The following is a 49,620-nucleotide window of genomic DNA, read 5'->3' as shown; positions in this document are numbered from 1 at the left end:
TTACTAAGGCTAATTGATGAAAAACCTTACTTTCATCAAAAACAAAATTAGGCCAATCTTCGTGATTATATTTATACAACTCTTCCATATTCTCAAAATATGGAAATATAAAATATAAACCAAAATTTATATTCACATTTTTTGGAAATATAATATCAATTAGAGATAACAAAAGCTCTGAATTCGTCTCATCAAGTCTTTATAATTTTCTATATACAAACTATATCACAAAAAAAAGAGGGCCAAAACCCTCTTTCAATATCATTAAAGCTATATTCTTTATACCTACTTGCCTATACAGAACTTACTAAAGATATTCTCCAGCAAGTCATCTGTAGTAACCTCTCCAGTAATCTCACCTAAATGATGTAACGCTGTACGTATATCTAATGCTAAGAAATCACCTGTCATTCCAAGTTCTACTCCGTTGATCACATCGTCTAATGCTTTCATGGTTTCACGAAGAGATTGGTAGTGACGAGCATTGGTTACCATTGTATTTCCTGATTGTACTTTGTCAAGGTTAACTAAATGTAAAGCTCTTTCTTTTAGTTCTTCAACACCTGTACCTTTATCAGCAGAAATCTCTAATAAATGCTCAGAGAATTCTTTAAATTCAGGAGCTAAACCACCTTCTAATTGATCCAGCTTATTAGCTACAAGGATATAAGGTACACCTAAACTTTCTAAAGCTTCCACTTCAGCTTTAACGTCTTCGAATGTAGAAGTTGCGGCATCAAACATGTACATGATCAATGAAGCTTTCTTCATCTTTTCGTAAGAGCGTTGTACACCAATTGCTTCTACTCTATCTTCTGTTTCACGAAGGCCAGCTGTATCTACAAAACGGAAAGTGACGCCACCAATGTTGATTTCATCTTCTATAAAGTCACGTGTTGTTCCTGCTACATCAGATACGATTGCTTTTTCTTCGTTCAATAATGCATTAAGTAATGTCGACTTACCGGCATTTGGTTTTCCCGCAATTACTGTTGGGACACCATTTTTCAACACATTACCCATCGAGAAGGAATCAATCAATAACTTTATTACTCTTTTCAATTCGTTGATCAATTCAACTAATTCATCTCTAGAAGCAAACTCTACATCTTCTTCTGAAAAGTCTAACTCTAATTCGATCATTGATGCGAAATGAATTAACTTTTCTCTTAAAGCTGCAATATCTTTTGAGAATCCACCACGCATTTGTTGCATTGCTGCATCTCTTGAAGCATGAGAATCGGCAGCAATTAAATCAGCAACGGCTTCTGCTTGAGCAAGGTCTAGCTTTCCATTCGCAAATGCTCTTTGGGTAAACTCACCAGCTTTGGCATAGCGAGCACCTACTTTCATAAAAAGCTGTAAAAGTTGATCTACAATAAATTGAGATCCATGACAAGAAACCTCGACAGTATTCTCGCCTGTATATGATTTCGGACCATAGAAAATAGTGGCTAAAACTTCATCAACGATTGTACCGTCTTCTTCTCGAATAGTACCAAAATGAGCAGTATGCCCTGCCTGTTTTTCTAGGTTTTTTCCTTTAAATACTTTGTTTACTATTTTGATCGCATCCGGTCCAGAAAGTCGAATAACGTGTATTGCTGATTGACCGGGTACTGTTGCTAACGCAACGATTGTATCTAATTCTATCGTATGGTGCATTCGATTGATTTTAAATTCAATACAAAGATACAGCTTATTTCTTTATGGTGGCTTTTATTCAAAATCATTGATAGTTACTTCAATAAAAAAGTGGTAATACTCCAAAAAGAATATTACCACTTTCTATTTTGATATAGTTAACTAAACTAATTTCTAGTTTAAGTGTTCTAGTAATTTTTCGGCTACTAACTCTGATGAAGCAGGGTTTTGTCCTGTGATCAATAGACCATCTTCTACTGCATAAGCGGACCAATTTTCACCTTTAGAGTATATACCACCATTTTCTTTGAGCATGTCTTCCACAAGGAAAGGAACAATATCTGTAAGTTGTACAGCATCTTCTTCTTCATTAGAAAATCCTGTTACTTTTTTACCTTTCACTAATGGTGTACCATCCGAAGCCTTTACATCTTTAAAAATAGCGGGTGCATGACAAACTGCTGAAACTGGTTTTCCAGAATTATAAAATGATTCAATCAAAGCAATTGAATTTTTATCATTTGCTAAATCCCATAAAGGACCGTGACCACCAGGGTAAAATACAGCATCATAATCTGCAGCATTTACAGAGGATAATTTTAATGTATTCGCCATTTGCTCTTGCGCTTCTTTATCTGCTTTGAATCTTTTTGTTGATGCTGTTTGAGCATCAGGAGCATCACTTTTTGGATCAAATGGTGGCTGTCCACCTTTAGGTGAAGCCAATGTAATTTCTACTCCTTTGTCTTTTAAGAAATAATATGGGGTAGCAAATTCTTCAATCCAAAAACCCGTTTTCTCACCTGTATTACCTAGTTGATCATGACTTGTCAATACGAATAAAATTTTCTTGGGAGCTAAAGTCTCTTGTGACATATCTTTTTTAGATTGAGTTGAATCAGTAGAACATGATGCTAATATGAATACTGATAATAATGTGATAAATAGGTATTTTAATTTAATCATTTGGTATATTTTATTTGTTTACACAAATGTCTCTAAATTAATATCATATCCACAACAAAGTTTTATTAATAAATGTTTCATTTAGACAAATAAAAAAGCCACTCCTTTTTGTAAAAGAGTGGCTCTTAATATTTTTTGAGAACAATTTATTTCAAAACAACTGTTCCATCTTCTTTCGTTTCGATCGAACATCCAACTACTTCAGTTAACTGAGCAATTACTGTATCGAATGATTTATTTTTAAATAAACCAGTGAATTTTCTTTGTTCTAATTCTGGAGAAGCAATTTCAATTGAAGTATTATATGCTTTTGATATAACCTTAACTGTTTCTGCTAAGTCGGCACTATTAAATGCTAATTCAGATTGCATCAAAGAAGCCGCATTTACATCTGAATAAGAAGATTTCTCGACTTTACCCTCTGCAATAGCCCCTTTTTCATTTTTTACTAAAACTACATACTCACCTGAGTTATTATTTTCAAAACGAACTTTACCAGTAACAACTTCCACTTTATTTGCAGTTAGGTGAAAAGAAGTTCCTAATACAGTTGTTGTTGCTTCATCAGTCATAATGTGAAAAGGATGTGCTTCATCTCTAAATACTTCGAAAAAAGCATCTCCTTTTAAAGTTACATTTCTATCTCCTTCTCCAAATGATTTAGGATATTGAAGTGTACTGTTTTTGTTAAGCCATACTTGAGTGCCGTCAGGAAGTGTCACCATTGCAGTTGCATCAGAGGTTGACATTTCTAGCATATCAGCAGATCCATTTTGAAGATAAAAGAACATAGATAAACCAACAGCCAATAAAACAGCAACTGCAGCTGCGATATTTCTAGGGAAAGTCATTGCTCTCTCTTTTGTTTGTGCTGCTACAGGTTTTTCAACCTTAAAAGTTGGTTTATTTTCTTTCTTTTCTTCAGCAGAAACGTTCATGCGCAATAACATTTTTGCCATTGCAGCATCCATTTCATCAGATGAAACTTTTCGTTTAGATTTTGCTCCTAATGATTCAGATGCTTTCCAAATGTCAAGCACGTCATCATTTACGCCATTTGTATTACTTTCTAATGTCGTAGCAATTTTGGTCTCTTCAGATTCTACTTCTAAAATCTTAGACCAAATTTCGTTTACTTTATTTTCCAAGTGAGAAGCGTTCAATTGTCGCTTCTTCTCTTGTCCCAAAGAGATAGATTGATTCCAAATCTCTGTCGCTTCCGATAGAACACTTTTGAAAGTAGGGTCAGTTTCAGCAAGATATTTAGCTTTTTCAATAGCATCAACATCTCCTCCTAAACTTTCAGCAATTAGTGTCCAATCAATGTTAATTTCCTTATCCATAGTATTCGGATAATTATTTATAATCTTTTACTCTATATTATGTTGTTGAGGAAGTTTACCATTTAAGTATTTAACGCCTCATTTTTATGATTCATTATAGTAGAATCACGCAGTGTATTTCCGTCCTATCTTCTAGACAATTGATCCTTAAGTGTTGACAAAAAAAATCTAAAAAAAATTAATTTATCAAATAATCAATCAATAAGCCCAGAATAACTACGATATCCATCCCCATTAGGCTAGGATCTACGTGACCTTTTAGTTTTTCTCTTAGTTGCTTTAATGCTAATCCTATTTGATAGTGTACAGTTCTTACAGGAATATCTAAAGCATCCGCTATTTCCTTATAAGTCAAATCTTCAAAACGACTCATTTTGAAAATTTCTTTCATTTTATCTGGGAGTTCTTCTATTGCTTCAGAAAGTCTCTTTTCTAGTTCTGAAAAATGATAAGCATCTTCTGTATCATTACTAGATATGACCATTCTTTCTGCTACTCCTTTTTGGTAATCTCTCTCGAAGTTTCTTCTCTTGATATAATTCAAGGTATGATTTCGAGCAGATCTATATAGATATGCTTTTAAAGAAATATTTATATTTAAGGTTTCTCTTTTACTCCAAAAGTTTACAAAAATATCTTGTACTAATTCTTCAGCAGTTTCCCAGTCTTTCACCATTCCATTGATAAAGTTGAGTATAGCTTGATAGTATTCTTTTGTAATATATTCCCATGCAAATCGATCTCCTGATTTTACCAGGTCGATTAATGCCTCTTCTTCTAAGTTCTCGAATTCCATTTAATAAAAAACGCGATGTTATGTCATTTAGCTACAGTAAAATGAAGCTAATTTTACACAATATATTTAAAATTTACAGTTTTCTAAACCTCACTCCAAAAAAATATTGTAATCGCTAATACAATGTTCACATATTCACTTGATACTTTCATAAATTGCCAACTCAAAAAAATATTGCCTTATGACAAAAAAAGAAAAAGTAGAGGATATCGTTCAGACGCTAAAAAGTTTATATCCCAAACCTCCTATTCCATTAGATCATAAAGATCCTTTTACGCTTTTGGTTGCAGTAGCATTATCTGCTCAATGTACCGATGAAAGAGTGAATAAGATTACACCTTTATTATTTGCAAAAGCAGATAATCCCTATGATATGATGCAGCTTACAGTAGAGGAAATTAAAGAAATCATTAAGCCATGTGGATTATCACCAATGAAATCAAAAGGTATACATGGAATGTCTAAGATTATTGTTGAACAATTTGATGGAAAAGTTCCTGATAATTTTAAGGACTTAGAATCACTCCCTTCTGTTGGACATAAGACTGCTTCAGTTGTAATGTCACAAGCATTTGGTGTACCTTCTTTTCCTGTAGATACACATATTCATCGATTAATGTATAGATGGGGACTTTCTACAGGTAAAAATGTAGATCAAACTGAAAAAGATGCCAAACGATTGTTTGATGAAGAAGATTGGAATGATTTACACCTTCAAATTATTTACTTTGGTAGAGAATATTGTCCAGCTCAAAGACATGAACCAAAAGACTGCCCAATCTGTTCTAAACATGGTAGAAAGACGCTTTTTACCGAAAAAAAGTCTTCTAATCCTAAGAAAAAAAGCAAAAAAAAGAGTTAATCTCATCCATACTTAACATGTTAATCATCTTGAATTCATTTTACTTGGTAGGTTAACAACACTTTAATCGCTTTAACAATCATTGTGGCATTAAACGGCACTCTTCTGCGATAAATGCCGTTTATCTGTATACAAATGCTTTATGGCGAAAAATTTATGTATAAAGTACACCTATAAATAAATTTGAGCATAAATCAATTGGAAAACATTGATTCTATCGTATCACTACTAAGAAAAATTTAAAGATTATGAACACTACATTGTTGAACCAACAAGTTATGACGGACAGAGAACATGAACGTCTACAAACGTACACTTTTTCAACAAACGCTGAGGCTTCTATCGTAATAGCACATGAAATCGCAGACCTTATCAGAGATAAAGCGTCTAAAGGTGAAAATGCTGTTTTAGGCTTAGCAACAGGTTCATCTCCTTTAAAAGTTTATGATGAATTAATTCGCTTACACAAAGAAGAAGGTTTATCATTCAAAAATGTAGTGACTTTCAACTTGGACGAATATTATCCTATGCAACCTGATTCTGTACACTCTTATGTACGTTTCATGAAGGAAAACTTATTCGATCATATTAACATTCAAGAAAAAAATATTCATATCCCTGACGGTACTTTGGCTATTGAGGATGTTTATGCATTCTGCCAAGATTACGAAGCTAAAATTGCAGCAGCAGGTGGATTGGATCTTCAAATATTAGGTATTGGTCGTACAGGTCACATTGGTTTTAACGAACCTGGTTCAACTGAAAATAGCCGTACACGTATGGTTACTTTGGATGCAATCACACGTATTGATGCTGCTCCATCTTTTGGTGGTATTGATAATGTACCAAAACGTGCCATTACAATGGGGGTTAGACCGATCATGCAAGCTGGTAGAATTATCATGATGGCATGGGGTTCTGGTAAAGCACCAATCGTTAGAAAAATGGTTGAGGGTGATATCTCAATGCAAGTTCCAGCAACTTTCCTTCAAAAACACGATAATGTGTCTGTATTCTTGGATGAAGGTGCAACAGAACAATTGACACGTATCACTACTCCATGGTTAGTTTCTGAAGTAGAATGGACAACTGCAATGGTAAAAAAAGCAGTTGTATGGTTAGCTTATAAAACAGGAAAACCAGTACTTAAATTAACCAACAAAGATTACTTAGAGAGTGGTCTTGATAGCTTGTTATCAACTAAAGGCTCTGCATACGATCTTAATATTGACGTATTCAACCTTTTACAACATACAATTACAGGATGGCCAGGTGGTAAGCCTTCAGCTGACGATACACAACGTCCTGAAAGAGCTGAACCAGCAAAAAAACGTGTAATTATCTTCTCTCCTCACCCTGATGATGATGTAATTTCAATGGGTGGTACATTCCAACGTTTAGTGGATCAAGGACATGAAGTACACGTAGCCTACCAAACTTCTGGTAACATCGCTGTATCAGATGATGATGCACGTAGATATGCTACATTTGCTAATTCATTAATGACAAAATTCGGTTTTGGTTCTCCAGAATCAAAATCAAAATTCAAAGAAATTACAGGTTTCCTTGATGCAAAAGAAGAAGGTGATATTGATTCATTTCCAGTTCGTCAATTAAAAGGACAAATTCGTAGAGATGAATCGATTGCAGCTTGTCGTTACACAGGTATTCCTGAATCACAAGTTCACTTCTTGGACTTACCATTTTACGAAACGGGTAAAGTTCGTAAGAATCCAGTAGGTGCTACAGATATTGAAATCATCAAAAATATTATCTCAGAAATCAAGCCTCACCAAATTTATGCAGCTGGTGATTTAGCTGATCCACATGGTACTCACCGTGTTTGTTTAGATGCTATTTTCGCTGCTTTAGATGAATTGAAAGGTGAAGATTACATGAAAGATTGTTGGGTATGGATGTACAGAGGTGCATGGCATGAGTGGCCAATCGACGAAATCGAAATGGCTGTACCAATGTCTCCTGAACAAGTAATGATCAAACGTAAGGCGATCTTCTTCCATGAATCTCAAAAAGATGGTGTGGTATTCCAAGGTACTGATGATCGTGAATTCTGGCAAAGAGCAGAAGAGCGTAATTCGGGAACAGCAAAATTATATAATGCTCTTGGTATGGCTGAATATGAAGCTATGGAAGCGTTTGTACGTTACCACTTCATCTAAGACATTCACAAAGTGTGCGATACAATAGATTAAGGATAAGCGTTTGGGAGAAATCTCAAACGCTTTTTTTATGTTTTAAATTAAATTATTCATTTCAATAGCCTTTCTATTTAATCATCAATAAAAAATATGTATATTCTAATTAATCATTAAAAATGAATTAGATCCCATACATATCAATGCGTATTTTCATCAAAAAACTCTCATTAATAGGCTTACTTTTTCTTATTTTGCTTAATAGCATCGCTTTCGCTCAAGAGCCAACTGTAAAAGTAGGTATTGAAGTTTTAAGAGATCAAAACTTTAAAGCATTAGAAGGTAAAAGAGTTGGTTTGGTTACTAATCCAACAGGAGTAGATTATAATTTTACTTCCACAGTAGATATTCTTCATCAAGCAAAAAATGTCAATCTTACTGCTTTATATGGACCTGAACATGGTGTAAGAGGTGACACTGATGCTGGAGCACATATAGACAGTAATAAGGACCCAATTACTGGACTTCCTGTTTATTCTCTTTATGGAAAGACTAGAAAACCTACTCCTGAAATGTTACAAAACGTAGATATCATCGTTTATGATATTCAAGATATTGGCGTTCGTTCTTATACTTTTATCAGTACACTTGGATTAGTAATGGAGGCCGCTGCTGAAAATAGTAAAGAAGTATTGGTTTTGGACCGCCCTAATCCATTAGGTGGCAAAAAAATAGAAGGTAATATTGTTGAGGAAGGTTATTTCTCTTTTGTGAGTCAATTTCCCATTCCTTATATCTATGGCCTAACCGTTGGTGAACTAGCCTATATGATGAATTATGAAGGTTGGCTAACCAATAAAGCACAATGCAAATTGAATGTTGTTCCTATGAAAGGTTGGAAACGATCTATGCGTTTTAAAGATACTGAAAGACAATGGATTCCTACTTCTCCTCATATTCCTTTTCCAGAAGTTGCTGAATTATACCCTGCCAGTGGTATTGTAGGTGAACTTGAAGGAAATTTCATTGGTATTGGTTATACATTACCATTCAGTTTATTTGGAGCAGAATATATTAATACACAAAAATTTGCATCTACACTTAATGCATTAGGTTTGGAAGGAGTTTATTTCAGAGGACTTTCATTCACGCCTTATTATAAAGAAAAGAAAGGAATGAAATTACATGGTGTTCAGATTTATATCACTGATTATGAAAAAGTAAGGCTTTCTGAAATTCAATTCCATGTCTTAAGTGTACATCATCAATTGTACCCTGATCATAATTTATTTACAGCACATCAAGATAGGTGGGCAATGTTTGATAAAGTTTGTGGAAGTAATAAGGTAAGAGAACAATTTATGACCACATACACTTTTGATCGAATAATAGATTTTTGGAGAAAAGACGAAGCAGCCTTCAAAAAGAAAGCTGCTGTTTATCTTATGTATAGGTAATGCTTATTGCATTGCCTCAATATCATTTCTGAATCTTGTCAATAAGTCTTGAGAGAAAGATTGCATCACTGCTGTTTCGTTATCATCAACACCATCTGCTGCAGCTGCAACTACTTCCATTGCATTGATAAACTCTGAATATTCAGCTTGTGGGCCATAGTTTTGGCAATAATCAATTACCTTTTTATAAACTTCCTCCATTGGAGTATCTTTCTTTGCTTCATAGTTGAATGACCACTTGATGTCGTCACCGTATTCATGATCTTTGAAGTAATCTTCTAAAACTTGTTTTTCTTCATCCTGAATAACTCCATCAGCTTTAGCCACCACGAACAATAATTCACCTAAGATTTCGTATAATTTTTCTTTGTCTGACATAATTTATAGTTTTAAGCGTTAACCTGTATAGATATATATACGTTAACAAGTGATAATTTGGATATAATTTTAACTACAAAACTAAGCGTTTTTCAAAGATTTAACACTACACATACGCATGTATGTTCAGTCTCTTAAGTATCATCACCAACTATAACTCACTAATTAACAATACACTAGCTTTTTACTTTGCTCTGTTTTTAAATATAATAAACCTCCTATTGTAAATAATGTATCAGCAATAGTCATTGGCAAATAATGTGTTATTGTTATTTCAGGATGTGTAAGTAATAAATACCATCCTGTAATAGCCATTATCCCTTTTTCAAAATTAGAATAAATACAGCAGATTTTCTATATTCTTTTTTAGTAGCAGCTACAAATAAGTAGATTCCAATACAGCTCACCATCATTGCCCAATGTCCAAATAAAGGTGCTGTAAATGGCAATTTCATTAAATCTAAATGTAAAACTGAGGTTGTACCTTGAAAGGGAGAAAATATCATTGGTAAATTCCCTATAGCGGTAATTGCACCAGTAATCCAAAAGTAATATTTGATTGTTTTTTCATTCATGATGACAAATTTGTAAGGTTAATGAGAAATTAAATTATAATGTAATTTTTGAAGATTTCCCTAAAAAATAAACTCCTCCTAATACCAATAATGATTCTATAGCTATGAGTAATGAATAATTAGCATGAACACCAAACGTTAAATTTGATAATCCATTATAATTATTATTCAAAAACCAAACAGCACAACCAATTACATATAATTTAGAAGCTGTAGAAAATAAGGCTGCAGGAAATCTTAATTTTTCATGAGAAGCTGCAGCAATTAATAGACCTCCCAAACCTACTGCCATGACTGCCCAATGTCTTATAATTGGAAGGTATTTTTGAGGAATATTTTCAGTAAAATTAAAAAGCAAATGAGTACTCACTCTTGGAAAGAACATTACAGGTAAACTACCTAAAAGAGTAAGTATGCCAGCAATGATAAAGAATTTTTTAATGTTTTTCTGATTCATTTTTGTGATATCTATATGATTGATAAATAGGATTTCACAAAATTAATTTATAGTTAAACAAAAAGAATTGATTTATGTTAATTAAATGGTTTATAGTTTTCTCAATTGAAAAACTTAGCATAAAAAAAGAGTAGAAAAACTAATGTCTTCTACTCTTGCGTATATTTTTAGTCGTATTTATTTAATACCACTTCACTATTTCATCCAATGACTTTCTAGTAATATTTGGTACTTGTGCATCCTCAGAAGGATAACCTACCGGTATTAATAGAAAAGGTCTTTCATTTGCTGGTCGATCTAACTCTTTGGCAAGAAAATTCATAGGAGAAGGTGTATGCGTAAGTGCTACCAAACCTGCTTCATGAATTGCATTCAATAAAAATCCACAAGCTAGTCCAACAGATTCATTGACATAATAATTATTATGACGAATTCCATGCTCATCAATATCATATACCTGTTTAAAGACAATGATCAACCATGGAGCAATTTCTAAGAAAGGTTTGTTCCAATCCGTCCCAAATGGTTTCAGATCTTCTAGCCATTCTTCACTCATTCTTCCATGATAACCTTCATACTCTTCTTTTTCAGCTGCGACTCTGATATTTTTCTTTACTTCAGGATTGGATACAGCACAAAAAGTCCAAGGCTGCTTATTAGCACCAGATGGAGCACAATTTGCCGCCTTAATGATATTTTCAATCACTTCTTTTTCAACAGAACGATCAGAGAACTCTCTTAAAGATCTTCTTTTATTGATCTTCTCGTAATACTCCTTTGTACTTTTCAGCATATCTTCCTTAGAAAGTTCTGAGGAATTATAAGGTATAAAATCTTCTACGGAATGCATCAACTAATGGGTTTGATCGAATAATAGTATTTTCAACACATAAAAATACAATAAAAACTTTAATTATTTAAAAGATAAAGTCATTTATTGCATCTAATAACTCTTTTGGTTTCTCAGCGTGTACCCAATGCCCTGCTCCATCAATCATTTCAATATCAACAGTTACGAATTTTTCATTGATTTCGTCAACATCTGTTCTTTGAATATAATTTGAGTTCGTTCCACCAATAAATAAAGTTGGTGTTGCAATTGCATGATTTACTTCCAATGCTTTCCCTACTTCTCCAATATTTGCTGTAATTACTGGAAGATTCATTCTCCAAGCAAAACCACCTTCTTTTTTTCTATAGATATTTTTCAATAAGAAAGAACGTTCCCCAAGATTAGGAATATATTCGGCAAGAATTTTATCTGCTTCTCCTCTTGTTTTTACAGTATCAATTGGTATCGCATTTAAACCTTCTAATATAGTTTGATGATGTACTGGATAAAAACGTGGTGAAATATCAACAACAATCATTCTACTTGCAATATCAGGATAATTGGCAGCAAATTGCATAACCGTTTTTCCTCCCATAGAATGACCTAAAATAATTGGCTTTTCTAATTCATGTTGTGTAATAAAATCTTTTAAATCAGCAGCCATTAATTGATAACTAAATTCATTGCTATGTGGTGATTGACCATGATTTCGTTGATCTACTAAGAATACATGAAATTTTTCGGCCAATTGTTTACCTAAAGTCATCCAATTATCACATTGTCCAAATAAACCGTGCAATATGATCATGGGTCTACTTCCTTTCTCTCCTATTTCTCTATAAAATAAATTCATTGTCATTGAAATTTTAATTAGAAACTGTAAAGATGTAGCTTTGAGGAGAAATAAAAAACCATACTCTTTAAAAAGAGAAAGAATGAAATACGTATATCAATATATTTGCACTTTTTTGGTATTCAATACCATCTTATTTTCTTGTGGATTCAAAACTTCTGAAAAAATAGACGCCAACAATGTTAATCGTCAAATTAAAGAAAGGAAAATCAAACAAATCAAGGAAAATGACATTATTGAGCAAGGTTATTCGATAGGCCAATCCATTATTAATACTCAACTTTTAAAAGGAGATTGTGGAGATTTGGATAAGACGATTCTCCCTGACAGTTTACAATCTTTTGTCACAAAAGTATGGGTAGATTGTAGCAATCCATCTGACAAAATTAGAAAGAGTATGTGGGAAGCATATCAATACAATATCCAAAATGACCTTCCTTTAAATGATAATATCCAAAATATTATCACAGATACAAACCGTAAATCTTATCTCTATTCTTCTCCAATATCAGTGAATGATAGCCTAAAAGTCATTCAAATCGAACTTAATCACAAAGCACTTGTGTTGTCTTTATATTAAAAGAGAAGAAAATATTACCTTTGCGGTAGAGTAGATTTAGCCTACTCAAATAGTAATTCGTTATCAAGAAATTTCTTATCCTATACAATGAAATATTTAATAGTCGGCTTGGGCAATATTGGCCCTGAATATGAAAAAACACGTCATAACATTGGTTTTATGGTGGCTGATTATTTAGCAAAAAAGCACGATGCTAAATTTGAAATGGACCGTTTGGCTTATGTTGCCGATTTTAAACATAAAGGAAGAAGCATCACAGTAATTAAACCTACTACTTATATGAATTTAAGTGGAAAAGCTGTGAAGTATTGGGCCAATCAATTAAAAGTAAAAACTGAAAATATTTTAGTCATTGTTGATGATCTAGCGATCCCTTACACAAGTCTTCGCATGAGAGGAAAAGGTGGTGCAGCAGGACACAATGGCCTAAAAGATATTGAAGTACAACTGCAAACAGCTGCCTATCCAAGATTACGTTTTGGTATTGGTGACAACTACTCAAAAGGCAAACAAGTTGATTTTGTTTTAGGAGAGTTTACTGAAGATGAAAAAATAGACTTGGATGGTTTAATCGAAAAATCAGCAGATATGTGCCTATCTTTCTGCTCAATTGGTTTATCAAGAACGATGACACAATTCAACAAGTAGCATGACTGACAAACAAATAAAAGGAATATCAGGGTACATAATGATCGTTGTACAAGCCATTATTTTTGGTGGTGCAGGGTATGTGATCTCTTTACCTAATTTAGGAGCTTTAGCGATGCTTCTAATAGCAATCGACCTTATCCTATTGAGAGGTTATTTTATAGTTTCACCCAACGAGGCTATCCTTTTATCACTTCTCGGTAAATATAAAGGAACAATAAATACACCCGGTTTTTATTGGCATCACCCTTTTAGAAGTATCAAAAGAGTATCCTTAAAAGACCACGTCAATATGGTTGGCCCTTGGAATACTTTTGCTAAAGATGGTGTTCAGTTGGAAATGAGTGTAGAACTACGTTGGAAGATCGAAGATACTGCGAAAGCTTACTTTGGCATGTCAAATATCGAAGAATCAACACTTTCTATTGCAAAAGAGACCGCTCAAACGTTAATAGAAATGTATCCATATGAAGATTTTGGGAAAGAACGTGTTTCTTTGCGCTTACATACGACAACTGTGAATCAAGCGTATGGCACTGCTTTAAAGAAAAAGCTGAATGAAGTAGGTATTTTCCTTGAAAGTGCTCGTTTTAATAATATCCGCTCAATGGGTAAAAAACGCGCAGCAAATGAAGCAGTTGCAATTGCTCAACAAATGATTCAAGAAGTAGATCAAGTTAATCAATTGACAGAAAGTGAAAAAGCAGGTATGAAGCTTCAACTAATGTCTTTATTGATGACTGAAAAGTAAAAAAGAAAAAACGAATAGTTTAAGATATGCATAAAGATGAATGTTTCGAGTTTGGTAAGATTACTAAAACTCACGGATTAAATGGAGAAGTATTATTCTTCTTAGACGTAGATGATCCTACCAAATATGAAGGTCTTGACGTTGTTTTCTTAGAAAGAAGAGGAAATTTAGTACCTTATTTCTTAGAATATCTTTCATTACACAACAGCAGATACATCGCTAAATTCGAAGATATTGATACAATTGAACAAGCTACTGAATTAAAGGATGCTCAATTATATCTTCCTTTAAGTGCTTTACCAAAGCTAGATGAAGGGCAGTTCTACTATCACGATATTGAAGATTTTACAGTAGTAGATAACAACTTGGGTGAATTAGGAACAGTACATAAAGTATATACCAACTCAGCTCAAGATATTTTAGAGATGAAATACAAAGGAAAAGAAGTTTTAATTCCAATCAATGATGAGATCATCATCAAAGCTGATCTTGAGAAAAAGGAATTATACACAAACATTCCTGATGGATTAATCGATATCTATTTAGAAGATTAATTTTCATCAAAACCTTATCTAAACCATTTTTAAAGTAACATTATGCTTTGAAAATGGTTTTTTTATACCCTTTCTTTAATAGATGTTTATATTAGAATTCATTTACTAAATTTATCATCCTTTCCCTACTTGTATCACGTTACTTTGTATAAGTATAAACAATATTTTATCAATAGCTGCTTTATACCTCATTATTATCAATATTAAATAAACTACTGCAAGTGAAAAAGCTACTACTCATTTTAAGTTTAATCATTATGGGATTAATTTCCTCACATCAAGAGGTACAAGCACAAACAAGTGTACAATACTATTATGGTATGGGAGGAGTCCAACAAGTTTCAATCTGGCAAAACCTGGATGAAACAAACTTGATCAACTTTCGTGTTGGCTATCAAGATTTCGACCAAGAAAATGTTTCTTTATCCGTAGGTTATGGTCACCTCTTTGGTAAATTCTTACCTTATTTGGTTTTCAATAAAGATGTAACATCAGATTTAAATAATTATTCTTTCACCAATGGCTATTATTGGGCTTCTGGTGGACGTTGGGACTTTGCTGTAGGTTGGACATTAAATCAGCATGAAACGTACAGTGCAGGACAAGGAGACGTGCCTACTGATACTTATGCTGCTTGGTCACAGAGCTATTGGTTTGACGCCTACTACAACCTAATTGATTGGAGAGCACAAGTGGGTGTAGAAGCTGGTGTAACTTCTTCTGGAGTTTGGTTCTGGGGAGTAATGTTCAGTAAAGCCTTTGACTTTAGTAAAAAACATTAGAAGAAAAGAGATATATAAAAAGGGTTGTTTCATTTATGTGATGAAACAACCCTTTTATTTTATAAAATCTTGGATATAAAAAAACAAGCCAGAAACGCATCGCTCAACTCCTTACCCTTGCTTGCTTCCGCACCTGGGGGATTCGGAGGAGCAAATCGATCTGACTTGCTCTGCAAAGGTAGGTACTTTTTTTAATCCCGCAATACTTTTTTCAACTTTTTTTATTAAAAACTTATAAGTTAGTACTAATTATTTAGTTATCAATGATTTAAAGTTTATTTTTTATTTTTAAATAAAACTTAATAGGATTATTCTAAGACAAAAGATTAGAAATATCGTCCTTACTAAGCTTTTTCATAAAGCTTTCTTCAGTTGTAATTAATGTATCGGCCAACTCTTTTTTACTTTGTTGTAGGGCTAAGATTTTTTCTTCAACCGTACCTCGTGTAATAAACTTATAGACCATTACTTTATTTTCTTGACCAATACGGTGCGCTCTATCCACAGCTTGAGCTTCAATCGCTGGATTCCACCATGGATCTAGGATAAACACATAATCTGCCGCTGTAAGGTTCAATCCTAAGCCACCTGCTTTTAATGAAATCAAGAAAATTTGTACATCATCTGTGTTTTGGAATTTATGAACTTCTTTCTTTCTGTCTTTTGTTCCTCCATCAAGATATGCATAATCAAAACCTTTCTTATCAAGCTCTTCTTTGAAAAGTGTAAGGTGCTTTACAAACTGACTAAACACTAAAATCTTGTGACCTTCAGCAGTTGCATTTTCCAAAGCTCGTATCACTTCATCAAACTTTCCTGCAGAGTGCTCATATTTATCTTCAATAAGCACCGGATGATTCGCTAACTGTCTTAATTCAGTCAAACCTTTAAGTAGCATAAATTGAGATCCTTTTACACCGGTAGATTCGATATGTTCAAGGATTTCATTTCGATACGAAGACTTCACTTCCTCGTATTTTTGCTTCTGTTCAGGTGACATATCGATATACATGATCTTTTCAACCTTTTCAGGTAATTCAGAGGCAACTTGAGACTTGTGACGTCTCATTACAAAAGGTTTGATCAAACGATAAAGTTTTGCATACTTTTCCTCGTCCTTTTTCCTTTCTATAGGATGTAAGAATTCTTTCTTGAAGAAATTTTGACCACCCAATAGACCTTCATTGGCAAAATTCATCTCAGACCATAAATCCATTGTCGTATTTTCAATTGGTGTACCTGTCAACAACAAGCGTTTACGACTTTTTAGTTGATTTACAGCCTTAGTTACAATAGACGATGGATTTTTAATGATTTGTGCTTCATCTAAGATGATATAATTAAAGAAATACTGTGATAATATTTCTGCATCAATTCTAGCTGTACCATACGAAGTAATGACAAGATCATAATGCCCAAACTTCTCTGGATTCTTCTGACGGTTAGTTCCTGTATAGTTTAAGATTTTCATCTTTGGCGTAAACTTCTTGGCTTCCATTTCCCAGTTATACACCAATGAAGTAGGCATAATTAATAAGGATGTACCATTTTCAGCTCCTCTTTCATGTTCTAAAACGGCTAAAGTCTGTACTGTCTTACCCAGACCCATATCATCTGCCAAGCATCCACCAAAATTATATTCTGACAAAAAGCGCATCCAATTGTACCCTGCCTTTTGATAAGGTCTTAATTTCCCTTTAAAACCTTTTGGCATTTCATACTCCTCAATCTTATCAAAATCATTCAACTTTGATAGACGATCATTTAAACTCACTTTTGCTAATGAACCTTCTTTAAGTTCCTGTACTAAAGCTAAGTGATGTTTGTGTAATCTTGGTGTTTCACTTTCATTATTCAAGAAATAGAACAACTCTTGATATTGTGAAAACCAGACATTAGGAATTACGGCAATTTCCCCATTTGGTAATTCAAATTCATGTCTACCCGACACTATAAGTTTACGGATAACTGTAAATGGAATTTCAAATTCACCAAAAAGGACTTTCGTCTTGATATCAAACCAATCTCGATCTTCTTCTACTTCAAGATTAATTGTCGAATGCCCAATGAAATATTTCTTTGTAATCGCTTTATCCTGTTGAACAGTGATATTTTTTTCTTCTAAAACATGTGAGTTAGTGGACAACCAAGAAAAAGCATCATTTTTAGGAAGAATAACTTTTCCTTTTTTTCCTATTTCTAGGCCTAAGTTTTCCACGAGATGTTTCACCTCTTTTTCATACCTTACTTCTCGAGGCATTTTATAGAAAGTAAATTCATCGTCTTTATATTCTAACGTCACATGACTTTTCTTTCCAATGGTCTCCCCTCCTACTTTTCTTTCTCCGTAGTCAAACATTAAATGTAATTCTACTTCCGTCACAATTGGATCATCACCTTCGGTTTGTTCACCTGGAGCTATAATTTCTTTTAAAACGATACATGGTTTTGCTTCTTCAGTCTGATGGATAATTTCAAAACCCGAGGCTTTGACCTTGTAATCTTCAATAAGATGAGAAATGAATTTTTCATAATAGCTTTCTTCCATTTTTTTAGGAATTGCTATAAAATTCTTGAATAAGAAAGGTTTAATTTTCTTACCATCTACGTCACCTTTAAACGTATATAATTTTCCTTCTAAAAGTAACCAAGCAGGTCTATTAGAAAGTAAAACGGCATTCTTATATTGGAATTCTACCTTTTCTCCTTCAAAAAACATAAAAGGGCGGTAGTTTGTGTTTCCTTCTTCCTTATTTCTCCAGAATCTAAAAGTAATTGAAGCTTTTTCTTTTTGAACTCTAATTGTTTTGTAAGTAGGATTTCCATCTTTTCCCATCTCAAAAACCATCTTTCCTGATAGCTTATTCAAGATTTTGATTCTTTCCTCTTCTACAAAGTCAAGGATTTTCTTTTGTAATGCCTGATCGCCTTTTTTTTCATCAAAAGTACTTAAGAAAAAGGCATTAGGTTTCTGTCTTTTCTTTCCTCCAAAACGATGAGCAACAGCATCCGGCTGAATATTATCCATCAATTCTATCAACTCATAATCTTTATCATCTAAGCGACTAGAAAATTCATGAGCATTTCTTGATGAAATATTCTGATGCTGAAGGGTTAGTTTATTTTCATGATTTAATTGAACAACAAAGGATTCAAACAAATAGCCTAAATACTGATGTTCAAATAAAGAAAATACCAATTGAAAGGGTTGGGAGGTTGAAACTTTCATCTGTTCTCAGAACTCTTTTACTAAACAATTTTTTCAATTACTAAATCATCAAAACTAATACATTTAAACTAACCTACAAACCGTATCGACAAAAAGTCATACTAAATTTTGGATGAATATTATACTATCTAGATAAATATTGTTAAAGGATATCTTATTAATTAAGAATATTTTATATACTAACACTAATTATGTAAACATTTGCAATGCACTATGTTGAATATTAGTGTTTTGAATAGTTAGATGATACATTTACGTTAAATCTAACGCTCATAAACTGAAAAATATGTCCTCGAAATTACATACTACCATCCTATCTGTTTTAGCTGTTCTTATGGCAATTTATATCATTTGGGATGTATATAATGATAAATATTCTGATACGACAAATGAACATCAATTAATCGTTGAAGAACTTGAAGGTCTTGGAAGACTTGAACTTTACAAAGCACATGTAAGGGATGTTGCTGAATACACCGAAGAAAATCAATATCTAAAAAATGTACCTGTAGCAAGTGAATATTTTAAATCAAAAATTCTTGCTGTAATTGGTGGTGAAATTGTCGCCTATATCAATCTTGGTGAAATCAAAGATAAAGACATTCAAATCATCGACTCAACTTTAGTCGTAGACTTACCAATGCTTAATATTGACGGTAGAGTAAATCCTCAAGAAGTAAAAGTATATTCTTCGGAATATGCTAGCCCTGAAGCCATGAATCAATTGTACATTGAAGCAGAAGAAAAATTAAAAAAAACAGGGCAAGAAATGCAATTGGAAATAAAGGCTAAAGAAAATGCAAAGCAGTATTTAGCGCCAATTCTTTCAAAAATAAGTGGTCACAAAAATATTAAGATCAACTTTAAGGATAGTGTAAACCTACATTACATGCATAAATAACACCTTGAAATCCATTACTCAAATGTTAATTACAAAGTGTTAAGAGAAATATTATTTTTTTTACTCTAGAATCACATACTATTATCTGTAAAGAAGGCGTTAAGTATTATATTTGTTTATCATAAATCAAATATTTGATTATATTGATAAAAAACTGTATTATACAGCAACTCATTAGTCTTTATTTTTTTATTTATCAAAGACTTTCCGTTAGAACTATACTTCATAAGCGCACTTTTTTGTTATGAACAGATCAACAAATACGCATATTACTTTTTATACAAAACTAGTACTTCTTTTTTTCCTCTTTATCAATACTTCTGCATTCGCTCAAAGTATTTTGAGTACGCATTATTCAAAAGATAATGGTCTGAAAGCAGAATCTGTAAAAAGTATTTCAAAGGATTCCAATGGTTACCTATGGTTGGCTACAGATGATGGTCTAATTCGTTATGACGGATTGAACTTTAAAAGTTTTGGCAATAACCAACTGAATAGCAAACACATAAAACAACTTCTTCAGAAAAATGACGGTAGTTTATACGCTATCACAGATAATGAAGTAGTACAAATCTTCAGTTCTCCTGATAATGTTTCTTTTCAAATTTTAATGCAAACCAAAACGCCTACACAAGATGAAGGTGATCTTTATTATGGTAAATTATTATTTGAAGACAGAACAAATAATCTTTGGGTAGCAGATAATTCTCAAATCTATAAAGAAGCTAGCCCTGGTAAATTCGAATTAGTATTTAGTGATTTTACTTTAGAAGCTCAATCAAATAATCGCTCATTCCAACTTGTAGAGAATATTGATGGTGAGATCTTCGCTTTTCACTTATCAGGTACAATTTTAAAGTTTGATAGTACTATTAATCAATTCAAGAAAATATCTAGTTCTTTTGGGTTAAATAATATTCAACATGCAATTTGGTTCAATGGCTCATCATTTTTAGTAGCAGATGCAACAAAAGGTGTTTCTTTAGTGACTATCGATGGTACTAAAGTGACTCGTGAGCAAATTGGGCAAAAAATGGACGCTTCTTATATCCAAGAAATTAATACTGATTTGTATATGGTTTCGGGTTATTTAAAAGGTATGTACCGTTTAGAAAGTTCATATGAAGGATTTAAACTTCAAAGAGCTTCAGAATTGGGTGTTTATAATGGTAACTCAATGTATTATAATGACCTTGATCTATGGTTGGCAAGAGATAATGGTATTTCATTATTCCAACAATTACCATTTAATCAATTAGCCTCAAATATTACAAGTTCATTTATTCAACATATTAATGGTGATGAGAAAAATCTTTACTTCACGGATGGTGGTAACTTATACCAAGGTAATCTTAACTCATTAAATGAATTCAAACTAGAAAATAAAATTAAGGTTACTCCTGCTGGCAACTCATTCTTAAAAATATTACCTACAAAACAAGGTGTTTGGACTTCTGATGCTGAAGGTCGCCTGTATTTATGGAGAGGAGATAGACAAGTCAAAAAGTTTGATCTATCACACGTTGGTGGTGCAATCTTCGTTCTTAAACAAGACCAAAAGGGTAATCTATGGGTATGTCAAGACGGTATTGCAGGTGTAATTAAAATTGAACCTGACGGACGTACAAAGATCTATAGTGTAGAGGAAGGAGTAATAAGCAGAGCAATTAGTATTGAAATTACTGAAGATAATGAAATTCTATTAGGAGGTACTTCCAAAGATGGTCTTGTATTCCAATACAATGAAGTAGTAGACTCATTTGACAATTTGACTGAAAAATTAAACTTCTCTCTTGAAGGTAATATTCAGACCAATGATATTGTCAAAATGAGTAATGGAAATGTCATCCTTGGTACTTCATATGGTACTTTAATTCTTCAAGATGAAAAAATTACTCGTATAAACTTTGGTGATTTTACATCAATTTCAAATAATGCAATTGTTGTTGATAAAACTGAACAACAATTATGGATTGCGACTCCTTCAGGTTTAATGCTATACAACTTTGAGCATGACGAATATCTTCTATATACAAATAAGGATGGTCTTCCTGATGCAAGCTTAAATCCTAGAGGGTTATTTATTGATGATTTAGGTAAACTATTTATATCTACAACAAAAGGTATTGGTTTCGCACCTAACCTTCAAGTATTAAAAGAAACACCTAGACCATTCATAGAACAAATTCATGTTGGTGGTGATAAAATTGATCCTAAGTTAAGACCTGATGTTTCTTCAGATAGTTATTTAAGAATCGATTTCCATATTCCAGTTTATCCAACTGAAAACGTAGCCTTTCAAAAACGTATTTTAGGTTACCCTGGATTGGATGAATGGACAAACTTTGACAAGGAAAAAGAAGGTCTTTTGATTGATCAATTAGAAGCTGGATCCTCTTATACATTGGAAATTAGAGGTAGAAAAACAGGTAACTTCTCGTGGTCTAGACCTTTGTCTTTTAGATTTTCAGTATTTACTCCATTCTACAAACAGTGGTGGAGTTATGTAATCTATGTAGTAGGTACAATTACAATTATCTTAATTATTGTTCAATTAAATATCCTACGTTCTAGAAGAGAACAAAAACGATTAGAGGAACAAGTAAACCTTAGAACTAAAGAGGTAGAACTTCAATCATCAGAATTAACTGAAAAGAACAGCGAATTAGAAAAAGCCTTTAACCGCTTGAAACGATCTGAAGCCATTCTAAACCATAACACAAAGGAATTAGAAAGAGCCAAAAGAGAAGCAGATAAAGCCGTTTCTAAATTGAAAGATAAAAACACAGAGCTTGAAGAGACTTCTCGTACAATTCGTGAACAACACCAGGAAATGAAATCTCACCGAGAGCAAATCCTTCGTCAAAACGAACTTGTAAAAGAACAAGCCTTACTACTTTCTCAGCACAATGATAAAGTAAAGAGTTCTGTAAACTATGCCCGTCGTATGCAAACAGCCGTATTTGGTCAGCCAAATGAAATGTCTGATAAAATGAAAGCTATTGGACAGCATTGGGATGGTTTTGTATACTTAAAACCTAGAGATATTGTCTCAGGAGACTTCCATTGGTTTGGTGAGAAAAACGAAAACTACATTATTGTAGCTGCCGATTGTACAGGTCACGGTGTACCAGGTGCATTCATGTCCTTGATTGGTAATGACCTTCTTAACCAAATTGTTTACGAAAGAGGTATTCTTGATCCAGGCCGTATCTTAAAATTGATGAATGATATGATTCGTCAAGCCCTAAACCAAGCAGAAAACGAAAATAGTCGTGATGGTATGGATATCGCTATTTGCGTTGTTTCTCCTAAACGTAAAACATTAACTTTTGCAGGAGCAGGTAGACCACTTTATTATATCGATAATAATGAACCTGATGAATTAAAACGCCTTAAAGGTGGTAAATTCGGTATTGGTGGTAAGTCCACGAAGAAAAAAGTGTACGAATCTTATTCTATTCCATTAGATACAATTAAAGTAATGTACATCTGTTCTGATGGTTACCAAGATCAATTTGGTGGTCCTAATGGCCGTAAACTAATGCAAAAGCCATTTAAAGAATTACTTTTCTCTATTCATGATAAAGAAATGGAGGAACAAAATATTGCTTTGACGAGTTTCATGGAACAATGGATGCTACATGGAAATCAACGTCAAATTGATGATATGTTGATTATTGGTCTTAAACCTCATGTTGCTGTTAGTGAAGAAGATGAGAAAGAACTTCTTCTTGTAGATGAGCATGAAAAACAAAGACAATCAATATTCTAAGATATTTACATTGAGATCAAAAGAAGTCAACTTTACATTGGCTTCTTTTTTTTATCTATTTGAATACTTTTTTAAGAAATTTTTACATATTAAATTTGGCCTAAAACCTTTTTCAAAAGATTGAATTTATTAATGCCAAAATTTTTCTTTTATATCATTTTACTATCAATATCTATGTGGATATCTACTTCTTCTTATGCTCAAGAAGTTGAAACTTCTGCCAAAACGATTTATTTAATCGATGATGAAGGTATGTTGGATATTGTAAATGTAGAAGAAAGAAATATCATTACACTACATCATTTAGAAGAAGAATGGCGTTTTTTCTTTGAAGAAGATAAACTCATCGCTTTAGAGTGTATTCAAAAGGATGTGCTCTACAAAGAACTTTTTGAAGTACAACCCAACGTATATAAAGATGATAGTGGTAATTTGAAACTTTACTCACAATTGAAGAATAAGAATGAAATTTCAGTCACTATTGAAGCTAATAATTCTCTAACTGATCTTTATTTCTCAAAAAATAATAATGAAGAGGCAACATTTTACTTTAAAAATATGGCAGTTAATAAAAGTAAATTGTAAATTGCAACAACAATCGGTTAAACAAACATTATCAATCTAAATTTTTTCATGAGCGATCATGACTCATAAACTCTCATTATGTATGAATTATAAATTATTCTCTAAAGTGCTTTCAGCTACTGCACTTTTTTCTTTTTTTTCACTGCAAACTAATGCTCAAGGATGTGCAGATGCCGGATTATGTAGCATAGGCCCTATGAAAAGTAGTGAATTTTTTGAGGAACCTACAAATGGTGAAATTAGATTTAGACCATCCTATGGATTAGGTGAAAAACAAGTTAGTAATATTGGTTTACAACTTGAAGGTGATTACAACATTCAAGATGTAGTTTACTTCCAATTTATTTTACCTTATAATATTAATGTAGGTGACTTAGGTAGTGCAACAGGATTTGGCGACCTTACTTTATCTCTTTCTGCACCAGTTTACAAAGGAGACGAAGTAGCTACAACTATTTTCGTAGGTACAAAAATACCTTTGCAAAATGGTAATGCATTAGATGATAACGGTAATTCTCTTCCAATGGCTTATCAACCGAGTTTAGGTACATATGATATTCTTGGAGGTGTTGCAGTTAGTTATAAACAATTTCTTTTCTCTGCAGGTTACCAACAGCCACTTACTCAAAATGAAAATGGTTATGTTGCTCCAGGCGTAGATCCTGATGAGGAATCTTGGACTACAAATGGTTTTGAAAGGTCAGCAGACTTAGCATTAAGAGCTGAATATTCTAAAGACAATCCTGAAAAAATAAATTGGAAAGCAGGTTTATTAGGTATTGTTCATATGGGGAATGATTCTTATTTAGACCCTGAGGATAACACAAGAAAAGATATTGAAAACTCTAGTGGATTAACTCTAAATATCACAGGAGGTATTTCAAAAAGTTTTGGTAAATACACTTTAGGTACTGACTTAGGTTTTCCTGTAGTTACAAGAGAAGCTAGACCTGATGGTTTGACTAGATCTTTTGTACTTGGCGTTTACGGAGGTTGGAAATTCTAATCAAATCGTGAATAAAAAATAAACCTCTTAGTTTTCAGTTAAAGCTAAGAGGTTTTTTATTTTAATCTGCCATTGAAATGACATCTCCATTTACTTCTGAAGTAATAACATATTGATTTGCGGCCCATTTGTATTGACTAAAATAGGCTTCTGCTAACGTTCGCATTCCTTTGGCCATGTCATCTTTTGGATAAGCTACACTGACCATTTTCATCAATGTCTTATTTTCTGAACTATGAGAATATTGAAATAACTTCCACATACCGGCTTCATCTAACATAGAAAGTGCTTTTTCTATACCATATCGATCAACCAATTTAGTATAGAAAGGTTCACCTCTCGCTGAAACAAGTTTTCCTGCTTTTACATCTCGCATGTACAGTTCTTGTTCGCCCATTGCATAAATATAGGCTTGCATCAAAACAACATCATGATAATCTAATTCAAATTGTTCATAAGGAATATTATCTCTAAATGCCATGTATTTGTCAATCCAAGTAAGATGTTCCCAATTTTCTATAGCTTCAGGTTTTATCTGCGTTAAAGTATCAATCAACTCCATGTAAGTCAGCACTCTTCTTCTTTCATCAGAAATTGAGAAATATTCAAATGGATCTATAGAATCTAAGTTAGCATTAAAGTAACCATCTATTTGAGATTGCTCACTAATTTCAACCAAGGCATATAAAGAATCAGTTTCTAATTCATACTTCTCAAATGCATTCATTAGATTCACTTCCAATGCTTCTTTCGTATCAGTAATTCTTTCAGTAAAATAGGTATTGATTTCATCTGTATTATAATCCTTAAAAAAGGGATTTGAAGATCTTCGGTTGACATTTTTATAATATTCTCCTCTAAAACCAAAAGTCTGTTGTAATGGTAATTCTGTAAAATCTTCAATTCTATGTTTTGCCAACCAATATTTCATAGCGGTTTCTGGGAATGGCACCGTTATTTTAATATCAATACTTGCTTTTTGATTTCCAATCTTAGACATTCTATACGCTATCGAATTGGCCAACTCTGGTAATACTTTAGAATACAACTGTCTATTTAGAGATATAGAATCCAACAGATTCTGACGTCTAATAACAATAGATTGTGTATTATAAATTGACTCTAGATCGGTATCATCAAACCCTGGAACTTGTACAGGTTTTGGTTCATGATAGGCTACGGCATCTAAGAAAACAGGCATTGTTTCTTGCTTTAAGATAATCTCTCTGAAGATATATGAATTAATATTCGAGATTCTTATACATCCACCTGATAAGGCAAAACCTAATTGATCAACCCTATTAGATCCATGAACATAGATTTGTCTACTTCCTGAGTTACTATTGTCAATGTAACAAACTTCCTCATCTGGAAGGTCTAAATATTTTGGTGCAGCTAAGTCGATTAATTCAGAACCAAAATTTTGACCTATCAAACCAAATTGGTTAGAACATATAAAAGCCTTTTCTTCTTTCGTGTTTTTTCGGTACAAATACTTTGCTTCACCTTCAAAAGACTGTCCTTCAATTTTATGAAAAATATTTTTTGTATCGGTAGTCAATGTTTTTGCTTGCCACCCCTTTTGATGATAATCTTTATAAATTAAGAAATATCCTAATGGTGTTTGGCCTGAATCGTTTTCATATCCAACACCCTTCCAAGCTGATGAAATATCAAATTCGACTAGTTCCCCAGTTGCCATATTTACAATATACCCAACTTGACCTCCTACTTCTTTTTTTGACACATTACCTACAAAAGCATAACCTGATCGAATACCCCTTGTGTCTCTCAAGTAGACAAATGATTTATGCATCTTGTTATGAACAAAAGAAAATCTTTTAGGATTCGTTTCTTTTGACAAAACTCTCATATTACAAGTTGCATAATCCCTCAACATTTCTTTTTGATGCTCTGTTAAATCAGGATATTCCATCAACAATTCATTGATGAAGTTCTGAGTTAAAGAAGATAAACTTTCAGGCATTTTTTCTTTGGCATCTTCTAATTGTTGAATCGCTGGAATTGAAAATACCTCAGCTTGTACTTCAGGGCTATAGTTAGCTCTAGAAGCTACAAATACTGGTTTTCCAGTCAATTCTTTCCAGTTAAAATCTTCATCAGTGAATGAATCTATAGAAGAGTATGATCCTTTTTTATTTTGAGAAACACAGGATATCAGTAGTAAAAAAGTTAAAGAATAAAGTAAGTGTCTATTGTTGAGAATCATGAGAGTTTTGGGTTATTTTGATCAGTTAAGGTTTTAAGCCTTAAAAAGTACTTATAATTTACTGCTTTTTTTCAACACCAAAAAGTATAATATCAAAAAAAGCCATAAGGATTTCTTGATTCCCTATGGCTTTTTGTTAATCTATCCAATGTAAAACATCACGGATTACACTCCAATGTTTTTCCCTCCGTGTCGGGTCTTTTCCAAGAATCCAATAATCGTAGAACCTCTCGATTGTACCATCTTTTTGATTTACTTCTATCCAATTTGAGACAAAAATGGCCATATTTTCATCATTATTTCCAACAGGATAAGCAAGCGGTAATGTAATTTTGTAAGGTAATGGATCCGCAATTTGGTATTCAGGATGCAATAAAGTTAACGCCGAACCTCTTTCCGCACTTGTTAACAATCCACTGAGATGTAAACTATCATTTTCTTGATGGAAGAATTGACTGACAGAATCTAATCGAACAGCACTTGCTTGAGGGAAGTATTTTAAGAATTTCTTCGCAACATCACTCCTTTCAAAATAACCAATAGTAAACGAGTCCAATTCTATTGCTCTATCATATGTTTTATATTGATCAGCATGATCTCCAACGACAAGTGCCATTGTCACATCAATATAGGGTTTAGAAAAAGCTAATTCTGCCGAATATTGACTAGATAAGAAAATATCAGACATCACAATATCAAAGTAATCATTCTTTAATTCATCTGGCATATTTCCTACAGTAATCGGTATAAATTCAATTTCCACCTTTAAAGCAGAAGCTAGTTCATGTGCCATATCAATACCAAAACCAACTAACTCACCTTTAGCATTAAAATAACTAAAAGGTACTTCTTGTTCATAAAATCCTACTCGAATAATCCCTCTTCTTTTGATTCTATCCAATATACCTTCACCTTCCATTAGTTTTATTGGATTAGGTTTAGCTTCTGGTAAAACTTTAAAAGGAACTAGTCGATGAATCAATTGCATGTTTGATATGACTTTATCATTCTTATAGACATCTTTTAAAGAATAGGCAAGGAAATACCTTAAAGGAATTAAACTAAAAATAAATAAGCCAACAGCAACAGTAACTAAAGTAATGAGCTTTCTTTTTTTTATTTTAAAAAAACCATGTGACTTACTTAAAGTTAAAATTGTAAGTGTAATCAAATGCATTGCTCCTAAAACTACTCTAACTCTATCCGTAAAAACAGTTGATACGATAAACAACTGAAACATATCTTTAGGAATTTTGAGTAAATCCAGCATAAAAGGTATGCCTGTTACTGGAGCGACAAAACTACTTAAAAGTGTTGCTCCCATAAATACTGGTACTTCTTTCAATTGGATTTCATTACCCACAAACCAAGCGGCAAAAGGAACAAATATAAAAATAATGAGTGTACCTAGATTAGGAAAAGGATAAGCTAAAGGCATTAATATATCTGTACCAGCATCATTCTCCTCATTGTTCAGATTGTATTCATCATAAAGTAATTTAAGGTCTTCAATCAACTGAGGCAGTACAACAATGATTTTTCCAGTTGCAAAGATCGTAATCAATGTTGCTTTCGTATATTTAAATACATCTCCATATTTAAAGGGTGTACATGCTGATATTAAATAAGGTAAAACCCAAAACACCATAATGAGCACTGCTACTAAATAAGTCAACAGATAAGCTTGCATTTTTCCTAGCTCATCCATTGTCATTGTACCAGCCGTACTTGCTGCAATTGCAAAAACACCTAAAGGAGTAAGTTTGACAACGATTTTATTGACTTGATTTAATGCCTTATTAAAAGCATCTAAACTATTTAATAAGAGTTCTTTATCATCTCCTTTGATTTGCATTACACCAATTCCAACTAGAATCGAGAATAATACAACTGCCGGAACTTTACTTTCCGCTAATGAAAAGAAGGGGTTTGAAGGAATATATAGTTTTAGAAAATCAATCTCTGGAGGTGGAGTCACAAAACTAGTACTAAAAAAGTTTGCTGACTTCCATTCTGGAAAAGCAAAAGGTAAAATCAAAACTACTGTAATCCCAATTCCCAATAAGATAACTAGGAAACGAATACCATTTATAATCAACTTACGCCCTTCTTCAAGTGATAGACGTCCAATATTTACGATAAGTGAAAAGACAATATATGGAAGCACTGTCATCTGAAGCAATCCAATAAATGCTTCACCAACAATACCTAAATGTTTGCAATATTCTCCAAAAAATAAACCAACAGCAATACCAATAAATAACCCTATCAAGATCTTTGTAGATAAGGTCATTGGTGCTTTGGCTTTTGTTGTTTGGGTTTGATCAGTCATAAAAGACAAGAAATAGTATAATATAGTACGTTATGTTCTTCTATTAAATATAATATAAATAAAGGTTACTCCAATGCTTAGAGTAACCTTTATTGAGGATATATTCTATAGAAAAAAGGTGTTTTATTCCTCTTCTAACTTTTCCATAATTACTGCACAAGAAGCATCTCCAGTAATGTTTACAGCGGTTCTAAACATATCAAAGATTCTATCTACACCAAAAATTAAAGGCAATGCTTCTACTGGTATACCTACAGCCATTAAAACAGCTACTGATAATAACGTAGGTCCTGGAACACCTGCAGTACCTACAGCTCCAAGCACTGAAGTAATTGCAATAGCGATATAATCACTAAACCCTAATTCAATACCGTACATTTGTGCAAAAAAGATTGCAACCATAGGATTAAAAACGGCATTTCCAGCCATATTAACTGTCGCTCCTAATGGTAATACAAATGAAGAAACTGATTTCTTGACATTCATATTTTTACAAGCTTCATAATTCAATGGTAATGTTGCCAATGAAGATGCAGATGATATCGCAAAGATTTGTGGTGTCAACATTTCTTTGATAAACTTAATACCTGATACATTACTTAATAAATGCACCAATCCACCAAATACAGGAAAAGCTACAATAAATAATGCGACCATATATAAGATAAATAGGTTACCAATATTGAATAAAACATCATATCCAAAAGTACCTACAGCATCAGCCATCAAACTCATTACTCCAAATGGAGCCAACCACATTACTTTGATGATCATCCATGTTAAGACATCATTCACGCCATCTACAAATTTACTTACAACTTCCCTTTTATCTTCAGGAAGTTTTCCGATACCGACTCCAAAGAATAATGAGAACATGATAATCTGTAAAATAGAACCTTCATTTAGTGATTTAAATGGGTTTGAAGGAATCACCCCTAATAGTGTGTCCCAAAAACCAACAACTTCACCTTTTTCTGTTAAACTAGAGTCCATTATTCCATTAGCTAATGATGACAAATCTAAACCTTTTCCTGGTTCAAAAATGACAGGTAATAGAATCCCAAAAAAGACAGCGATAAATGAAGTGACGCCAAAATAAGCGAAAGTTAAAGTACCTATTTTTCCAGCATTTTTTGATTGTCCTAAGGCTTGGGCTCCCATGATAATAGAGAAAAATACCAAAGGTACTACTAGCATGGAAAGTAATTTGATAAAGATTTTACCAATTGGTGCAATGACTGATACATCCTCTCCAAAGATGACACCTAGAATCACACCAAGAATCATAGCAATAAGTATAGCGATACCTAAATCTATTTTAAAAAATTTCATTTACCTCTTATTGATTAATAATATAAAATTTACATGTGCTCCGAAAGTTAATAGAATAATTAATAACCTCCTTACTAACAGATGTTATTCAATTTTAATACATAAAAAAAACCCTATCACGTTGCCGTAACAGGGTCTAAATTTCAATAGGTCTTTCCTTACATTCGTAAACTATTGTCTGTTGAATACGTAAGTGTATACCGGATAAACTACCTTAGTTTTTGCTGCAGCAGGAGTTGTATCATAAACTAATGTTACAACTGAAGCTTGAGCATCAGCGCTAACTGAACCAGAAGTCCATCCTAAAGCATTAAATGTTTCAACAGTGTAGTTACCATTCACGAATCCACTTGGCTCTAAATTCCAAGCTGGATCGATACCTGAAACTACAATGTTTCCATCAGATGATACTTCAATAGTAATATTTCCTGTAATAGTAGCTGGTTCTGTAACATTTTCCTGAGAGATATCACTAGGTTCAGCCACATAAGTAGCAGTAGTTACAGAAGGTCCATCTTCGCCACCATCATCACCACAGCTAGTAACAAATGTCATTAAGCCGATTAGTGAAAGAAAGTAAATTGCATTTTTCCAAATGTTTTTCATTACAATAGATTTTTAAGTTTTAGAATGTAATAGAGACAATTGAAATAAGGAGACCGACAAAAGCAAATATAATATAACTATATTAATATTTATAGCTTTCTATTAAAATAATTTCACTACAGAACTCATATTCATAGGGTTGGTTACTGCATATAATGACTATTTTCTCTTTACTTACCTCAGGCAACCATTGATGATACCATGCTATATTTTTTTGATCTAGATTACTTGTAGGTTCATCCAGAAACATTATTTGTGTTTCAGTAAAAAAAGATAATGCAAGTTTAAACTTCTGTTTCATTCCAGAAGAAAAGTCCTTAATCTGCTTATTTTGAGAACTTTTTAATCCTAAAATATCAATTATCTCATCATTACTTTTTGTAAAACCTCTTAATTTTCGATGAAAATCTAAATGTTCTATTAAAGTATACTCCTCTATAAGATCTGTATAAGGCCCTGTAAGCACAAGATGCTTCCAAATATCATCTACTAAGATTGTTTTATCTTGATCTTGATAAGTTATTTTTCCCTTAGATGGATCATTAATTCCAGCAATAATCTTTAAAAAAGTAGATTTACCACTACCGTTTCCTCCTGTAATTGCATAAGACTTACCACTTTCAAAAGTATAATTCACATCTCTGAAGATCCATTCTCTTGAAAATTTCTTACTTACATTCTCTAAAGTTATTTTCATAATCTTATCTAAAAACAAAATACCACTTCTTCATTTTCTATAATGAAAAAGTGGTATCTAAATCAATTTCTTAAGAAGGCTACTGTTTAGTAACCCTTGATGATTCCACGTTCAGAATTCTTTAAGAAGTCAAGAATAATATCACGCTCTTCAGAAGGTTCAATTTCTTGTTCAATCTGACGCATTGCTTCATTCATTGTAAAACCTCTTGTGTAAAGTAATCTGTACATCTCGTGAACTTCTTGAAGAGTATCTCCTTCAAAACCTCTTCTTCTTAGTCCTACAGAGTTGATACCACAGTAACTTAATGGCTCTCTTGCAGCTTTTACAAATGGAGGAACATCTTTTCTTACTAATGATCCACCACCAATAAATGCATGCTCACCAATTTTCACAAACTGATGTACTGCAGCAGTACCTGCAATAATTACATGGTTAGAAATTTCTACGTGACCTGCAATTTGAGTTGCGTTTGATAAAATACAGTTATCACCCATAATCACATCATGAGCAATATGTACATAGGCCATAAGCATACAGTTACTACCTACTACTGTTTTCATCTTATCAGTTGTACCCCTACTTACTGTCACACACTCACGTAAAGTGGTATTATCACCAATATAAGTTAAAGTTTTCTCACCTTTGAATTTCAAATCTTGAGGAACACCTGAAACTACTGCACCTGGAAAAACTTTTACATTCTTACCAATACGGGCACCATCCATGATAACAGCGTTGGGCCCTATCCAACTCCCTTCTCCAATTTCAACATCACCTTGAATAGTAGCAAAAGGCTCTACTACTACACTGTCTGCAATTACTGCATCCGGGTGTATGTTTGTCATTGGATATTTTTCAGTGTAAGGATTTTTTGTCATTTTTTATATCAGACGGTAAAACTTACTATTACTAGAAAATTCACCTGTTTTTTACGTTAACTAAGATAATCTAACCGATGTAAATGCATCAATCACGTTAGAGCGCACAAATATATCAATTAAAAAGATGAGTTAAAAGTAAGTGTACCTTCAACTCATCTTCAATTGATTTATGAATTATCTTTTTTTACTAAACTTGCAGTCATGATCGCTTCAGTCACTAACTTGTTCCCTACATACGCTTGACCTTTCATTTTAGCAATACCTCTACGGATTGGCATTAATAACTCACATTTGATAATTAGTGTATCTCCTGGCATTACCATTCTACGGAATTTACACTCTTCAACACCTACAAAATAAGTCCAGTAATTTGAAGGATTATCAACTGTGTTAAGTACTAAGATACCACCAGTTTGTCCCATTGCTTCAATCTGTAATACACCTGGCATAACAGGGTTACTTGGGAAGTGACCTTGGAAGAATGGTTCGTTGATAGTTACATTTTTAACACCAATAACATAGTTATCTGTGATTTCAGTAATCTTATCAACCAATCTAAATGGATATCTATGAGGTAACATTTCCTCAATTTGATTTACATCATAAATTGGAGCTACTGTTGGGTCATAAGTAGGAACATTCTTTCTTGCTGACTTCAACATTAAACTCTTCAATTTACGTGCAAATGCTACGTTTGCTGCATGACCAGGTCTTGCTGCTAAAATTTGACCTTTAATTGGTCTACCTACTAATGCTAAATCACCAATTACATCAAGTAATTTATGACGAGCAGGCTCATTTGGATGACGTAACTGAACGTTATTTAAGATACCTTCGTCTGCAACTTCTACAGATGGCAACTCAAATAAATCAGCTAATTCATCTAAAGTCTCTTGATTTACAACTTGGTCAACCACAACAATTGCATTATTGAAGTTACCACCTTTGATAAGGTTAGCCTTACGTAATGCTTCTACTTCATGTAAGAAACAGAATGTTCTTGATGATGCAATCTCAGCTGCAAAATCTTCGATATTATTCAGAGCAGCATGTTGACTACCTAATACTGGAGAATTATAATCAACCATTACAGTTAATCTATAATCATTCAATGGTAGAGCTGCGATTTCTACTTTACGATCATCTTCTTTGTAGAATACACCTTCTGGCACTTCAAAGAAGTTTCTCAACATAGATTGTTCCTCAATACCTACTTCCATCAACGCTTCAACAAATTTGATAGAACTACCTTCCATAATCGGAGGTTCAGGACCATCAATTTGAATCAATACGTTGTCAATTTGTAAACCTACTAAAGCAGCTAAAACGTGTTCTACAGTATTTACTCTAGCTCCGTCCTGCTCAATAGTAGTTCCTCTTGAAACATCTACTACGTTATCAACATCACAATCAACGATTGGTTGACCTTCAATATCTACACGTTGGAATTTGTATCCGTGATTTTCAGGAGCTGGCATAAATACCATCTTACTGATTGCACCTGTATGAATACCTACGCCTTCTACAGTCACTGGCGCTTTTATAGTATGCTGTTTTGTATACATCATAAAATAGAATTGACAAGTTTACCCTGCCTAACTACTCGGTTAATTTCTAATATAATAGCCGTTGTTTTTCAACTCGGCTACAAACTTAATACTTTTTTCTCAAGATCTCTTACAATTCTTTGTAACTCAGGTAGCTTCCTGTAAACTGCAAAAGATTTTAAGTGTTCCATTTGAGGAATTGCAGGTGAACCCATGATTCTGCTACCAGAATCTTTTACAGTTTGTGCTAATCCTGATTGTGCTGCTACCATAGTTCTATCAGCAACTTTAATGTGACCTGATACACCTACTTGACCGCCAATCATACAATTTGCACCAACTTCGCTTGAGCCAGAAACACCTGTTTGAGATGCAATCACTGTATTTTCACCAATAATTACATTGTGAGCAATTTGAATTAAATTATCCAATTTGACACCTTTTTTCAGAACAGTAGATCCCATTGTTGCTCTATCAACAACAGTATTTGCTCCGATATCTACATTATCTTCTAATATAACATTCCCGATTTGTGGAATTGTTTTATATGTTCCATCTTTTTGAGGAGCAAAACCAAAACCATCTGAACCGACTACTGCACCAGCTTGTAATGTACAATTGTTACCCAGTTTAGATCCATGACAGATTTTTACGCCTGCATATAAAACACAGTTATCTCCAATTTCTACACCTTCACCAATGAATACTTGAGGGTGAATTTTTACATTCTTGCCTATTTTAACTCCTCTAGAAATGTAAGTAAAAGCACCAACATAAGCCGTTGCTTTATCCATTTCAACTGATTCGTCAATAAAAGCAGGTTGTTCAATACCTACTTTTGCTAAGCTTAGCATTCTTTGATATTCTGTAAGTAAATCAGTAAAGCCCGCATATGCATCTTCAACAACAATCATTGCACATGGCACTTCCTGTTTGGGTTCGAATCCTTTGCTAACAATTACAGCACTTACCTTGGTTGAATAGAGATACTCTTCGTATTTCATATTTGCAAGGAAAGATATAGCATTAGCATCTCCCTCTTGGATTTTTGCAATGGCCGAAATCTTCGCATTCGGATCTCCACCCACTACTTCACCTTGTAGTAAAGCTGCAATCTGTTGTACTGTAATCTCTAATTTCATAATATGTTTTCTATGTAATTTTATAGAAAATTAACTCAGTATTATTTAGCTAAATATAGAATTCAGCCAAAAAATCACGCTAAGATACAATTTTGGGTTGGCATAGATAATATTTTGTGACAATTTTCGTCAAAACTTCAATATTAGGTAAATCAGAAGCCTCTGAAATATCAACAATCTCCCCTTTCTTTTTTAATACCTTAATATTCTCTTTATCAGATGTATACGCTGAATTACTAACCTCTCCAATAAAGGTCAAATAAGGTATTTCATCCTTGTCAAAACCATTTCTTAATAAATGTTTCTCGATTGATTTTAACCTTTTTTGTGGGATTTTTTCGGTAGACATTTCCAAATCAAAGAGTTTTCTATTCAAAAGACCATCAATAAGATAGCTTAAAACTTTATCATCAGAATTTCTCCACTGTTTAATCGCAGACCATATGTTATAATCATCAAGTTGTAAGTAATGTTCCAATATTGAAGGATCCTTTTTAAAATCTTTTCTTGAAACTTCATTAGTTAAGAAAAATTTCAAATCATCATCACAAGCTAAGTCATACCCTTCTGATAAAAGATGTTTTGCTCTTTTGACTACACTTTGTAACATTAATTCAGCAGCAAGTCCAGTCTTATGAAGATAAACTTGCCAATACATCATTCTTCTAGCATTCAAAAAACGATCTATACTATAGACACCTTTTTCCATTACTACAATCTCATCATTATGCACTTGCAACATTCTAATGATTCGATCTGCTCCTACACTTCCTTCTACTACTCCAGAAAAGAAACAATCTCTTTGTAAATAATCTAATCGATCCATATCTAATTGACTAGATAAAAGATCATGAAAAAACTTACGTTTATAGGTTCCTTCGAAAATAGAAATTGCTAATTTTAATGCACCATCAAACTCTTCATTAAGTTTATACATTAAAAACGAAGTCAATTCTTCATGATGAATGTTAATTAGAATATATTCTAATGAGTGAGAAAAAGGGCCATGTCCCAAATCATGCAAAAGTATTGCAATCATTGCTGCTTCTTTTTCCTTTTTAGAGATCTTTGTTCCTTTCCTTTTTATAGACTCTAAAGCCAATTTCATTAAATGCATTGCACCCAATGCATGACTAAAACGGGTATGCTGAGCCCCAGGGTATACAACACTTGATGTCCCCATTTGTTTAATCCGGGTAAGTCTTAAAAAAATGGGATGATTTACTAATTCTAAAATCAATTCAGAATCTATAGTCACAAATCCGTAAATAGGATCATTTATCATCTTGTATACCATATATTTTTCATTAATTAAAACCTCTTTCCAATGCTTAACTGGAATTCTAAACGAGAATAATCAACATCTACAATTGGGTAAATTAATACTGTTTCACCATTTACAATAGCATTATCTTCCAATTGATATGGAACTTCAGTTCCAGTCCAAGCACTATATATTACAGAAAAATCTGCATAAAACTTATTATTTCTAAAGCCTAACCCTCCAGAGTACAATGATTTACTTTGATCTACTAATTGATATTCCTCTTTTGTAGGATCTTGATAATAAGCATATCCCGCTCTTAACATAAATTGCTTATTAATTCTATATTCGGCTCCCACTCTAATATTAACAGTATTTCTATACTCTTCATTTAAAATATAATTATCTCCCTCAAAGTTCAGTGGCTCCTCTAAAGGGTCATAAGTATATTCAAAGTAATAGGTTGTTCCTTTACTAATTTTCATAGCAGAATACCCTACATATTCAACATCCATTGTAATAAAACCTTTCTTTCCCAAGAAACCTGAAATACCACCAGAAGCTTTCCATGGTGTTGTCATATTATATCTTGTACGAATTTCTTCATGAGTAGCTGTTCTGACTCCTGAATAATTATCTGTCGTATTTGAGGCATTAGGGTTATACAATGGAACTCCAGCAGGATTATAAACATAATCAGGTTGACCATCAGGGAAATTATCTGGATTAAAATGCTCTTCTTGATACTCAGAATCATTCCATGAATAACTAGCATTTTTATATAAAGATGCTGAATAGTAATCATTCAAGCCATACCATGTTGGTGAAGTATATGTCGCCCCTATACGAAGTGCGTCAATTGGCCTCCAAATTATACCAGCTTGTAAGTTAACTCCCCAACCTGTTGTTCTAAAGTTTTCTTTTAAACCCAATTCTGTCAATTCTGTATCTCTCAATTCAACATATTGCGTAGTTCTTTGATAATTGATATTCTGAATTCCGATTTTGCCACCAATATAGAGTTTATCATCAAAATTACCTCCGTATGCTAATGCTGTTTCATATTGTCCTCCACGAGTTTCTACCAATTGAGAACGTTGAGTAACTTTGGAAGTTGTAAATCCATCAGCATCACGATCAAGATTATAATAGTAGTAATTTGGATCATTATAAGCTGGATCACTACCTGATCGATTATAAATTGGTTTAATTAAGTCTAATGCATAAGCCATTCCTGCAAAAGATGTTGCCCCATACATTTTTTCTTCATCCATGAATGCCTGATTATATCCATAAGATGCTTCTTCAAATGCATTAAGTAATGAAGTTGGATTATCTCTGTAATCAACATAGGAAACATCACTATTATAATCTGCAATTCGATTAAATGTTATAGCAAAAGCTCCACCTCTCCATTTGCTACTATTATTTGTAGATGATTTAGAATTTGAAAATACCATTCCTAATTCTGGCAAATAAAATCTTGACTGTCCTGCATCACCTTCTACTCCAGTTTGAGTAGTTGAAGTATTAGTAAGACCTACACCCATTGAAATGTGGTATTCAGATTTACGCATAAAACCTAAACCGGCAGGATTAAGCATAGCATGTGATATATCTCCTCCTAAAGAAACACCTGCTCCTCCAATACCTCTTATTCGTGCGGAGCCAATAGGGTTTTGTTGAGAAAATCGAACGGCATCTTTATAATATCCAACAGGATAAAATTCAGACTGTGCATTAACTGATAGAGATAAGATAAAAGTTAATACTATTAATAAAATTGGTTTGATAAGATTTCTAATATACATATCTAACGTAAATGAATGTCTAAAAAATAGGGGAGAAAGGAAGTTTGTTATCTGGGTTGAAAGATACAAAAAAGGATGTCTCTTTACGAAACATCCTTAATATTTTTTTAAACTTAAAAACTTATCTTCTACGTACTGATCGTCCTGCTGATCCAGAACTTCTACCACCTCCCATAGATGATGGAGAAGTTGTCCTGAAAGATGAATTTGTATTAGACGGTCTTCTGAAAGAATTATTATTAAATGGATCGCTACTTGGTCTAGAAGCTCCCCAATTATTTGTTGATCTTGATTGAGTACTTGAAGGTCTTCTTGTTGTCCCTACTCCATTCGTTGCCATTGCATTTTTGTATCTCTCTGGATATTTAACTCCGCTAATTTGAGAAGTTGGTCTTTGTGCAACTCTTGGGTTTTGACGCGCAGGATTAGCAGGTAGGTAAACTGGATAACCACCATAACCATATCTTGGGTCATATCCATAACCAGGATAACCACCATACCCATAGCCTGGATAGCCTCCATAACCATAGCCAGGGTAACCATAACCTGGATACATTCCACCCATACCATAACCTGGGTAGCCGTAGCCTGGATACATTCCACCCATACCATACATAGGATAGCCATAGCCTGGATACATAGTTCCCATACCGAAACCTAATCCTAAGCTGAAGGCAGAATTATTTCCGAAACCAATTCCGATACTTGTTCCTGTACCATAAGTACCTGCACTCATTCCTAAAGAAACAGATGGGTTAGAGAAAAATCCTCCACTGTTACCATTTCCACCTTGTTGTTGTTCTTCGATAGACATTCCTTGAGTTGCCTCCATATAAGCATTTCCTGTTGTAGGAATTGAAGATGGAATTACTCCTCCGTCTTCAGTAGCATAATATTGGTAACCATATCCAGTTCCTACTCCATCAGGATTTGAGAAACGACTATGTTGTGCTTGTTGTCTTTCAGGTGTATTAGGGAAATCATGTTCCCCAATACCCATTGGTATAGCAGCAGGTTTTGCACTTAATGCCTCACGGTCAGCTTTTGTAAAGTACATATCATCATACTCCTGTCCAAAAGCAGAAGTCATCACAAATAATGCACTAATAGCTGTATATATCCATTTATTCATAATAAACGTAGTTACTATTTTATAAAATCATCAATAGGAGCAAAATTCTATTATATTTGTGTTCCAATTTGAACGCAAAATAATAGGTTAGGTTTAGCTTATCAGACAAATATAAGAATTATAAGCAATATATCATTATCTTTAACAGTTCAAATGGCAATTTATATACTTGATTGTAACCACTTTCAGATATTTTTATAGATCATGGCAAAAGGCTTACCAAAAAGAAGCGACGATTATTCAGCTTGGTATAACGAGTTGGTAAAAAAAGCAGATCTTGCTGAAAATTCAGCAGTACGTGGATGTATGGTAATTAAACCATATGGATACGCGATCTGGGAAAAAATGCAACAGACATTAGACAAAATGTTCAAGGATACTGGACACTCTAATGCTTATTTCCCATTGCTTATCCCTAAGTCTTACTTAAGTAAAGAGGCTGACCACGTAGATGGATTCGCTAAAGAATGTGCGGTTGTAACTCACTACCGCCTAAAAAATGCAGAGGATGGTTCAGGTGTTGTTGTTGACCCTGAAGCTAAGTTGGATGAGGAATTAATCGTTCGCCCTACTTCTGAAACGGTAATCTGGAGTACTTACAAAAACTGGATTCAGTCTTACAGAGACCTTCCATTATTAGTAAACCAATGGGCTAATGTAATGCGTTGGGAAATGCGTACACGTTTATTCCTACGTACTTCTGAGTTCTTATGGCAAGAAGGACACACTGCTCACGCTACTGAAGGTGAAGCTGTTGCTGAAACAAAACAAATGTTAGAAGTATATGCTGATTTTGCTGAAAATTTCATGGCAGTTCCTGTAGTAAAAGGTGTAAAAACAGCTAATGAAAGATTCGCAGGTGCTGTAGACACTTTCTGTATCGAAGCAATGATGCAAGATGGTAAGGCTCTACAAGCGGGTACTTCTCACTTCTTAGGTCAAAACTTTGCTAAAGCATTTGATGTAAAGTTCTCTGACAAAGACAATAAATTAGAGCATGTTTGGGGTACATCATGGGGTGTTTCTACCCGTTTAATGGGTGCATTAATCATGGCTCATTCAGATGATGAAGGTTTAGTATTACCTCCAAAATTAGCTCCAATACAAGTAGTTATTGTACCGATTTACAAAGGTCAAGAGCAATTGGATGCTATCGCTGAGAAAGTAAAAGTGATTCAAAAAGAATTACAAGCACTAAATATTTCAGTGAAATTTGATGACAGAGACTCTTTACGTCCTGGTTTCAAATTCGCAGATTGGGAATTAAAAGGTGTTCCTGTTCGTATGGCGATGGGACAACGTGACCTAGAAAACGGCACAGTTGAGATTGCTAGACGTGATACAAAAGAAAAGAACACTTATCAATTGGACAATGTTGTTGAAACTGTTCAACAATTATTAGAAGATATCCAAGCAAATATCTTCAAGAAAGCATTTGATTATCGTGAAGAACATATCACTGAAGCAAATACTTTCGAAGAGTTCAAAGATCTTCTTGAAAACAAAGGTGGATTCATTGCAGCACACTGGGATGGAACAACTGAAACTGAAGAGAAAATCAAAGATTTAACAAAGGCGACAATTCGTTGTATTCCTTTAAATAATAAGCAAGAGGAAGGTAAATGTATCCTTACAGGAAACCCTTCTACGCAAAGAGTATTGTTTGCAAAAGCTTACTAGAAATAAATTTCCGCTTTTTGAAGTATTTTAATTAGCGAAATAATTATATTAAACGGATGGCATATGTACCTTACAAATGCTATCCGTTTTGTTTACTTTCAGTATTTTAATTAAATAAATTATGGACCATCTTAATCCAGTAATTATTCTTGGTGCTAGCGGTATGGGTAAAGCAGCACTAGATATTTTCAAAAGTCAAGATATTCTTGTTTACTGTTTCTTGGATGCTGACGAAGAACTTCATGGTGCTGAAATTGGTGAAGTATCTGTAATGGGATCTCCTGAAAATAGCGGTTTTCTAAAGCATATCGGAAAGAAATGTGATGCTTTTGTTGCTATTGAAGATCATGACGCCCGTCAAAAAGCAGTAAAAATGCTTAAGGAAAAAAGAAAAGCAATGCCTGTCAATGCTATTCATAAGGATGCAAGCATTTCTTCTTCTGCTTTTCTAGGATATGGTAATTTTATTAATGCAGGTGCGAGAATTGGCTATGATGCTAAAGTTCCTGAAAATTGTATCATCCATAGCAATGCTGTATTAGAACATAATGTTACTTTGGAAGATTTTGTTTCTGTTGGATCAGGTGCAATCATTGGGTCAGGTGCAAAAATCGGAAAAGGTGCATTCATTGGGTCAGGTGCTATTATTTCATCCAATGTTGTGGTAGGTGAAAATGCTCAAATTGCTCCAGGATCACTTGTAATGACAGAGGTTAAACCTAATACAACTGTATTTGGAATGCCTGCAAAAGAAATATAAATGAATAAAGAATTAAGAGTTAAGAATGAAGAACGTAGTAACATATGTTCAGTTCTTAACTCTTAATTTTTAACGCTTACTCTAATGAGACTCATCTCCCATCCTGTATTATGCAACTATTATGTAACCTATAGATGCAATGCAAAATGCCATTTTTGTGATATATGGGAAAAACCTTCACCTTATATTACTCTAGAACAAGCTGAACAAAATTTCAAAGATTTAAAAAAGCTTGGGGTGAAAGTTATTGACTTTACAGGAGGTGAACCGCTACTACATCAAGAACTACATCAACTGCTTTCTTTAGCCAAAAAATATGGCTTTATCACAACCGTTACTTCCAACGGTTTACTTTACCCTAAAAGAGCAAATCAACTGAAAGGGTTGATCGATATGCTACATTTCTCTTTAGATTCGTCAGACCCTCAAAAACATGATGAAGGACGTGGTGTAAAGTGCTTTAATAAAGTATTAGAATCCATTGATATCGCATTATCTCTAGGAGAAAGACCAGATATACTATTTACGGTAATGGATGACAATATCGATGAGATAGAAGAAATATATAAATCAATTACCTTACCTAATAATCTTGTATTAATCTTAAACCCTTTGTTCTCATACGGTGATATAGGAGGAGGCCTATCTAACACTACAATTAAAAAATTAGAGAAATGGTTCTCTAAGAAAAAAGTATTTCTGAATGATGCTTTAATTAGTCTTAGAAAAAATGGAGGTAATAAAACAGAAGATCCTGTTTGTAAAGCTGCAAGTACAAGTATTGTTATTTCTCCAAAAAATGAATTGATTCTTCCTTGTTATCATCTTGGCACTAAAAAATTTCCCATTGACAACAAACTAGTTGAGTTATATCAATCAAAACCTATTCAAACAATCATTCAACAAGAAGGAAAACTTCCCGAATGTGAAGGATGTGCAATCAACTGCTATATGCAACCTTCTTTTAGTGTTGAAATCAATAAATATTTCTGGCAATCCCTACCAAGTACTTTCAAATACAACTTCTGGAAAGGAACTTGGAAAAATCTTTTAAAATAAAAAAGCCAAGATTAAATAAATAACCTTGGCTTCAATGTTTTTCAACTTTAGCTTTAATCTAAAATTAAGCAGCTAATTTATTAACGTGCTTAGCTAATTTAGATTTTTTGTTTGCTGCATTCTTGTTATGAATGATGTTACGCTTAGCTAACTTATCAATCATAGATGCAACTTTGTTATAAAGCTCAACAGCCTCACCGTGATCTTTTGTTTCACGTAAACGCTTAACAAAAGTACGAGTAGACTTAAGTTGATATCTATTTCTCAAGCGTTTCGCTTCGTTAGAGCGAATTCTCTTTTTTGCTGACTTATGATTTGCCATTATATATATGTATTAAAATTCTTAGATAAAGTCTGGAATACAATTCTCACGAACTTCTCCCAAACGGAATGCAAAAATATTGTATTTATAATTAATAAACAAGTATGTTGTACGTTAACAACGATAAATATCTACTATCTATCAGTCTATTACCTCAAAATTCGTATATTTTTGCAATACTTTAGGAATCATTATGCCTTTTTCTGTCTGATTATTTTCTAAAATTGCCGCTAAAACTCTTGGCAATGCTAGAGCTGAACCATTCAAAGTATGTAATAATGAAGTCTTTTTGTTATTATCTCTATATCTCAATTTCAAGCGATTAGCTTGGTAGTTACCAAAGTTACTGATTGAACTAACTTCTAACCAACGATCCTGAGCTGCTGAGTAAACCTCTAAGTCATAGCATAAGTTTGCATTAAAACTAAGGTCACCACTACATAATAAAAGACGACGGTAAGGAAGTTCTAATTTTTCCAATAACATTTCAACATGTTTCGTCATTCTTTCGTGTGCTTCTTCAGAATCTTCAGGTTTTTGTACTTCTACAATCTCAACCTTATCAAACTGATGCAATCTATTCAATCCTCTTACATGAGCACCCCATGAACCTGCTTCACGTCTGAAACAAGGCGTATGTCCTGCCATTTTCTTTGGTAAATCATTCTCCTGTAATAATTCACCTCTAAACATGTTTGTAATTGGCACCTCTGCAGTAGGTATTAAATATAAATCATCTGCACCCATATAATACATTTGACCTTCTTTATCTGGAAGTTGACCAGTACCATAACCAGATGCTTCATTAATAACAATTGGAGGTTGTACTTCTGTATATCCAGCCTTAGCCGCTTCATCAAGGAAGAAGCTGATTAAAGCTCTTTGGATACGAGCACCTTTACCTTTGTAAAATGGGAAACCAGCACCTGTTACTTTATTTCCTAATTCAAAGTCAATAATATCATATTGTTCAATAAGCTCCCAGTGTGGTTTAGCACCATCATGTAAAGTAGGCTTATCTCCCTTTTCGTACATTACTTCATTATCTTCATCTGTTTTACCTACTGGCACCTGTTTTCTAGGAATATTTGGTATTTGATAAAGTAATTGTTGTAATTCTCCTTCAAGTTCAGCCACCTTAGAGCTTAAATCTTTAGCTTTTTGCTTATTTTCGGCAGCAGAAGCTTTTGCTAATTCAGCTTGGTCCTTTTGACCTGACTTCATCAGCATACCAATCTCCTTAGCACTTTTGTTTGCTTCAGCTAAAGCGTCGTCTCTATCTTTTTGAGCTTTACGTCTTTCTTCGTCTAACTCAAGAACTTTATTTACTGTTGCTTCTGGTTCGTTGAAGAATCTTTTTTGTAATCCTTCAATAACATCAGCTTTATTTTCAGATATATATGAAACTAATAACATTTTGTCTGTATTATTTGAAATTCAGATGCAAATATAGTTAACTTTTAGGTGGAGAACTCACTTAACACTTGTGAAAAAATTGAATTTACCCTAAAAACTACCCATGAATCCACACTTATTGGAATATACATCAATCATTGCCTACATAATCACAGGAATAGTTGCTGGTATAGTCAACACTTTAGCTGGTGGTGGATCACTTTTCACACTCTCTTTACTAATGTTTTTAGGTATGCCTGTGGGTATGGCAAATGGCACAAATAGACTAGGAATTTTATTTCAAAACTTTACTGGTGCCTATACATTTCATAAAAATAAATTACTAGATGTTCCATCTTCATTAAAATATTTAATTCCATCACTTATAGGTGCTGTCGTTGGTGCATTTACGGTAGCTGACATTGATGAACAAACCCTACAATACATTATTGGAAGTTTAATGGTTTGTATGTTAATACCAATTTTCAAGAAAAAAAAAGAAAATACTCCAATCACATTTAGTAGTTCACAAAAACCTAAATTTACCATTTGGAGAGATAATCTAATTTTCTTTGCGATAGGCTTTTATGGAGGATTTGTTCAAGCAGGAATAGGCATTATGATCTTGGTAGCGGTCTCGAACTTAGGTAAAATGACACTTATCAGAGCTAACGCTATCAAAATGTTGATAATAGCAACTTATACCCTGCCTGTTTTCATTGTTTTTTTAATAAAAGGGCAAGTTATGTGGATTGCTGCCATTCTACTTGCTGTCGGACAAGTGATAGGCACATGGTTTGCAGGTAAATTTGCATCAGGATCAGATAAAGCAAACGTTTTCATTAAATGGCTGCTAGTTGGTATGGTCGTGATTTCAATTTTCAAAATGTTTGGTATTTCGGCATGGCTCATCAATTATATTCAATAAATAGATACTTTTTCCTTTTAATTAGTACACTAATTATTACTGTAGTTACTACAAATAGCTCTTTGGCTCAAAATTACAAAGGCGATAATCCTAGTAATAAAAGTCATAGTGAAGAAGTACGTGATTATCAAAAAAGAAATAGTAAAGCAAGAAGAGAAGGGAATAAACCACTCAATAAACAGGCTACTAAGAAAAAAAAGAAAAGAGCAGGTAAGATCAATACTGATATTAAATTTTCAGATGACGCTAGAAAAAGTGTATCTAAAGATTTAAAAAAATTCAAACCCCATGTAAAAGCTACTTCTCCAAAACAAAAGAAGAAGGCGAACAAAAAGAAGTTTGGCAATGCTGTTGAAGTTGTAGTCGATAAAGACAAAGGAAAGAAAATGAATAAGGCTGCTGCAAATCAGAAAGGATATGTAGTAGTTGAAAAAAATCCAGGAAGAAAAGTAGGTAGAGAAGCGGCTCAATACAAAGGCTATGTTGTGGTAGAAAAGAAACCAGGGAGAAAAGTTGCTAGAGAAGCTTATCAATATAGAGGATACGTAGTTGTCGATAGATCAAGAAATAGACGAATTGCACGACAAGCGGCAAACTACAGACCAAATTATATAAAAGTAAAACAGCAATTATCTTTAACAAAAATGTACTATGGTAAAGGTCATGGTAAAAACGCCTACAAATACGTACAAAAGAAACGTTTTGCTCCACATTTTAAAAATGTTCAACAACACACTACAAAGGGTAAAAGTAATAGTATGAAACAAAAACCTTTGAAGTATACATATTCTAAAGAGGAAATTGAGATCTGGAATTAGTACTTTCTTATGTATTCATCCAAACCAAAATAAAAGGAAGTACAAAAAACAAAACAAAAAGATATACAAACCCAAATATTCTATCTTTAGCTGCTAGGTAACCTAATTTCTTAGCATACCATACTGGCAATTGTTTCAATTTAGGAATCGTAGTAAATATTATAACACCTAATACATTAAACAATACGTGCGTTAATGCGATTTCAACCCCAAACTCTGTACCTGTTGCCAATGCAGCAAATAATGCTGTAATCGTTGTTCCTACATTGGCTCCCATTATAAACATATAAGCCCTAGATAAAGATATTTTCTTACTTGCTGTTAGGGGGACAATCAATGAAGAGGTAATCGAACTTGATTGAACAATAGCCGTTAATGAAAGACCTGAAATCAAGCTTATAAAATCATTTTTAAAGAATACAGAACCTGACTTGACTTGAGAATTAGTGATAAATACCTCTTTGGTCATTCCTCCTATTAATTTCAATGATACAATCATCATTATTACCGAAACACCTAAAATAAGCCATGGATATTGCTGAATAGGATCAAATAATAAATGTGTGATTTTATCTGCTCCAATATTTATTCCTTCGAATTTAGGATTTGCAATTGGTATATCAGAAGTGAAAAATTTACTTGCAATTTCCTGAGATAATCTAGATAAGAAACCCGTTGTTAATTCTAATGGTAGAAATATAAGTGCTGAAAATATATTGAAAAAATCATGTAAAGCAGCTCCTGAAAGTGCTCTCATGAATATACTTTTATTATCTATATAACTTAAAGCTACTATTGTACTAGTGACAGTTGTACCAATATTGGCACCCATGACAATAAACACAGCATCATCAAGAGACACTTTTCCTAACCCAACAGCACCAACTACAATCGCAGTAACTGCTGAACTGCTTTGAAAAACTGCAGCTCCTAAAAGTCCGATAAAGAAATATATAAATGGATTATGCTCCGCTGCAACCAGTTGTTCAGCTAATCCCCCACCTAGTAGAGTAAATGCAAACTTCATCGTTCCAAATGATACAAACATTAAATAAAATGCACATATCACAAAAATTGACTTCTTTGCTACTACTCTATAATCAACATTTCCCAAGTTTATATTGTTTATTGCTTGTTTCAAGTATAAAAACTAGTCTATTTTAGTAAGTTTGTAAAGTTAATAAATAGAAGTGTTTCCACTACTCTATCTAATATTAATAAAAAATGAATTAATATCCCCGAGTAGTACAATTTATCACTTTTTTCTTTCCATTTAAATTATTTCAAGCGTGAAATTATTTCTAATTCCAAGTTTACTTGCCGCAGACCGTTACGATGTTTTACCTAAAGAAACTCAAGATGCGATCAAAAACACTAAATATTATCTTGTCGAAGATCTTAGGACTGCAAGGCGTTTTATTGGTGGATGGAAAATTGAAGGGATTACTGTACAAGAATTAAACTTTCAAATCTTAGATAAAAAGACAAAACCAGAACAGGTCAAAAATCTTTTTAATAATATACCTAGTGGTGAGAATGTTGGAGTAATTTCTGAAGCTGGATGCCCAGGTGTTGCTGATCCAGGTGCATTAGCTGTACAGTTTGCTCATAAAAATAAAATTAAAGTAAAACCACTTGTTGGCCCATCATCAATACTTCTTGCTCTTATGGGATCAGGATTAAGTGGTCAAAAATTCGCTTTCCATGGATATATGCCTATCCAAAAAGTTGAAAAAATTAAAGCATTAAAAAGACTAGAAACAGAATCTACCAAATTCTATCAAGCTCAGATCTTTATGGAAACACCATTTAGAAATACTGCTATGTTAGAAGACCTATATGAAAATCTAAACCCAAACACAAGATTATGTATTGCTTCTAATATTCAAGCTGAAGATGAATACATAAAAACATTTACTTTAAAGGAGTGGAAATCAAAAAAAATAGATATTCATAAAAAGCCCACGATATTTATACTTCAAGCATAATGTTACGAGAACGATAATTTCTCTTACTATTTATTGAAATTTTAAAAAGCTTCCAATGAAAATTAGAAGCTTTTTTCATTTTACTATATCACTTATTAATAAATTACTAATTAACACTTATTATTAGAATACACCAATATTAATTTGACAACAAATAGAGTACATTTTTATAAATATCATAAATATTAAATTATTTTATTGAAAAGTTTGCAGATAAAAGTATTATTCTTTTACTTTGTATCAACATCAAGGGTAAAAGATTAAACGAATCGCAGTTACCCTTCAAAAAATTGAAATAATACTGTAAGGTGATGAAACTGGCAGACATGCCCTCCTGTCTCGGGGGTGGAGAGTCTACGATAAACGCTTGGTAATGGGTTGACCACTAAACGTGCGATGCACACACGATTTGTCAAGAGGCTAAGTACTCCGTGAAGGTTCGAATCCTTCCCTTACAGCTAGTTAGAAAAGAACGTTTTCTAATTCTTTTGATATAACACTGTAAGGTGATGAAACTGGCAGACATGCCCTCCTGTCTCGGGGGTGGAGAGTCTACAATAAAC

The 49,620-nt window shown here is 33.3% G+C and carries 43 protein-coding genes and 1 other RNA gene; 18 read left to right on the top strand and 26 right to left on the bottom strand.

What is annotated here, in order from left to right; translation table 11 throughout:
* Window positions 1-285: 285 nt before the first annotated feature.
* From mnmE to ACXAHM_RS21500, 4 genes are all read right to left on the bottom strand, one after another.
* Window positions 286-1,665 carry a tRNA uridine-5-carboxymethylaminomethyl(34) synthesis GTPase MnmE gene (mnmE, locus tag ACXAHM_RS21515; RefSeq protein ID WP_474964663.1) on the bottom strand — a complete coding sequence of 460 codons (1,380 nt, stop codon included), beginning with the start codon at window positions 1,663-1,665 and terminating at the stop codon, window positions 286-288.
* A 153-nt stretch (window positions 1,666-1,818) separates the two neighbouring features.
* On the bottom strand, window positions 1,819-2,520 hold the full coding sequence (locus ACXAHM_RS21510) for a type 1 glutamine amidotransferase domain-containing protein (protein ID WP_474964669.1): 702 nt from the start codon (window positions 2,518-2,520) through the stop codon (window positions 1,819-1,821).
* 236 nt (window positions 2,521-2,756) lie between these two features.
* A complete protein-coding gene (locus ACXAHM_RS21505) occupies window positions 2,757-3,953 on the bottom strand; it encodes a FecR family protein (RefSeq protein ID WP_474964659.1) in 1,197 nt (398 codons plus the stop codon).
* Window positions 3,954-4,131: 178 nt separating this feature from the next.
* Window positions 4,132-4,749, bottom strand: a complete 618-nt coding sequence (locus ACXAHM_RS21500; RefSeq protein WP_474964655.1) for an RNA polymerase sigma-70 factor — start codon at window positions 4,747-4,749, stop codon at window positions 4,132-4,134.
* 181 nt (window positions 4,750-4,930) lie between these two features.
* Between ACXAHM_RS21500 and nth the strand changes: the two genes are divergently transcribed.
* From nth to ACXAHM_RS21485, 3 genes are all read left to right on the top strand, one after another.
* Window positions 4,931-5,611, top strand: a complete 681-nt coding sequence (nth, locus tag ACXAHM_RS21495; RefSeq protein ID WP_474964651.1) for an endonuclease III — start codon at window positions 4,931-4,933, stop codon at window positions 5,609-5,611.
* Window positions 5,612-5,859: 248 nt separating this feature from the next.
* Window positions 5,860-7,791, top strand: a complete 1,932-nt coding sequence (gene nagB, locus ACXAHM_RS21490) for a glucosamine-6-phosphate deaminase (protein ID WP_474964648.1) — start codon at window positions 5,860-5,862, stop codon at window positions 7,789-7,791.
* 230 nt (window positions 7,792-8,021) lie between these two features.
* Window positions 8,022-9,224 (top strand): exo-beta-N-acetylmuramidase NamZ family protein, encoded by a 1,203-nt coding sequence (locus ACXAHM_RS21485; protein WP_474964644.1) that lies wholly within the window; start codon window positions 8,022-8,024, stop codon window positions 9,222-9,224.
* Window positions 9,225-9,227: 3 nt separating this feature from the next.
* Here the strand turns inward: ACXAHM_RS21485 and ACXAHM_RS21480 are convergent, their stop codons facing one another.
* The 6 genes from ACXAHM_RS21480 to ACXAHM_RS21455 all read right to left on the bottom strand — a co-directional run bounded on the left by ACXAHM_RS21480 (window position 9,228) and on the right by ACXAHM_RS21455 (window position 12,319).
* Window positions 9,228-9,602: a tellurite resistance TerB family protein gene (locus ACXAHM_RS21480; RefSeq protein ID WP_474964641.1), complete on the bottom strand. Its 375-nt coding sequence runs from the start codon at window positions 9,600-9,602 to the stop codon at window positions 9,228-9,230.
* A 165-nt stretch (window positions 9,603-9,767) separates the two neighbouring features.
* On the bottom strand, window positions 9,768-9,917 hold the full coding sequence (locus tag ACXAHM_RS21475) for a hypothetical protein (RefSeq protein WP_474964637.1): 150 nt from the start codon (window positions 9,915-9,917) through the stop codon (window positions 9,768-9,770).
* Window positions 9,917-10,177, bottom strand: a complete 261-nt coding sequence (locus ACXAHM_RS21470; RefSeq protein WP_474964634.1) for a hypothetical protein — start codon at window positions 10,175-10,177, stop codon at window positions 9,917-9,919. The genes ACXAHM_RS21475 and ACXAHM_RS21470 overlap by 1 nt, the downstream gene beginning before the upstream one ends.
* Window positions 10,178-10,211: 34 nt before the next feature.
* The gene (locus ACXAHM_RS21465; RefSeq protein ID WP_474964630.1) at window positions 10,212-10,634 is read right to left on the bottom strand and encodes a hypothetical protein; all 423 of its coding nucleotides are present in this window, start codon (window positions 10,632-10,634) and stop codon (window positions 10,212-10,214) included.
* A gap of 181 nt (window positions 10,635-10,815) precedes the next feature.
* Window positions 10,816-11,484 (bottom strand): nitroreductase family protein, encoded by a 669-nt coding sequence (locus ACXAHM_RS21460; protein ID WP_474964627.1) that lies wholly within the window; start codon window positions 11,482-11,484, stop codon window positions 10,816-10,818.
* Between the two features lie 67 nt (window positions 11,485-11,551).
* A complete protein-coding gene (locus ACXAHM_RS21455; RefSeq protein ID WP_474964623.1) occupies window positions 11,552-12,319 on the bottom strand; it encodes an alpha/beta fold hydrolase in 768 nt (255 codons plus the stop codon).
* A gap of 82 nt (window positions 12,320-12,401) precedes the next feature.
* Between ACXAHM_RS21455 and ACXAHM_RS21450 the strand changes: the two genes are divergently transcribed.
* The 5 genes from ACXAHM_RS21450 (at window position 12,402) to ACXAHM_RS21430 (ending at window position 15,634) form a co-directional block, all read left to right on the top strand.
* A complete protein-coding gene (locus ACXAHM_RS21450) occupies window positions 12,402-12,899 on the top strand; it encodes a hypothetical protein (protein ID WP_474964620.1) in 498 nt (165 codons plus the stop codon).
* 87 nt (window positions 12,900-12,986) lie between these two features.
* A complete protein-coding gene (pth, locus tag ACXAHM_RS21445) occupies window positions 12,987-13,547 on the top strand; it encodes an aminoacyl-tRNA hydrolase (protein ID WP_474964617.1) in 561 nt (186 codons plus the stop codon).
* A 1-nt stretch (window position 13,548) separates the two neighbouring features.
* The gene (locus ACXAHM_RS21440) at window positions 13,549-14,298 is read left to right on the top strand and encodes an SPFH domain-containing protein (RefSeq protein ID WP_474964614.1); all 750 of its coding nucleotides are present in this window, start codon (window positions 13,549-13,551) and stop codon (window positions 14,296-14,298) included.
* A 26-nt stretch (window positions 14,299-14,324) separates the two neighbouring features.
* The gene (gene rimM, locus ACXAHM_RS21435; protein ID WP_474964610.1) at window positions 14,325-14,852 is read left to right on the top strand and encodes a ribosome maturation factor RimM; all 528 of its coding nucleotides are present in this window, start codon (window positions 14,325-14,327) and stop codon (window positions 14,850-14,852) included.
* A gap of 221 nt (window positions 14,853-15,073) precedes the next feature.
* Window positions 15,074-15,634, top strand: a complete 561-nt coding sequence (locus ACXAHM_RS21430) for a hypothetical protein (RefSeq protein ID WP_474964608.1) — start codon at window positions 15,074-15,076, stop codon at window positions 15,632-15,634.
* Between the two features lie 79 nt (window positions 15,635-15,713).
* On the opposite strand, the gene ffs is transcribed toward ACXAHM_RS21430, so the two are convergent.
* An RNA gene (gene ffs, locus ACXAHM_RS21425) (signal recognition particle sRNA small type) lies at window positions 15,714-15,804 on the bottom strand.
* Between the two features lie 143 nt (window positions 15,805-15,947).
* On the bottom strand, window positions 15,948-18,863 hold the full coding sequence (locus ACXAHM_RS21420) for a DEAD/DEAH box helicase (protein WP_474964604.1): 2,916 nt from the start codon (window positions 18,861-18,863) through the stop codon (window positions 15,948-15,950).
* 286 nt (window positions 18,864-19,149) lie between these two features.
* Between ACXAHM_RS21420 and ACXAHM_RS21415 the strand changes: the two genes are divergently transcribed.
* The 4 genes from ACXAHM_RS21415 (at window position 19,150) to ACXAHM_RS21400 (ending at window position 25,130) form a co-directional block, all read left to right on the top strand.
* Complete coding sequence (locus tag ACXAHM_RS21415) at window positions 19,150-19,764, top strand: DUF4230 domain-containing protein (protein ID WP_474964600.1); 615 nt, start codon at window positions 19,150-19,152, stop codon at window positions 19,762-19,764.
* A gap of 244 nt (window positions 19,765-20,008) precedes the next feature.
* Window positions 20,009-23,539, top strand: a complete 3,531-nt coding sequence (locus tag ACXAHM_RS21410; protein ID WP_474964597.1) for a SpoIIE family protein phosphatase — start codon at window positions 20,009-20,011, stop codon at window positions 23,537-23,539.
* Window positions 23,540-23,713: 174 nt separating this feature from the next.
* The gene (locus ACXAHM_RS21405) at window positions 23,714-24,124 is read left to right on the top strand and encodes a hypothetical protein (protein WP_474964595.1); all 411 of its coding nucleotides are present in this window, start codon (window positions 23,714-23,716) and stop codon (window positions 24,122-24,124) included.
* 82 nt (window positions 24,125-24,206) lie between these two features.
* On the top strand, window positions 24,207-25,130 hold the full coding sequence (locus ACXAHM_RS21400; RefSeq protein ID WP_474964592.1) for a hypothetical protein: 924 nt from the start codon (window positions 24,207-24,209) through the stop codon (window positions 25,128-25,130).
* Between the two features lie 61 nt (window positions 25,131-25,191).
* Here ACXAHM_RS21400 and ACXAHM_RS21395 read toward each other — a convergent pair whose 3' ends face one another.
* The 11 genes from ACXAHM_RS21395 to ACXAHM_RS21345 all read right to left on the bottom strand — a co-directional run bounded on the left by ACXAHM_RS21395 (window position 25,192) and on the right by ACXAHM_RS21345 (window position 40,107).
* Window positions 25,192-27,360 carry a L,D-transpeptidase gene (locus tag ACXAHM_RS21395; RefSeq protein WP_474964588.1) on the bottom strand — a complete coding sequence of 723 codons (2,169 nt, stop codon included), beginning with the start codon at window positions 27,358-27,360 and terminating at the stop codon, window positions 25,192-25,194.
* 136 nt (window positions 27,361-27,496) lie between these two features.
* Window positions 27,497-29,692 carry a cation:dicarboxylate symporter family transporter gene (locus tag ACXAHM_RS21390; protein WP_474964584.1) on the bottom strand — a complete coding sequence of 732 codons (2,196 nt, stop codon included), beginning with the start codon at window positions 29,690-29,692 and terminating at the stop codon, window positions 27,497-27,499.
* A 123-nt stretch (window positions 29,693-29,815) separates the two neighbouring features.
* Window positions 29,816-31,024 (bottom strand): dicarboxylate/amino acid:cation symporter, encoded by a 1,209-nt coding sequence (locus ACXAHM_RS21385; RefSeq protein ID WP_474964581.1) that lies wholly within the window; start codon window positions 31,022-31,024, stop codon window positions 29,816-29,818.
* 171 nt (window positions 31,025-31,195) lie between these two features.
* Window positions 31,196-31,630: a hypothetical protein gene (locus tag ACXAHM_RS21380; RefSeq protein WP_474964579.1), complete on the bottom strand. Its 435-nt coding sequence runs from the start codon at window positions 31,628-31,630 to the stop codon at window positions 31,196-31,198.
* Window positions 31,631-31,712: 82 nt separating this feature from the next.
* Complete coding sequence (locus tag ACXAHM_RS21375; protein ID WP_474964577.1) at window positions 31,713-32,327, bottom strand: ABC transporter ATP-binding protein; 615 nt, start codon at window positions 32,325-32,327, stop codon at window positions 31,713-31,715.
* An 86-nt stretch (window positions 32,328-32,413) separates the two neighbouring features.
* Window positions 32,414-33,175, bottom strand: coding sequence for an acyl-ACP--UDP-N-acetylglucosamine O-acyltransferase (lpxA, locus tag ACXAHM_RS21370; protein ID WP_474964575.1), 762 nt, complete (start codon window positions 33,173-33,175; stop codon window positions 32,414-32,416).
* A gap of 203 nt (window positions 33,176-33,378) precedes the next feature.
* A complete protein-coding gene (locus ACXAHM_RS21365) occupies window positions 33,379-34,776 on the bottom strand; it encodes a bifunctional UDP-3-O-[3-hydroxymyristoyl] N-acetylglucosamine deacetylase/3-hydroxyacyl-ACP dehydratase (RefSeq protein WP_474964666.1) in 1,398 nt (465 codons plus the stop codon).
* Window positions 34,777-34,856: 80 nt separating this feature from the next.
* Window positions 34,857-35,900 carry a UDP-3-O-(3-hydroxymyristoyl)glucosamine N-acyltransferase gene (gene lpxD, locus ACXAHM_RS21360; RefSeq protein ID WP_474964572.1) on the bottom strand — a complete coding sequence of 348 codons (1,044 nt, stop codon included), beginning with the start codon at window positions 35,898-35,900 and terminating at the stop codon, window positions 34,857-34,859.
* Between the two features lie 79 nt (window positions 35,901-35,979).
* The gene (locus ACXAHM_RS21355) at window positions 35,980-37,083 is read right to left on the bottom strand and encodes an HD domain-containing protein (RefSeq protein WP_474964568.1); all 1,104 of its coding nucleotides are present in this window, start codon (window positions 37,081-37,083) and stop codon (window positions 35,980-35,982) included.
* 128 nt (window positions 37,084-37,211) lie between these two features.
* Window positions 37,212-38,975: an OmpP1/FadL family transporter gene (locus ACXAHM_RS21350; RefSeq protein WP_474964565.1), complete on the bottom strand. Its 1,764-nt coding sequence runs from the start codon at window positions 38,973-38,975 to the stop codon at window positions 37,212-37,214.
* A 121-nt stretch (window positions 38,976-39,096) separates the two neighbouring features.
* A complete protein-coding gene (locus ACXAHM_RS21345) occupies window positions 39,097-40,107 on the bottom strand; it encodes a hypothetical protein (RefSeq protein WP_474964562.1) in 1,011 nt (336 codons plus the stop codon).
* Window positions 40,108-40,311: 204 nt separating this feature from the next.
* On the opposite strand from ACXAHM_RS21345, the gene proS reads away from it, so the two are divergent.
* The 3 genes from proS to ACXAHM_RS21330 all read left to right on the top strand — a co-directional run bounded on the left by proS (window position 40,312) and on the right by ACXAHM_RS21330 (window position 43,606).
* A complete protein-coding gene (proS, locus tag ACXAHM_RS21340; RefSeq protein WP_474964558.1) occupies window positions 40,312-41,787 on the top strand; it encodes a proline--tRNA ligase in 1,476 nt (491 codons plus the stop codon).
* Window positions 41,788-41,908: 121 nt separating this feature from the next.
* On the top strand, window positions 41,909-42,547 hold the full coding sequence (locus tag ACXAHM_RS21335; RefSeq protein ID WP_474964554.1) for a NeuD/PglB/VioB family sugar acetyltransferase: 639 nt from the start codon (window positions 41,909-41,911) through the stop codon (window positions 42,545-42,547).
* An 84-nt stretch (window positions 42,548-42,631) separates the two neighbouring features.
* Window positions 42,632-43,606: a radical SAM protein gene (locus ACXAHM_RS21330; protein WP_474964550.1), complete on the top strand. Its 975-nt coding sequence runs from the start codon at window positions 42,632-42,634 to the stop codon at window positions 43,604-43,606.
* 64 nt (window positions 43,607-43,670) lie between these two features.
* Here the strand turns inward: ACXAHM_RS21330 and rpsT are convergent, their stop codons facing one another.
* Window positions 43,671-43,928 (bottom strand): 30S ribosomal protein S20, encoded by a 258-nt coding sequence (gene rpsT, locus ACXAHM_RS21325; protein WP_062614566.1) that lies wholly within the window; start codon window positions 43,926-43,928, stop codon window positions 43,671-43,673.
* Window positions 43,929-44,069: 141 nt separating this feature from the next.
* Window positions 44,070-45,344: a serine--tRNA ligase gene (gene serS / locus ACXAHM_RS21320; protein WP_474964546.1), complete on the bottom strand. Its 1,275-nt coding sequence runs from the start codon at window positions 45,342-45,344 to the stop codon at window positions 44,070-44,072.
* Window positions 45,345-45,447: 103 nt separating this feature from the next.
* On the opposite strand from serS, the gene ACXAHM_RS21315 reads away from it, so the two are divergent.
* Together ACXAHM_RS21315 and ACXAHM_RS21310 are read left to right on the top strand one after the other, a co-directional pair.
* Entirely contained in the window at window positions 45,448-46,251 is an 804-nt protein-coding gene (locus tag ACXAHM_RS21315; RefSeq protein WP_474964542.1) for a sulfite exporter TauE/SafE family protein, read from the top strand.
* Window positions 46,170-47,069, top strand: a complete 900-nt coding sequence (locus ACXAHM_RS21310; RefSeq protein ID WP_474964538.1) for a hypothetical protein — start codon at window positions 46,170-46,172, stop codon at window positions 47,067-47,069. Before ACXAHM_RS21315 ends, ACXAHM_RS21310 begins: the two co-directional genes overlap by 82 nt.
* 7 nt (window positions 47,070-47,076) lie before the next feature.
* On the opposite strand, the gene ACXAHM_RS21305 is transcribed toward ACXAHM_RS21310, so the two are convergent.
* Complete coding sequence (locus ACXAHM_RS21305) at window positions 47,077-48,210, bottom strand: Na/Pi symporter (RefSeq protein ID WP_474964535.1); 1,134 nt, start codon at window positions 48,208-48,210, stop codon at window positions 47,077-47,079.
* 148 nt (window positions 48,211-48,358) lie between these two features.
* Here ACXAHM_RS21305 and ACXAHM_RS21300 point away from each other — a divergent pair, with 148 nt between their 5' ends.
* Window positions 48,359-49,057, top strand: coding sequence for an SAM-dependent methyltransferase (locus ACXAHM_RS21300; RefSeq protein ID WP_474964530.1), 699 nt, complete (start codon window positions 48,359-48,361; stop codon window positions 49,055-49,057).
* Window positions 49,058-49,620: the final 563 nt, after the last annotated feature.

Source organism: Flammeovirga sp. AWQ4_249 (assembly GCF_056161045.1).
Note: the sequence above shows the minus strand (reverse complement) of the source record. Positions and strands in the feature narration are given on the sequence as shown.

Excerpts from the sequence above, each read along its gene's own strand:
- mnmE (WP_474964663.1), bottom strand. The coding sequence starts at position 1,665 with ATGCACCATACGATAGAATTAGATACAATCGTTGCGTTAGCAACAGTA.
- ACXAHM_RS21510 (WP_474964669.1), bottom strand. The coding sequence starts at position 2,520 with ATGTCACAAGAGACTTTAGCTCCCAAGAAAATTTTATTCGTATTGACA.
- ACXAHM_RS21505 (WP_474964659.1), bottom strand. The coding sequence starts at position 3,953 with ATGGATAAGGAAATTAACATTGATTGGACACTAATTGCTGAAAGTTTA.
- ACXAHM_RS21500 (WP_474964655.1), bottom strand. The coding sequence starts at position 4,749 with ATGGAATTCGAGAACTTAGAAGAAGAGGCATTAATCGACCTGGTAAAA.
- nth (WP_474964651.1), top strand. The coding sequence starts at position 4,931 with ATGACAAAAAAAGAAAAAGTAGAGGATATCGTTCAGACGCTAAAAAGT.
- nagB (WP_474964648.1), top strand. The coding sequence starts at position 5,860 with ATGAACACTACATTGTTGAACCAACAAGTTATGACGGACAGAGAACAT.
- ACXAHM_RS21480 (WP_474964641.1), bottom strand. The coding sequence starts at position 9,602 with ATGTCAGACAAAGAAAAATTATACGAAATCTTAGGTGAATTATTGTTC.
- ACXAHM_RS21475 (WP_474964637.1), bottom strand. The coding sequence starts at position 9,917 with ATGGCTATTACAGGATGGTATTTATTACTTACACATCCTGAAATAACA.
- ACXAHM_RS21470 (WP_474964634.1), bottom strand. The coding sequence starts at position 10,177 with ATGAATGAAAAAACAATCAAATATTACTTTTGGATTACTGGTGCAATT.
- ACXAHM_RS21465 (WP_474964630.1), bottom strand. The coding sequence starts at position 10,634 with ATGAATCAGAAAAACATTAAAAAATTCTTTATCATTGCTGGCATACTT.
- ACXAHM_RS21460 (WP_474964627.1), bottom strand. The coding sequence starts at position 11,484 with ATGCATTCCGTAGAAGATTTTATACCTTATAATTCCTCAGAACTTTCT.
- ACXAHM_RS21455 (WP_474964623.1), bottom strand. The coding sequence starts at position 12,319 with ATGAATTTATTTTATAGAGAAATAGGAGAGAAAGGAAGTAGACCCATG.
- ACXAHM_RS21450 (WP_474964620.1), top strand. The coding sequence starts at position 12,402 with ATGAAATACGTATATCAATATATTTGCACTTTTTTGGTATTCAATACC.
- pth (WP_474964617.1), top strand. The coding sequence starts at position 12,987 with ATGAAATATTTAATAGTCGGCTTGGGCAATATTGGCCCTGAATATGAA.
- ACXAHM_RS21440 (WP_474964614.1), top strand. The coding sequence starts at position 13,549 with ATGACTGACAAACAAATAAAAGGAATATCAGGGTACATAATGATCGTT.
- rimM (WP_474964610.1), top strand. The coding sequence starts at position 14,325 with ATGCATAAAGATGAATGTTTCGAGTTTGGTAAGATTACTAAAACTCAC.
- ACXAHM_RS21420 (WP_474964604.1), bottom strand. The coding sequence starts at position 18,863 with ATGAAAGTTTCAACCTCCCAACCCTTTCAATTGGTATTTTCTTTATTT.
- ACXAHM_RS21415 (WP_474964600.1), top strand. The coding sequence starts at position 19,150 with ATGTCCTCGAAATTACATACTACCATCCTATCTGTTTTAGCTGTTCTT.
- ACXAHM_RS21410 (WP_474964597.1), top strand. The coding sequence starts at position 20,009 with ATGAACAGATCAACAAATACGCATATTACTTTTTATACAAAACTAGTA.
- ACXAHM_RS21405 (WP_474964595.1), top strand. The coding sequence starts at position 23,714 with ATGTGGATATCTACTTCTTCTTATGCTCAAGAAGTTGAAACTTCTGCC.
- ACXAHM_RS21400 (WP_474964592.1), top strand. The coding sequence starts at position 24,207 with ATGAATTATAAATTATTCTCTAAAGTGCTTTCAGCTACTGCACTTTTT.
- ACXAHM_RS21395 (WP_474964588.1), bottom strand. The coding sequence starts at position 27,360 with ATGATTCTCAACAATAGACACTTACTTTATTCTTTAACTTTTTTACTA.
- ACXAHM_RS21390 (WP_474964584.1), bottom strand. The coding sequence starts at position 29,692 with ATGACTGATCAAACCCAAACAACAAAAGCCAAAGCACCAATGACCTTA.
- ACXAHM_RS21385 (WP_474964581.1), bottom strand. The coding sequence starts at position 31,024 with ATGAAATTTTTTAAAATAGATTTAGGTATCGCTATACTTATTGCTATG.
- ACXAHM_RS21380 (WP_474964579.1), bottom strand. The coding sequence starts at position 31,630 with ATGAAAAACATTTGGAAAAATGCAATTTACTTTCTTTCACTAATCGGC.
- ACXAHM_RS21375 (WP_474964577.1), bottom strand. The coding sequence starts at position 32,327 with ATGAAAATAACTTTAGAGAATGTAAGTAAGAAATTTTCAAGAGAATGG.
- lpxA (WP_474964575.1), bottom strand. The coding sequence starts at position 33,175 with ATGACAAACATACACCCGGATGCAGTAATTGCAGACAGTGTAGTAGTA.
- ACXAHM_RS21365 (WP_474964666.1), bottom strand. The coding sequence starts at position 34,776 with ATGTATACAAAACAGCATACTATAAAAGCGCCAGTGACTGTAGAAGGC.
- lpxD (WP_474964572.1), bottom strand. The coding sequence starts at position 35,900 with ATGAAATTAGAGATTACAGTACAACAGATTGCAGCTTTACTACAAGGT.
- ACXAHM_RS21355 (WP_474964568.1), bottom strand. The coding sequence starts at position 37,083 with ATGGGGACATCAAGTGTTGTATACCCTGGGGCTCAGCATACCCGTTTT.
- ACXAHM_RS21350 (WP_474964565.1), bottom strand. The coding sequence starts at position 38,975 with ATGTATATTAGAAATCTTATCAAACCAATTTTATTAATAGTATTAACT.
- ACXAHM_RS21345 (WP_474964562.1), bottom strand. The coding sequence starts at position 40,107 with ATGAATAAATGGATATATACAGCTATTAGTGCATTATTTGTGATGACT.
- proS (WP_474964558.1), top strand. The coding sequence starts at position 40,312 with ATGGCAAAAGGCTTACCAAAAAGAAGCGACGATTATTCAGCTTGGTAT.
- ACXAHM_RS21335 (WP_474964554.1), top strand. The coding sequence starts at position 41,909 with ATGGACCATCTTAATCCAGTAATTATTCTTGGTGCTAGCGGTATGGGT.
- ACXAHM_RS21330 (WP_474964550.1), top strand. The coding sequence starts at position 42,632 with ATGAGACTCATCTCCCATCCTGTATTATGCAACTATTATGTAACCTAT.
- rpsT (WP_062614566.1), bottom strand. The coding sequence starts at position 43,928 with ATGGCAAATCATAAGTCAGCAAAAAAGAGAATTCGCTCTAACGAAGCG.
- serS (WP_474964546.1), bottom strand. The coding sequence starts at position 45,344 with ATGTTATTAGTTTCATATATATCTGAAAATAAAGCTGATGTTATTGAA.
- ACXAHM_RS21315 (WP_474964542.1), top strand. The coding sequence starts at position 45,448 with ATGAATCCACACTTATTGGAATATACATCAATCATTGCCTACATAATC.
- ACXAHM_RS21310 (WP_474964538.1), top strand. The coding sequence starts at position 46,170 with ATGGCTGCTAGTTGGTATGGTCGTGATTTCAATTTTCAAAATGTTTGG.